The organism is Vibrio sp. QJM3NY_27 (assembly GCF_057785955.1).
The window spans coordinates 173,015-230,685 of the sequence record NZ_CM173512.1 but is presented as its reverse complement, the minus strand read 5'-3'; the positions used below and the strand labels follow the sequence as shown (position 1 = coordinate 230,685).

Genomic DNA, 57,671 nt, shown 5'->3' with positions numbered 1-57,671 from the left:
ACAGACCTGACAGAAACTTTGTTGTGGCTCACCCGACAACAAGACAAAGACCTACCTCTGGAAAACTTACATCTTGGCGAACTGTCGCAACAGATTACCCACGATTTAACCTATCTATTGAATGGTAAAGCGGTGGTTGTGAATATTGAAAGCGATGACACACAATGCCAGTTACCAGCTGGACTAACCCGAATCGTGCTGACCAATTTGATTCGCAATGCTTTCCAGCACACAGGAAGCGGTACCGTGGATATCGTTCAATTGGGTTCAAAAGTCACCATTGTTAACAACAACACTGATGGCACGGTAGAAGACAATCATTTGGGCTTTGGTCTAGGGTTAGAGCTCACCGAAAAGCTGCTTGCGCAATATCAATGGCAGTACCATAACCAAGAGCTGGCTGGTGGCCGTGAAGTGTGGGTGGATTTCTCGTAATGCACTGGCGTGATCGTTTTAAGGTGTATTGGTATCACCGAAAGCAGACTAACCGCTCAAATGGCGACCAAGCCAAAGCTCTAGGTTGGACTAGTGAAGAGAGTCAATTGTGTCGCTTTGAAGTGATCGCTCGTTCGGCTGATTTCGAAAAGAAGAGTGTTTTAGATTTGGGTTGTGGCTATGGCGAGTTGTTTGAACTGCTCGACAGCATCTATCGTATTCAATCTTACACCGGCGTTGACCAACACGCAGGCTTTCTAAAAAAGGCTAGGCAGAACTACACAGAAGATCGTTGTCAGTTTTTGTCGGGTGACATGAGCAAAATGAAACTTGAGGTGCATGACATTGTTATCGCTAGTGGTTCACTGAACTACATCTCTCGTGATCCTGACTATCTGACAAACATGATTACTCGTATGTTTGAGTTGGCGAATCAGACGGTGATTTTTAATCTTCTCAACTCAAGCCAATATCCTTCACGTAATACCTTGATGAGTTATCACCCTCAAGGTGTCTATCGTTTCTGTAAAACGCTCTGTGATGATGTCTCTTTAATAGAGGGCTACGCAGAAGGGGATTTCACGATAGTGATGAACAAAGCCGTGTCTGGGGCTTGATGTCGTCATTATCTTAGTACTTACACAGGCTTTGATATTAACAACTCTTGAAATTCTTACTGACGTAGCAAACAGTAAAAAGCCGCAGGCCTTGAAAGGTATGCGGCTTTTTTGATTCTACAGGCTAACGTCGGAGTTTTTATTTACTCAATGGTTGGTTTTCAATTAGCCCATACGGAATCGTAGTAAACACTTTAGGATTGCCTCCATAAGTCGGCGCCTTGTTCACTTGCTGCCAATCGAGCAGCATGATTGCTAACACGTTGCGGTGTTCACCGTACTCAAGATCAAAATCACCAGTGATAGAAGGGATCATGCCTTGTTTCTCATCGATAGAAGCTTGAATCGCGAGCCGAGTTTTCTCGACAACTGGGTCATCTTCTAAACCTGCCAGTAAGAAGGTCAATCCAACCTCAGCAATCACATCTTCTTTCGCACGTAGCAGAATCGTATCGATATTTTCTCTGAAGTAATCGTAGATCCATTGATGATCTTGCTCGCTCACTTGATGCTGATAGTACTCGGAATCGCCAAAGATGACGTGTGTCATGCCGTAGAGTTTGTTGCCAAATTGCTGACTTGAAAGCTTCTTATCTTCATCGTCTGGGTACGCTTTCTTGAAGGTGTCGACGAACTCATCAACGACATCTTGTTCACCTAATTGGCGCAGCCAGTAGACTTGATTGGCGAGTTGAGCCGCCCACGCTTTCACCATGTCTTCGTTGGTCACGTATCGTGAGAAATCATAGCGACGAATGATTTCGCGCAGCTTAGCATCGTTCTTGTGCTCTAAACCGTATTCATTAGCACGAGCCATAGAGCCTAGGAGGTCAACACCAAGATAAAGGTATTCAGGCATGTGCTTGGTGATGTTGTAGCGTCGAACACTGCGCTCATCGTTATCGCCAACATAAGAAGCAACGCGCTTCTCTGAGTAGAGTACGATTTGTTCCGTGGTATGAACGTCATTAGACAGGGTGCTGAGCTTACTTGCCACTCGTGCCATGTCACTCCATACCGCAGCAGAATATTTATCGTCTAATGTTTGGCGATACATACGCAAACCATAGTGACCCTCTTTGAAGGCTGGCAGGGTATAAAGTTGGCTTTCGTAGGTCGTACGAATAAGGTTTGCAGATTGTTTGAAAGATTGTTCATGAGAGTTAAGAGAATCTGCTTGGATTTGAATACTCGGTACATTTGTCGCCAGAGCGTTCTCTTGTGCGTGAACAGCGACCGTAACTGAGGCCGATAATAATGTGCACAGTGTAATCGTTTTTAGCTTCATGTCGTGAGGTACCAAGCTGATTAATAGTCTATGTAAAATAACATCGATGAATCCTTTAATGTAAGGTTTGAGTCAATACAATGTAAGCTTTATAAGGTTCACTAACCCTTTTTGATTAAGCAATTAGTATAACCAACAGACCTGAAGTGATGAATGGCACAATATTTGATAGATAGTAGACGTTAGTATAGATTTTTAGTGACTTAGCGGCATACTGGAGCAATAAGCCAGAAATGAGCCGTTATAAGGCAGTATATAGAACAAAAGTGTTAGAGGTTCGTAAATGCCAAGTGGTTCTAGCAAGCAGTGGTCTGCCAAAGTAGTATCTTTTCTTTTTTTCCTAGCGATAGTAGGCGCGATTGAGTTCTTTCACGCCAAGCAATTAACTTTTCTTAAGAATGAATCGTATTCTGAGGGGAAAAAACAATTATCCATTATTCGTTCTCGGATCGAAGCCGCGATCGTGTCAGATATGTATATCCTCAACAATTTCTCTACCTTAGTGACCATCAACCCTGATGGTGAGGTGAAGAATTGGGACAAGATTGCTGAGAATATTATTCAAGATGGCTTCCATATTCGACTTATCGCACTCGCCAAAGACGATATTCTAAACTTTGTTTACCCAATGGAAGGCAATGAGCAGATTCTTGGTATTAATTATCGCGATTATCCAAACCAATGGGAGTCTGTTGAGATAGCCCGTAATCTCGGTAACACTGTTATTGCTGGGCCTTTTGAATTGTTTCAAGGTGGTCAAGCCCTCATTACTAGAACTCCGATCTTTCGAGACCCACCTTTTAATCAAGACTATTGGGGTGTATCTAGTGCTGTTATTGGCTTAGGTGAGCTGTTTGACGATGTCGGAATTGGGAACATCGAGAACAAGTACGAACTCGCGATTCGCGGAGCCAATAGTTCGGGTAAAGATGGCCCAGTCTTTTATGGCACCCAAGATGTGTTCGATAATGCGTTTGCCACCGAGCCGGTGAGCTTTCCTTACGGTGGTTGGTACCTTGCTCTCTCCGGTAATGAGCATGTATTGATGGACGTGCCTTGGTATCGAGTTCAAGCGGTAAGGCTGGTGGGTTACACCATAATGTTAGTACTAGCGATTGCCTTTATGACTATTTATCGCCTGTATCTAATTGCTGATAGCCGTTCTATGCATGATGAGCTTACGATGTTACCGAATCGTCGATACTTCATGTACAGCCTCAAGCAGGCATTTAAAACCACTCAAAAGCAGAGAGCGAGAACCTTTGCGGTTGTCAATATCGATCTGGATGGGTTTAAAGCGATCAACGACACGTTTGGTCATGCAGCTGGCGATCAGGTGTTAGTTGAATGTGCCAAGCGTATAAAGAGTGAGTTGCGTGGTTCAGACATCGTGGCAAGGATAGGGGGGGATGAGTTCTTAGTCTTATTGCCACGCATCATCGATGATCAACATGTATCGTCGATTGTGGCTAAACTTCGCAAGGTGATATGTACGACACCAGTGGTCTACGAGACGTACTCAATTTATCTTCGAATCAGTGTTGGTTGGGTTATTCATAACAATAACTACGATGATGTCGATGCACTCTTGAAAGCGGCTGATGAAAAAATGTACGAACAGAAGCGACAAGTTATGTAGGTTGAATTGGAGCTGTGATTAGAATTTAGTTGCTGAATGTGGGGAAAAGCCTCAGAATACCGCGCTTTGCTCCTTATCAATCTAATTGATGAGCGAAAGCTGTAGCAACGACTTCTTTCTGCGCGTTGCTCATACTAAATGTTATTCAACTGAGAAAATAATCTATGAGTTTTACCTCCCTGGGCCTTTCTGAACCGATCCTTAAAGCTATTGAAGCACAAGGTTACGATAAGCCATCACCAATACAAGAGAAAGCCGTACCTGCTGTCCTAACGGGCAAAGATGTTATGGCCGCTGCTCAAACAGGTACAGGTAAAACTGCAGGCTTCACGCTACCTATTCTTGAAATGCTATCAAAAGGCCCTCGCGTACGTCAGAACCAAGTACGTGCGCTAGTGCTAACACCAACCCGTGAGCTTGCTGCGCAAGTGAATGGCAGCGTAGTGAAGTATGGTATTAACTTACCTCTTACTTCTACGGTGGTGTTTGGTGGTGTGAAAATTAACCCTCAGATGCAAAAATTGCGTAAAGGTAGTGATGTACTGGTAGCAACACCGGGTCGTCTACTTGACCTATACAACCAAAATGCTGTGCGTTTTGATCAACTAGAAATTCTAGTGCTAGATGAAGCTGACCGCATGCTAGACATGGGCTTCATTCGCGATATCCGTAAGATCTTGGCTTTTCTACCTAAGAAGCGTCAAAACCTACTGTTCTCAGCGACGTTCTCTGATGATATTCGTGGCTTGGCGAAAGGCTTAGTAAACAACCCAGTTGAAATCTCGGTAAGCCCTGCGAACTCAACAGCACCAACCGTTGAGCAAAGTATCTACCCAGTAGATAAAAAGAAAAAAAGCGCAATGCTCGCTAAGCTGATCAAAGATAATGATTGGCGACAAGTGCTTGTGTTTAGCAAAACGAAACATGGCGCAAACAAGCTTTCACACTTCCTTGACGAGCAAGGCATCTCAGCGGCTCCTATTCATGGTAACAAGAGCCAAGGCGCGCGTACGAAAGCCCTAGAGAACTTCAAAACGGGTAAAGTCCGAGTATTAGTGGCGACAGATATTGCAGCGCGTGGTATCGATATTCCGCAACTGCCTCAAGTAGTGAATTTCGACCTTCCAAACGTATCAGAAGACTACGTTCACCGTATTGGTCGTACTGGCCGTGCTGGTGAAGTGGGTAAGGCAATTTCATTGGTTTGTGCTGATGAAGTGGGTGAACTGTTTGGTATCGAGCGTCTTATTCAGCAAGTGCTTGAGCGCCGTGAACTTGAAGGTTTTGCACCTGTAAACAAACTGCCTGAATCTCGTTTGGATTCGCGTCCGATTAAGCCTAAGAAGCCGAAAAAGACACGTGAACACTCTGATGGTCAACGTTCTGGTGAGAATGCTCGCGGGCACAAACCAGCAGGTAAGAACAAGCGTCATGTCTCTGGTTCAGGTTCTGCTCCTAAGCGTAAGCCTAATGCGAACAAGCCTAATTCAGGCAACAAAGCTTCTGACAGCAACTCAACAGTTGCGGGTGATGATAAATCTTTAAGAAATAATGGCAGTAACTATAAGCGTGGTAATGCGGCAAACAAGCCTTCTACGAATAGTTCTGGTAAGCCAGCTGGTGCAGGTAAACCTAAGAAGTCTGGTTTCGGTGGCGGTAATGGCTCGAGCAAACCAGCAGGTAATAAGCCTACAGGGAACAAGCCTTCACCATCTAGAAGCCGTTCTAAGCCTGCACCTCAGAAATAGTAGCTCTTTGGTAGACCGAAAGGTTGATAAGGTAGCTTTGTAGCGTTTCAGTAACGAGAATTACTTTTTTAAAAGGTTCTCGTTTATTAGCGTAGCGAATTTCTGCAATTTAACTCGAATAAGCGCGAATATTGAATTTCAATGTTCGCGTTTTTTTATGGGTATTATTTTGCGAATTAGAAGTGATTTCTTGGCTGTAAAAACGACTGAATCAAGAAGAAACACGCTATTGAGAGGAAAGGTAATGATTCGTTAATGATTTATTAATAACAACATAATCACTAGCGTTTTTGTGGTTCTTTGCAATTTGCAATTCCAGTTTGCAAAACAAGCAGGGATTTACGGCCAATACGTGTTCAGATGCTTAGTAAATACGTGTTTTAAAAGTTGGCACGTATGCTGCATAAGTAATGGTGACCCTTCTTAAGCCGAGGGTCACCTAGCCAACTGACGTTGTTAGTGAACCCATATTGTTCACACAAAATATATGACCAATCACCTTTATTGTGGTTGGTTTTTTTTTGCCTGAATTTTGAGTTCTACTTGTTGGTTTTACTTTTTTACTCACCACACTTCGAGTAACAGCTTGGTTGGCGAGGGCACTCTCCACCTCTGGAGCAGATAAGCCTAGCCTCTGTCTCAATCCCACGTTCAATCCAATTTATATTTAGAATCTTGGCTATTGTCGTGAGATCTTTCTTGATGTTACGCGGGATTACCACAGAGCCACCATTGTTGACGCATGACGCCTTAAGCTGCTCTGCTATATCTCTTGAATTACCGCCTTGAGCATCAATCGCTGGGTTTAAGTCTATACCAGCACACAACACGCGATTGTTACCCGCAGGATCCGTCATATTGATGGATTCACAGCAATAGATTCTTGGCTCATCTCCCACATTTAAAATGGAGATCTGAGCTGAGCTACCTGCCCGAGGTTCTGATAATCGACGGAACACTGCCCAATGTTGACATGGGTCGGCGACCGTTCTCATATTCCCCCAAGGCAGTGGAATCCCGTTCCCGCGGTATACCGCCTTGAGTTTCCCCGGCCCATAAGCATCAAAGTAGTGCCAGTGAGGGTAGGGCGATACTACCGTCATTCTACGCATCGCAACAGAGGGGGAAACCCCCGCTCTCTTATGAACGTCTATTTCGTAACCAGTGCGGTCTAGCAGCTGTCTAAACGGGACTTTCGGGCACAGAAGTGCTCCTGCAAAGAAACTGGATTCAAAGTCTCGCCACGCTTGCAGAATGTCTTGAGAGTTCAGCTGTGAAGAGCCTGAAATCTGGTTGTCATCCCATGTGTTGTTGTTACCGACCGACAACACACTCTTTAGGCCTTCTTTACTATGCAGAATGCAATGGCCGATATAAACCGAGAGATCGTATTTCAGACGAGTGGGGTACTCTTTGAGAATTTCGTTTAAAAAGATCGTACCGGGAGGCTCAAAGAATGAAGTAACCAGTTGCTTGGCATTAATTCCTAGCTCATCAACCACGTCCTGCGGCGTGCGCGTAACCCAGCGGATATTAATACCAAGGGTTCTAGCGATGTCTATAAGGTCTTCTACGCTCAGGTTAAGACGTTTTAGGCCAACCTCCTCTGCGGCGCGCTCAAGGTCAGGGAAGTGGTTCTGGTTGCTTTCTTGGTGTGCCCTAATCAAGAGGTGCGCGAACTGACGGCCTGAGATCCCGGTTTGTGACAGCATTTCAGGAATAGCAATCTGCAGGATGTCGTTGGAGAAAAGAAAGCTAGGCTCGAGTGCCATGCCACTTATCCCACCACGATTCCCCTTGTCAGGTGCAATGGCTTGTTGTTCTGATTCGTCGTCGAGGAACCACGTTGGGGTCTTCTGAAAAACCTGCGCAATCACTTCCAGCATGTCGATGCTTGGCACACGCTTTCCGCGTTCAATCATTGAAAGGTAAGAAACGGAAGGTGCGTATTCTGGGTTGATTCGAATACAACGCGCAGACAGATCTTCCATCGTTAAATGGTTACGTTTTCTTAGGTTACGTATTTTCGTACCTAGGAAATGAGACTGACGAACTAAACTTTTTGACAAGGCCATATTTGTAAAATTCACATTGTAAAATTTTTGTTGTGAAATTGTATGTAAAAAAGCGCTAATCTACAAACTAAGCAATTCACAAAATGACAAATAAGTTAAACGTTAGTTTGGAATAATTGCTCTAGGACACATTTTTGCTGTAGAAATCGGTGGTTATCACCGGGCTAGTCAAGAGGGAAAGACTATGAATATGCTTACATTCGATAAAACAGAAATCCAAAAACAATCAAAACCATTTATCGCTGAAGCTGTCTTTGCCGTGGAGACAATCAGTGCCAACCAGCAAACAGAGAAGCAAGTGAAAGCAAAACAGCTGCTTGATCGACTGTTCCCACTAGAGAATGGTTCACATCAAGACGTAACCAGCTACGTAGTTGATTACCGCCATATCATGGCTTACTTTAAAGATGGTCAGCACAGCGGCCTAAAGCACCCTAAACAGTTTGTAGCGTACATGGGTGAGAAGAATGACCCAGACTCTATCTTGTTCCGAGATGGCAGTGGCAGTCACTTGGAAGTGATGTTTGGATGTCATAAAGGGACAGGGTGTATTGAATTGGTAGAGATCGATGATATTCAGTTAGAATCATGCACCACGTTCGGTCAATCGCCAGTGGAAGCAACCACCACAATGCGCGAAGAGACCATTGCAGCAATGCGCCACTGGATCAGCTTGATTCAAGGTGATGCAAAGGGCAAACCAAAGGCATGCAGCGAAGATAAAGAGTTCAGAGCAAAGAGTGGTGAAGATTACTGCCTGAATTATTGCTACCAGCTTTAGTCGTATGAAATAAGGTTTGGAACGCTGGAGGGTTTGACCCCAGTAAGTACTAAGCCGATACACATAGCCAACGAAAAAGCCCCAAAGATTAATGTACTAGTTAGTCTTTGGGGCTTTTTGTTGTTTTTTAAATGTGTATCAATTCGCGTTCACGGTTTCTCATTGAGCAGAACCAGCTGTGAAACCTTAAAGAGGCATGACTCGGTTGCGGCCAAGTGATTTCGCTTCGTAAAGTAACTTATCAGCTCGTTCGATCAGTGATTGCGCCGACTCACCGGGCTCAAGTTCAGCGACACCAAACGATGCGGTGATACTACCGACTTGTTGACCACTGCGACGATCTTTAATAGACAGCTTTTCTAGAGAGCGTCGATTAGTATCTGCGAGCTGACGAGCAATACGCAAAGACTTGTTTGGCACGATGAGTGCGAACTCTTCACCACCAAATCGATACGCAGAAATACCCTCACGACAACTTAGCTTCAGCTTGCGAGCTATCCCTTTAAGAACCATATCGCCAAACAAGTGGCCATAGGTGTCATTGAAATTTTTAAAATGGTCTATATCGAGAAGGATGAGACATAGTGACTGTTTGGCTTCGCATAATGTTTCCAAATCACGATCTAGAGAGCGTCGGTTATAGAGTGTCGTTGTACTGTCGAAGAGCGCATCTTTCTGCACTTCTACTAATTGGGTTTTTAGCTTGGTGATTTCTGACGTTGCAGAGTTCAACTGAGAGTTTAAAAACTGAGTAGAGTGACGAATATGACGAGACTCAGAAACCAACTGACGAACCAACGACATGACTTCGTCGATCGATAGACTTTCATTATCAACACGAGCCAAATCCTCGAAGCTTTTATCGATCATGTCGGAAAAAGCGGAGGTATCGGTGAGAGTATCATTCATTGAATTCGAAACTTCAGAAACTAACAGTTCTAGGTTAGCGCGAAGATCGTTGATATTGGTTTCAGATTTGCTCGCAACGTAATTGTTGTAAAGCTGCTCACCAACGGCTGGAGGGCAAATGCCGTAGTGTTCTAAAACACCATCCATGTCTTTAGTTAGCTGTGGGATAGCATTATCGACATAGGTGTACCAAAGTGCGTAATTTGCAGGTGTGGTAGACACTCTGTTCTTCATCATAAGAGGTACCGCTTTTTTTAGATTAGCGGTGGATTTCTGGAATTCGTCTTTTTTCATTATTTTTACTGCAGATACCAAACTAACTCAAGCCACTTTTGGACAAGGTTAGCGGATTTCGCAGGTCTTTGCTTTAAAAATTATATGATTAATCGATGAGGATTGGATAAATAACTCATTTTTATTATGAATATCGATTGCGTATTCATAAATGGTGTCTAATGGATTGTTCTTTAACCATATTTTTGGTTATTCACTATGGAACATAGGTTAAGTTTTTTATTAAAACCTTAGTCTGGGAGAGAACTGTGATTTCAGAATCGATTGGAGAAGTAACGCAGAAATTTGAATCGAGAGAGGGAAAGGGTGAAAACATTGATGAGCAGATACAAAAAAGCGCCGATAAAAATCAGCGCTTTAAAATTCTTTTTAGCTAAAAGCTAATTATTGAGCAACAACGTTTGCTGCTTGTAGGCCTTTTTGACCGTTTTCAACTTCGAAAGAAACCTTTTGGCCTTCTTTCAGAGTTTTGAAACCTTCTGAAGCGATTGCACGGAAGTGTACGAATACGTCAGCACCGCCGTTGTCTTGAGAAATGAAACCGAAACCTTTCTCTTCGTTAAACCATTTTACAGTGCCAGTATTTGTGTTAGACATAATTTGTCCCTTATTCATAAATTTTCTAAATTGTTGATTGCATTACTGCAATGCGCTGATAATTGAATTATTTAATGTTGCTAAGAAATAAGGAAAAACTACTTACAAAAACGGGTAACGATTTTACATGTCATTTTTTACTATTCATCTAACTTAAATAACTCCGGCTAACAGAGCGAGTGCATGTTAACACAGTCTTTCCGGTTGTACACTCATTGATTGAGAAATCAGCGAGTTTTTTTGTCATGTTGTGCTCGTTAACAAAACCACCTGAAATAGCTGATGGTTTTATAAAATCACACGCCGTGACAAAGTAAAAAGGACGCCTAAGCCTCCTTTTCATCATTAGTATAGACGATATTATCGTTTGAAGTTGATATCTTCAGTTTTATCTAAATTAATTTTTGTTTTCGCTGGTTGAGTCTCTGCGATTACCTTGCCGTGGCGAATTGAGTACTGCACTGGTACTTGGCGGCGCACGGCATCAAAGCCATCGTCAGCAGGAAGAATTAGCAGGCTTCCTGGCTTACCTTCCTCAATACCGTAGTTGTCTTGGATGTTCAATGTACGAGCTGAGTTCTTGCTGATTAAATCAAGAGAGGTGTTAATTTGGTCGTAGCCCATAACTTGTGTTACGTGCAGTCCCATGTGCAGAACTTGAAGCATATTCGCTGTACCCAGCGGGTACCATGGGTCAAACACATCATCATGGCCGAAACATACATTGATATTAGCCGCTAGCATCTCTTTAACACGAGTCACACCACGACGTTTCGGGTAGTCGTCGAAACGGCCTTGTAAGTGGATGTTCACTAACGGGTTTGCCACGAAGTTAATGCCAGACATCTTTAATAGACGGAATAGGCGAGATGCGTAAGCACCATTGTAAGAACCCATTGCTGTAGTATGGCTTGCCGTTACCTTATCACCCATGTCGAATTTATGAGCAAGGGCCGCCAGTGTTTCAACAAAGCGAGATTGCTCGTCATCGATTTCATCACAGTGAACGTCGATCAGACAGTCGTACTTGCGAGCAAGCTCAAACGCATAGTGCAGAGATTCAATACCGTATTCACGAGTGAATTCGAAATGGGGGATAGCACCGATAACGTCAGCACCGATCTTCACTGCTTCTTCAAGCAACTCTTTACCGTTAGGGTATGAAAGAATACCTTCTTGAGGGAATGCAACGATCTGGATGTCGACCCATTCTTTCATCTCTTCACGAACTTCAACCATCGCTCTTAACGCAACTAACGTTGGATCAGATACATCAACGTGTGTACGAACGTGTTGAACACCGTTAGCGATCTGCCATTTCAGTGTTTGTTTCGCGCGAGACTTTACGTCTTCGATTGATAGCAGTTCTTTACGCTCAGCCCAACGCTCAATACCTTCAAACAAAGTACCAGAGATGTTCCAGTTAGGTTCTCCAGCCGTTTGCGTCGTATCTAGGTGAATATGCGGTTCACAGAAAGGAGAAACTGCAATGCCACCTTCAGCATCAAGGATGTCACCTTGATGATTGATTGGTGCGTCATTATCGAGAATGCGAGAAAATTGACCATTTTCAATCAGGATTTGTTTCAAGCCGTCTTGGTCTTGAAGCTTCGCGTTCTTGATTAATAAGGTTGTCATAGTGTGTCCTTAAGCGGCCTGAGATTTCAGAGCGTTTTTATTCAATAGAGGGTTAAGCACGAGGTAACTGATTGCACCACCAAACACGGCATTCAAAGGAACGATGCCAGGAAGGAAGTGACCAGCGGCAACGCCTGTTGCTACCGCGATAATGCCAGCCCAGTTAACGGTTTGGAACTCTGCTTTTGCAAAATCTTTGTAACGTTTACGGTTCGCAAAGAAGTCGGCGATGATTACCCCACCAATGGGTGGAATTGCCAGCGAAAGGAAGGTTAACCAACCGACGAAGTTGTTGTACAGCCAAAGCGCGAAGATCGTACCCACGATGCCGTTGATGATAGACATTGTAGTACTTGAGCGGCCAGTGATGTTGGATAAACCAAGACCTGACGCATAAAGTGCGTTTTCATTGGTTGTCCAGATGTTCAAGCCTAGAACGATGATGGCTGGAAGCAGAAGACCTTGCGCAATCATCACATCTGAAATGTCAGAGAGACCCGTCGCTGCTGCACCTGCCGCGCCAAAAATAAACATCAGTGAGTTACCGATGAAGAATGCGACCATGGTAATTAACACTGCGCTCGCTGGCTTTTTACCAAAGCGAACGAAATCGGCAGTTAACGTACCTGCACTCACGAATGAACCGACAACCATTGCTAACGCCATTGAGAAGTCCATTGGTGTTTCCGGCTCAATCAGTTGTAGCTGTTCTAGCCCGCCAACACTGTCTACCGCAGTCAGTACTGAGTAACCACCTAGAATTGCAATCGCAGGAACCGCAATCGCTGAAAGGACCATGAGTGCTTTAATACCGAAGTACACCGTACCCGTCATCAACAAGCCTGATACAACAATCAAGGTGTTGGTATCAATGCCCGTGGCTTTCTGAACTGGAATGGCAAACATTGCCACGCCCACACCAAACCAACCGACTTGTGTACCACCAAGTAAAGCCGAAGGAAGCCATGAGCCTTTAGTACCAAAAGAGAAACGAGCAAGGAGGTGAGTAGAGAGGCCAGTAGATGAGCCGATATAGCCAAGAAAAGAAGTGTAAATACCGAGAATTAGGTTACCGATGAGTACGGCGAGGAAGAAATCGTTGAATGAAAGACCTGTCCCGAGTGAACCACCTGTCCACATACTTGCAGAGAAGAAAGTGAGTCCAAGCATTACCATGGTGAGTGAAGCGACTCCTTTCCTAGCCGATGTAGGAACCGGCCCAAGACTGTAGTTATTATCAGCAGCCATTTTTTACCTCCGCAAATGATCAAAATTAAATTTAACGGTCGCCGTATTGCAGGCAAACGTGCGCATTATGGTGATATAAATTACGTAGTCAATGCTAATTTTGTCAATAAAGGCGGTGTGGCATCAGTTGTTGAACTAAAAGTAATATAAAACATAAGGTTATGTTTTATGTTTTTTTAATTAAAATAAATAGAAAACGTTTTCTATAACGCATCAGGTATCTGTTGTTCATAGTTGGCTATGAATGTTGATTATTATATTTATGAATGGGTGTCTGTATCTTGGGCGGGCGATGTTTCTTAAATGACAGGCAAAAAAATGGCCAATCGCAATATTCGCAATTGGCCTATATATATCGTGAACAACAAAGGTTCACTAACAACGTCAGTTGGCTAGGTGACCCTCGGCTTAAGAAGGGTCACTGTATACGTTGCAGTTAGTGTGCCAACTTTTAAAACGACGTAAAAGGGGTGTTTTATAGCAATTTGGTGCGTATTTAAGCTGATTTTTCGCGTTTTAAAATTATAAGTTCGCAAAATGAAAATGCATTGTGCAAATATGGATGGGTTGTCTAAGCTATGTAATAAGAACTATTTTGTATTTTATGCCGACAGCTAGTACTAGCTCGTCTTTGTTCTTCCCTAAAAAAGCCAGCATGCTTTAAGGGCATACTGGCTTTGTATTGATTTACTTGTTACTTAAGTTAGATTGAGTAAAAGAAGTACAACTGAGATTTCATTCGAATGATAATCCCGCGTATTACGTCTAGGAAGCCCATAAAGCCAATTGGCTTCTCACCGCTTACCCAAGCTAGTCCAACGGAGCCGACAGGAATATCGTAACCTTCCGCTTCGTCAATTTTTAAGCGAACAAAGTGGTGTTTGTTCTGGAGGTTTCTGCCTGTGGTAACGCGAACCTGTTCATCAATACCTAATAAGCTAGCTTGTGCCTCACCCGTCGCTTCAACAATGCCTTCTACGGTTGCAGAGAATATTTTCCCCGGGTATACCGCGGTCGAAAATTCTGCTGGCTGACCCACCTTAACATTGCGAATCGCTTGGTGATTGACTCGCATCAATACGTACTTCTCTTCGGTATACATCTGGATACGAGGCATCATCGAAACGCGCTGACCCTCACGAAGGATAAAGTTCGTTACAAAGCCGTCAGTCGGTGCAGTGACTTTGGTGCTGTTTAGATCCCATTGTGCTTGCGCCAGTGTTGCCTTAGAAGAATCAACCTCAGTTTGCTCCTTGCTCACATTGGTTTCAGCTTTGTGGATATTTAATTTCGCATTCTCGGCATCGACTTCTTTTTTACTGAGTTGTGACTCCAGCGTGGTGACATTGTGAGTTGCTAGGTCAACCTTTGCTGTTTGTTGGTCGATGTCAGTTTCTGTAATCGTATGTTCTACGACGCTGTTTTGTTTCTGGTACCGGTCAAGGGTCTTAGATTGCAGCACTAGATCTGTCTTTGCTGACTCTATCTGTGCAATAGATGTTTTGATGTCTTCTAGCGCCGACTGGTAGCTAATTTTAGCAATGCTGACTTCTTGGCGAGCTGTGTCTAAAGCGACTTTTGTTGACTCCAGTTGAACGCTTGCTTTGTCTCTCGCAATCACATATTTGGTGTCATCAATTTCGTAAAGAAGTTGCCCTTCAACCACATCTTGGTTTGGGCTGATGTGAACCTTGGTGGTTTTTCCTGTGACCGCTGTTGAGTCCGGACGTAATTGAATATGCGGAGATTGAACAACTGAACCGCCCGAGATATCCATCGGCGTGAAGTTGATTAACCCAACCCATACGAACATTAACCAAGATGTACCACCTAAGTAAGCAAATGCTTTGGTGCCTTTGTTCCAAGGCATACCTACCAATCTCAGTAAGTAAATGAACAGTGCCCAAATAGCTAAGCCTTCTAACATGCTGGGTTCTCCTCATTTTTATCACTGTGTTCTGGTTGAACGTCAGACTTTGTCGGCGCTTTCCAGGTGTCTCTCAGATTGATGATCGCTTTTTCCATATCAACAAAGGCCAAGATGACGGCGAGTACCCATACCCAGTGCCAGATAAAACCAATCCAAGTTAATGCGGTGATTAAGCCGAGTTGTTGGTGCTCTTTGCTGTGAGCTTTATTGATTGGTAATTCATGCACACGCCAGAATCCGTAACATGCAGCAGCGATAGTTGCGATCAATACAACGCCTGCTACTACGTGTAGAGCGGTATCGGCGCCAGTTCCGACAAATGGGACACTTACTAAACTCATTGATAAACCCTAAGTTAAATGATGTACCGAGTGTGATGGGTGTAGGATTTACAAGTTGTAAATTTACTAATTACTTCGATAATGCTATTTATATGATTTGATCTGTCATTGGATTTATAAAGGACTGCCATTAGTGAGTAATTGTAACTTCTTAAGAGCGTTAGGGATTTTGGGAATCTATCGGCACGCCGTGACGAATCCTATGGTTAATGCGGACAGTTTGGGTATTCCGAAGTCTGTATTTAATAATTCAATGAACCTTATTCCAGTTAGTGAAGTCGACAAATGGTTTGGCTTGTTGGAATTACAAACCAATGATCCGGATATCATTTTGAAATTGGCTGATCGAGTTGATATTGAAAGGTTAGGCCCGTTAACTAATTGGTTTTTTTCTGGGCATGATCTTGCTTCGACGATCCGTAGAGTCAACATCGGACTTCATTGTTTGCAGTCGGGTGCTTTCTTATATGGTGCACAGGTAGGGACCATGATTAAATGGTGCTACGACAATCCCGCTTACACGGAAACGGGCAAAGTACACGACTCAATAAGAGTGGCAATTTTTATGATGAAGATATTGAGACGATACTTGGGAGACGATTTTACCCCTGCAGCCGTATCTATCGCTGGTTATCGCGAAAACACTCAACTTTATCAGGAGTACTTTGGGTGCAATATTCAGTGGGGCCAACCGCGGACTGAGATTTGGATACCGAGCCACTTGAGGTTGTCGATCAACCAATCACCTTCTGTCGGCAAGATGAGTTTGGCGATGAACTTTCATGATTTAGACAATTACCTCAACATGCCCGATGCCGCGGATGAGCATAAAGTGACTTATGAGATGATCAATTATAGTCGCCATTTCGGCCTGCCAACGCTGCATAAAGTTTCCAGTCTACTCGGCTTATCTGAACAGCAGTTCCAGCGACGATTACACAAATTGGGTGTTAACTTTTCTACCATCATGGGATATGCGTTAAGCAACGTGGCGGTGGAGCTATTGTTGTATTCAGTGCCAGTGGAAGAAGTGGCGACGAGGTTAGGTTATACCAACGTCGCGAGCTTTAATCGGATGTTTAAGAAACATCGAGGTTTGACACCCAAGCAATATGTGGAGCGCTTAAAAACCGGACTGTAACTATGTTGCCTAACTTGCCTTCGTTTCTTGCGTTAGGCCAGATAAGTAAACCACGACCCAAGTGCTCAAAATAAAAGGGGCGGTGAGTGGCTGTAGTGACAGTTCATGAAAGCCAAGTGTAACAAGGCAGCTCAAAAGAATGCCTAATAGTATTAGCGGCCAAGGGATTCGCGGATAGAGCACAAGCGCTAGAGTGGCAAGAATGGCGTTGTACCCATAAAGACCTTGGGCTACCAGTTCGTTAGAAGCACCAATCATCTTACTAAAAATGATGCTTATTATTACTGCTAGCACAACCCAAGTGGCATGCTTTAGGTTGTTAAGCGCGATGGCGATTAAGATAACGAGCCCTGACAACGCATTGTCTATAAAGCTGACTTGGCTGATCCCTTTTAAGAGCGGGATCACCACTGTCGGTAGGTTGAACCACGAGTTTGCCTCAAAACTGATTATGGGTATCAATGCCGAGTTGGATGGAGAAAATGCCGAAAGGCCTAAGCTTGATTGGATAATATAAATCAGCCAAGAGGTGAGGATAAAGGCACTGGTGTAACCGCGATACTTCTTAAAGCTGAATACAATGTTGGCAATGGGGACTGTGAGTAATGCGCCTAACACAGTCACTAGAACCAATAATGGTGTGACACCAAAAAAGTTACCAATAAATAAACCAATTAAAGCCCCATTTAACGCGAACATCCCATTATCAAGGTCTTTGCTTTGTTTGATGGAATAACGAGCCAATACATAACTGCAACTTGCGCCAAGCAGGGTAAGGAAAGCCAGTGAAAGTGATTCAATCGAAATGGCAAGCAACAGCAAAAGCGACGTCAAGGCAGACGGTGTGAAATAGACTTGCCCAATGCCATTGAGCAAGCCTTGAAATGGTAGGATATCCTTATTCGTTTTCATCGTCTGATTACATCATGAGTCATGTTGATTTTTTGTAATTCAGATTGTATATAACTCCATCCTTTTGACTACCTAAGTGTGTTAATTTTGATACCAACGTTCACCATAAGCTTGTTGGTAATCTGGCGTTTCAATGATGCCTTCTTGCTCTGGAACGGTTTCTAATGGTCCTACAACGGTGCGATAAGGCAACACACCCGCCCAGGCAGGAATATCCATGTCAGTCTTATCATCATTCACGCCGTGCTTTCCAATTTTGACGGATGCTTCCGTTAACGGTATTGCTAATAGCTCGGTTGCGGTGAGCTCTTTCTCATTACTGAGCCTGACTTCGTCGGTTCTTCCCGGCGCGATTTGCTCAATGAAGATGTTCAATAAGCGATCCTTTTCTTGGTTGTCATCGATGACTGAGAATGACCCCAATACCACAGCAGAACGATAATGCGCACTGTGATGAAATGCAGAGCGAGCCAACACCCAACCATCGAACAGAGTGAACGTTAAGCAGGTTGGATCTCCCTTTTTCAGACCTTTCAATAAGCGACTGTTTTTGGCGCCATGAATGTAAACCATGTCATCGACTCGCCACGCAAGCATCGGGATAACCATTGGCCCTTGTTCGCCCTGCAATGCAATGTGTGCGATTAAGCTCTCATCAATAATTTGGTGCAGCTTCTCTTGTTCAAATACGGCTTTGTGAGCCCCTTTTTTAATCGTGGTTCTTTTCGTGTTAGATAACATAATCGCTCCTTAATCATTGCCTTTTGATTAATGTAGCGATTAACTGGTCTATTAAATAGAGCCACTTTTAAACACTATTTGGATCCAGTTATGCAGCCTATTGATGTCGGTGACCTACAGTTAGACGAGCAACATGACACGCGCCAAACCGCCTTGTTTCACGCGATCAGAGAGAAGATCGTGCACGATTTATGGAGTAAGGGCAGTAAGTTACCTTCAACACGTAAGCTAGCCGTCGAGTTATCGGTGAGTCGAAATACGGTGATCTACGCGTACGAACAACTGGTCACCGAAGGTTATATCGAGAGCAAGCAAGGTTCAGGGTTTTATGTCTCGGTTGAACAGCCAGAGCACTTCCTAAGTTTGTCTCAGCCAAACAGTGTTCAGGATGCACCGGTTAAGCGCGTAATAAGTCAACCGATGGCAAACATAGCGACACCTAACGACATTAACCGCAGCTTTGCCCCTGGAGTTCCTGACTTAGATGCATTTCCTTTTGCGAAATGGCAGAGGCTGCTGCAACGTCACTCTACGCGTCAGAACATTGCGGGTAATCAAGAGGTTCAGGGAAGCTTGGCCTTGAGGGATGCATTGAGCGGGTATCTCGCGAGTAGTCGCTCGGTTAATTGTAGTGCCGATAGAATCATCATCACCGCTGGTGCGCAGCAAGCCATCTCAATCGGATTAATGGCGACGTTAGCGATGGGCGACAAAATCCTTGTGGAAGAGCCGGGCTATCGACAAGTGCATAAAATTATTGATCTGTTGAGGCTAGAGCTAGATGGTGTGAGTGTGCGTGAAAAGGTTGGGTTAGATATTGAAAAAGTGTTGTCCAGTAATGCTAAGGCTCTCTATGTTACGCCGAGTAACCAATACCCAATGGGCACGACCCTCAATACTGAACAACGCCTCAAGTTGATCGATTGGGCTAATAAACATCAGTCATGGATCATTGAAGATGACTACGACAGTGAGTTCCAGTTTGCTCATCGCCCTTATACCTGCATGCAAGGCTTAGCGGGAAAATTAGGATTCGATGATCGAATCATCTATGTCGGTTCCCTGAGCAAGGTGATGTTCAATGGCCTGCGACTAGGTTACTTAGTGGTGCCTGAAAGTTTGGTGGCGAAGTGTCTTGAGATTAAAGATGCGCTCACTGGAGACACGGCGTCTCATACACAAGAAGCTTTGGCGGATTTTGTTCGCGAAGGCGATTTACTGCGTCATATTAGAAAGATGCGTCGTTCATACAAACTCAAGCATGAAGCCATGATAGAAGCGATTAAAAGTGAGTTTCATGGCGATCTTGAAGTGATTAGCCAAGCGGCAGGGCTACATGTGACCGTGAAGTGGTATCAAGGCATATCTGAACATGAGTGGAGCCGTAGAGCAGGGCTTGAAAATATCATCATTCGTCCTTTTGACTTTTATGAATATGGATCAAGTGATGCTCGTGATTGGAATGGGGCGGTGTTGGGATTTGGAAATATCCGTTTGGCTGAGATAAAGCCGAAGATCACACAGATCGCTCGGCTTTTTTATCAGTAATATTGGTAGGGCATGCTTACAGTTTGTCGATTCATCATTAATCGAGTTATAACTTGTCGACAGAAACGGTTTTACCTTTACCTAGCCACTTACGCCAAGGGAGTGACAATGTCACAAAAATAGTCACGGCATAGAGCATCGACCAGCTTAAACAGATAAACACTAAAGTACAGATGACCAATGAGAGCATGGCGGTGTATCTAGATGCGCCAGTCAGTAATCGGCAAGCCGCTAACATTGCAAGCAGATAAACCAGAACGAAAATACCGTTGGCGAGTTTAAGAAAGAATTCGAGATCGAGATTAGACAACTCACCAATCACACAAGAGATAAGCGCGACAAAGCCAATTGCTAAGGTTGGGTAAAGTGGTACGCCACGGCTATTGAGTTGAGCCATTCTACTCGTAGGAGTGTGTTGGCGAGCCTGAGCCCAAATCATACGAGACAAGCTTTGTGTGTAAAGGTTTAGGCTAGCAAAACAAGCAAAGAAACCAAGCACACTGATGACGGTTTTGAAGCCATTACCAAACAGTTGTTCTGTTACCCACGGGATGGATGCAGCATCAAATTCAGGTGAACCATAAGCGCCTAGCTTGATAATAACCACCGAGCAAGCCCAGTACACTATGCCCGCAACGAAACACCCTGCAATGATTGCGATGGGAAAGTCACGCTGTGGATTTTTAAATTCTTCTCCCATGTGAGCAAAGGCTTCTATCCCGACAAAGCACCAAAACATCACCGCTAAGGCTGCGCCAATCGACCACATCGAATCAGACGTCATGGTCGGAACTGCGATGTCCGCTGCAGTGATGTCGGCTTTCCAAACAAAGGCGCTAACCAAGGCAAAAATCGACAAGGCGATCACCGTTTGTAAGCGGCCAGAAGACTTACTGCCCATCAAATTGACAGCAATAAGCAGAGCGACGGTAAAGGACTGAGCGCCAAGTGGTGTGTCGAGTGGCGCTGGCAATAGTTGTTGTGCAAAACCTCCAGCCAATGCAATGGCAGCCGGAATACCGACAGGAATAACACTCACAAACAACCAAGCCACGCTGGTTTCTAATCGCTCACTGAACGCCTTGCGAACAAAATAGGCCGTGCCACCTGCATTGGGGTAGCGTTTTCCTAATGCGGCAAAGGTTAGTGCAATCGGGCAAATAGCGATAAACAGGATTAACCACGCGAGCAGTGACAACTGTCCTGCAATGCCTGCTGCGATCGCAGGGATCATAAATAATCCAGTGCCTAGCAAGGTAGTCGAGAGTTGTCCGATTCCTGAAATAAGCGTGATTTCTTGTTTGAGTTGTGTCATTCGCTCTCCTAGCTATTGGCTTATCATATCGGCCTTATTGTGCCTGTCTTCTGATGTATGGGTGATGCTATGAATGAGAGCATACATTGTCGACATCAATAATACAGCTAGCGAAACGTCTTAAGACACCGTCAATTTAACGGTTTTAACTTGATTAAGCGTGAAAGTGTCGGCTGTCATAATGGCTGTTATAAGTAGGAAAGTTGTGTCAAATTAGGCGTTATAAATAGAACAATAAATGGAAAGAATCAGAAGCATGGATAAATTTGATCGCCAAATTTTGGATATTCTCAAAACCAATGCACGATGCTCAGTGAGCGATATCGCCCGAGATGTCAGTCTCTCGCGTTCGGCGGTGAATGCCAGAATCAAGAAACTGGAAAGCGACAAAGTGATTACGGGTTATTGTGCTCAAGTGGCAGAGCCCAATCAAACGAAGAATGTGTGCGCTTACATCTTGTTGAAGTTCGACATGTCGAGCAGCGACCATAGTTGTGAGTCTTACGCGACACGAATCCAGAGTATTGATGAGGTGCAATGGTGCCACTCTATTAGCGGTGAGACTGACATGATGCTTTATGTTGAAGTTGAAAGCATGGACCGTTTGAATCAAATCCGCGATCGGCTGCAAAGCTATCCAGAGCTTCGACACCTCATGACTCATACTGTCTTGACGGAGTTTTTTAACAAACAGAATGCGACGGTGCATTCATGTTAGGCAATATCAACTTAAACCTACTGCGCTCTCTGCATGTGCTTCTTGAAGAGTGTCATGTCAGTCGAACAGCTCAGCGTTTGCACATCACGCAGTCGGCGGTGAGCCGTCAACTGGCTCAGCTTAGAGATCTATGTGGTGATCCTTTGCTGGTTCGTGATGGTAACAAACTGGTTCCGACTAACCGTGCTTTGTTGCTCAAAGGTAAACTCGATGACTTGCTTGGAGAGTTCGACCACCTTTTAGACGATAAACCCTTTGAACCGAAAGACTGGCAGGGTGAACTGGTATTGTCTTCGAGTGACTATGTGGCTCAGTATATTCTTCCTGTTATTGTTGCAGAGGTGTCCGCCGAAGCCCCGAACATTAATTTGGCTTTCCGCTTGTGGCAGCCAAACTACCTTGAAGCTCTGAACGAGTCGGGTATTCATTTGGCTTCCAGTATGTTTCCCACAAAGCCAGAACATGTATCAAGCATTAAGCTTGGTGAAGATAAATCGGTGTGTTTGATGCGCAAGTCGCACCCATTAGCCCACCAATCGGCTTTGAGTGCAGAAGATATTGTTCACTATTCTCACATCAAAGTGACGGGTGGCGGAGATAAAGACAGCTACGCGGACATAGCATTGAAGAAGCAAGGGCTGAAGCGAAGAGTGGCTTTGCAGGTCCCGTTCTTTTCATCCGCTGGCACTGTGCTAATGCAAGACGACTACTTGATGATCGTGCCAGAACATATCGCTTACAACCTAGGTCGACACCTCGATACTACCTACTTTTCGTTGCCATTTGATACGGAAATGCATACCTATTGGTTAATGTGGCACCCTAAATATGACAACGACTCTGCCCACAAATGGGCGCGAGAAAAAGCATTCCAAGCCATGCAAAAGTCGAGTTACAATATCAGTATGACTTGAAATCATAAGTATGATGATAATCTTTGATTTCAAATAATACCTCCTGCGGATTATGGTAAGTGCCAAGTATTGAGTATTAAGCGTAGAGCGTTCAGCTGGAACGCTTTATTTATTAGGAATGGAATGATGACAGTAACAATTTGGTTTTCTTTATTAGCGATTTGCTTGTTGGGGGCAATGTCTCCGGGCCCAAGTTTGGCGATGATCGCTAAACACAGTTTGGCTGGTGGCCGTATGAACGGGCTTATCGCAGCTTGGTCACACGCTGCTGGCATCGGTATTTATGCGTTCGCAACCATTGTTGGTTTAGCTGTTGTGCTTGAGCAATCCCCAATGTTGTTTAAAGGTATTAGCTTAGCGGGTGCTGCTTATCTGCTTTATCTCGGCGTAAATGCGTTGCGTTCGAAAGGTGGTGTTGCTGCGAAATTAGAAGCGGGTGAAAAGATGAGTTACATGCAGTCTGCTCGTGAGGCTTTCTTGATCTCTATCTTGAGCCCAAAGATCGCATTGTTCTTCATCGCTCTGTTCAGCCAATTTGTCGCATTGGGTAATGAGCTGACCAATCAGGTTATCATTGTCTCAACGCCACTGATTGTCGACGGCCTTTGGTACACCTTTATCACCTTGGTACTGTCTAGCCCGTTGATTGTTGAACGTATTCGCTCGAAAGCTCAGTTGATTGATCGACTATCTGGCGTGGTGTTGATCTTGCTTGCTGTTCGTGTGGTGTGGACGATATAGCAGTCGCTCATACTAAGACAAGATCCTATATACATAAAAAAGGCTCACTAGACGTTATCTAGTGAGCCTTTTTGAGTTCTATGGATTGGTTTCGAAAGGCTTGAGCTTATTAGCCTTCAGAGTTCAGCACGGCATCTAACTTCGCCATCGAGTCTGAGAAGTAGGGGTTATAGGTCAAACGCGCATGGTTCTTCCCTTCTTCACGATATCCCCATGCTGAGTACCAAACTTCACTTGTCGCGTTACACTCGGCTTCAAAGCCTTCAGCCTGACCATTAGAACAGATCTTCTCGCTACCATTGATCCCGTAGTACGGGTTGCTTGGCGAGAACAATAACCCCATGTGAGAGCCGTTCGAGATACGTTGCTCTGGAATCTTCATGCTGTATTGAACCGCGCGAGGATCGTCGAGTGTGGTCTCTCCTTGCCAAACCAACACATTGTTTGGGTTTGGCATAGACTCAGTAAACGCTTGTTGCACGAAGCTGGTGTCAATGACACTGTCGCCTTCACTCATCATAATAAACACCGGCTTATCGAAGTGTTTATCTTGTAAGTCTTCGCGAACCACTTCCGATGTCTCGTAGTAAACCGAGGCGCCATTCATTGGTAGTGAGTTGTAGCGAAGCACATTGTCTTCAGGATCTTGATCGGCCCACGTAACGAAGTAACTTGCTAGCCCTGCATATTGAACCGCAGACGAACTCGGTTGGAACGCAGGAGAGAACAGCAGTAACCCAGAGATCTTAGGGTCGTTCATCGCCTGTGAAGTCACGAGATTCGCGCCTGTTGAATAACCGCCAAGCCACACAGAATCATATTCTTGCTCTAGCAACTTAGTGTGGTGAGCCACCACGCCCTGCCAATCTTCTAAGTTTGGCTGCATTAAGTCGCCAACACGGCTGCCGTGACCCGGAAGCAATACGGTTCTCACTAAGTAACCTTGCTCAGCCAAATGGGTAGCGATGTCTTTAAACGAATAGGGTGAATCGCCTAATCCATGGACCAATAACACTGCCTTGCCGTTAGGTTTGGTAGGTTTGTATTCAGTCGGGGAGTTCAGTTGAATCTCAAGCTGCTTGTCTTTTGTCATGAACACGCGGTTTTTCAGCAGCCAATCTTGGGTCTCATTGACGTAGGCGTCAAAGCTGTCTTGCTGATAGCCAGGCAAGTCTGGAGACGTTTCGTAAGCGGGTATAGTTGTCTCGTTGGAACAACCAACGAGACTTAAAGTCGTTAAGGACAGCAGTGCTAGGAGGGGCTTTCTTTGCATTATGTAATCTTGTCTCTGTTGTGCTTTCACTATATCTGAAACTAAAGTTTAGGTTACTTTTTGCTTGAAAGGTCTTCGTATTCACCTTCAATAACACCGGCATCATTGGTTGATGACTGACGCGTGTTCATATGAGCTGCGAAACCTTGTTTCTTCATTTGATTCTGAATGCGCTTGCCAGTAATTAAAGCTGCAATAGCTAAAGGAATAGCAAGGATCAAGCTTGTGAATAACGCCAAAAGGCCAGTAAACAATGCAACAATCGTAACTAATATATTTTTCATATTCATTCCTCTTTTTCTATGTTGTTACTTTATCGCTTCTATTCTGAACGAAACATGAACGCCGTTAAATAATCTCTGAGAGTCACTATGACACGGATGTGTGCTGTTAGGGAGTTTATATGTAGTCATAATCACGCACCAAAAATATGGAATAAAACTAAGTTTAATAAAATCAATAGGTTAAAAGTTGGCACGCTTGATGCTGTATAGGGTTTGGAATACGTCACTGTAAGCAAAGTACTTACAGTTAATAAAAATTACTGGAGCCCTTATATGTTCTGTATTCAATGTGAACAAACAATTCAAACCCCAACCGTAAAAGGCTGTTCTTTCGCACAAGGTATGTGTGGTAAAACTTCGGAAGTATCCGACCTTCAAGACGTGTTGGTGCATTCTCTTCAAGGTGTTTCTTTTTGGGCCAATTTAGGCCGTGCGTGTGATGTTATTGATACTGAAATCGACGAGTGGGCGCCAAAAGCGTTTTTCGCAACACTGACCAACGTTAACTTCGACCCTGCTCGTATCATCGAATTTGCACAGCAATCTCACGAATTCAAACAGCGTTTAGAGCAACAAGTTCGCGCAGCAGCGACTTTGATTGGCTTTGAAATCCCAGCACTTTCGGCTGCTGCGCAATTCGATCTTCCAACCGATTCTTCAGAGCTATTGGCACTTGCACCACAAGCCGCGGTTAACCGTGGTTACGATTCTCAACATGAAGATGTGATTGGCCTTCGTCTTCTTTGCCTATACGGTCTAAAAGGCGCTGCAGCTTACATGGAGCACGCACGTGTTCTTGGTCAAACTGACAATGCCATCTTTGCTGAATACCATGAAATCATGGCTTTCCTAGGTACGGATCCATCAGACCTAAAACAACTACTAGATACGTCTATGCAGATTGGCTTAATGAACTACAAAGTCATGGAAATGCTGGATAAAGGCGAGACAGATACATTTGGTCACCCTCAACCAACAACCGTGAATGTGAAGACGAAGAAAGGTCACTGTATCCTTGTTTCTGGTCACGACCTGCATGATCTAGAAAAGATCCTTCAACAAACGGAAGGCAAGGGCATTAATGTTTATACCAACGGTGAGATGCTACCTGCACACGGTTACCCTGAACTGAACAAGTACCCACACCTTGCGGGTAACTACGGTAGCGCTTGGCAGAACCAGCAAAAAGAATTCGCTAACTTCCCTGGCGCAATTGTAATGACATCTAACTGCCTGCTTAACCCTGATGTAGGTTCTTACGCAGACCGTCTATTTACACGTAGCATCGTAGGTTGGCCAGGTGTTGATCACCTTGAAGGCGATGATTTCAGCGCAGTAATTGATTGTGCACTGGCGCAAGAAGGCTTCAAACACGACGAGATCGAGCAGATGATCACTGTTGGCTTCGGTCGTAACGCACTGATGGAAGCGGCACCTGCGGTTGTTGAGCAAGTGAAAGAAGGCAACATCAAACACTTCTTCCTAGTCGGTGGTTGTGACGGTGACAAATCTGAGCGTAGCTACTACACAGACTTCACAGCTCAAGCGCCAGAAGATTCAGTAATCCTGACTCTTGCATGTGGTAAATTCCGTTTCAATAAGAACCAATTTGGTGACATTAACGGTATCCCACGTCTGTTAGATGTTGGCCAATGCAACGATGCTTACTCTGCTATTCAGCTTGCTATCGCACTGTCTCAAGAGTTTGATTGTGGCATCAACGAACTTCCGTTAACGCTGGTTCTATCTTGGTTCGAGCAAAAAGCGATCGTTATCCTGCTTACTCTGTTCGCTCTAGGTGTGAAAGGTATTTACACAGGCCCAACATCACCTGCGTTCCTAACTGAGAACCTACTTAAGATTATGCAAGACGAGTTCGATATGCGTTCTATCTCAACGCCAGAACAAGATCTTAAAACAATCTTAGCGGCTTAATTTAAGCCCACTCCTAAGCCCCTTTGTTGCTGTTCTTTTAGAGTTGGTAACGTCGGGGCTTTTTAGATTTTAATCTTTAGTCATCAGCAAGGTGTGTGAACTATGTATGCATGGTCGGATAGCGATTCAATCAATTTAGTGTGTTTAAAGAAATGGCACGAGACGCCAGATACGGTCAGCTTTGAGCTTGGCAGTATTCCACAAGACCTACATTTCAACTTTAAGCCCGGCCAGTTCATTACGCTGGGTTTGGATATGCCGACAAAAACCGATTATCGCGCATACTCTGTAGCCTCTTGCCCTGAAGACAACCGCATAAAGCTGACAGTAAAGCGTGTAGAAGGTGGTTTGGTTTCTAACTTCATTGTCGATGAGCTTGATGAAGGTGATGAGGTTGTTGTTTTAAAACCGGCTGGTGGCTTTAACTGCATTGATTGCATGCCTACTACTAGCAAAAAAGTGACATTAGTCAGTGCGGGCTGTGGGATCACGCCGGTCATGGCGATGGTGAAATATTGGTTATCTCAAGATAGCGAGATGGAAATAGATTTCGTTCATATGGCACGTAATAAGCTCGAGACAATCTACTTTCAAGAACTTCATCAGCTCGACGAAACACACGCTAATTTCAACCTAAAATTGTTGCTGAAAGATAATGAAGGAACAACCGCGCCTCAAGGCCGATTGGATAAGAATTGGTTGGTGAAACTGAGCCCTGATATCTTAGACAGAACCGTTTATCTTTGTGGCCCAGTTGGGTTTATGCAAGACATAGAAAGTTACCTGAAAGAACTAGAGTTCAATATGGATAACTTTTATCAAGAGAGTTTCACGCCCGCTGCTCAAAGCAATAATTCATTAGCCAATAGCGCCTCAGAAGAACCACAACCAGAAGCATCTGCGGATTCAAATGGTGCTGTTAAGGTGTTTGTTCCTGCATTTGGTAAAGAAGTGGAAGCTGATGTGGGCACCCCGTTAGCTGATTCACTAGAAAAAGCAGGGGTTCCAATTATTATCGCTTGTCGTAGTGGGATTTGTGGTTCGTGTAAGTGCAAAGTGACCAAAGGATCTGTGGAATCAAGCAGCCAAGAAACATTGACGCCAGAACAGATTGAACAGGGCTACGTGCTCGCATGTTCAAGTTCGATTCAGTCAGATGTTGAGGTGGAGTTATAACAGACGCGAAGCTGTGCAAGAGTGATGAAGACAAGGTCTTGTCATAGCGATAAAAGTTAGAGCGCTAGATGTAAAAAGGCCACCTAGATCAGTTAGAGAGAGCAGATCTAAGTGGCAACCCTCTTGTTTATACGGGGGAGCAAAACAAAAGGGGTTGCGAAGCCCATACAGACTTCACAGATATAGTTATTATGTTGTGGAGCTTGTCGCGATGGACGTATCTACAAGAGCGAAGTTTATTAAACTTCTGGGTATGTCTTGTAGCGTACACCCATCATCTGTTCCATACAGTGAACAACTTGGCAGCTGTAGCCAAACTCGTTATCGTACCAAATGTACAGCACGGCACGGTTGTCTTGTGCGATAGTCGCCACACCGTCAACCACGCCTGGGTGACGAGAGCCAACCAAGTCCGTAGATACAATCTCAGTCGAGTCGGTGTAATCAATCTGTGCAGATAAAGTCGAAGATAGCGCCATTTCACGCAGGTACTCGTTCAACTCTTCTTTGTTTGTGCCTTTCTCAAGGTTTAGGTTCGCAACTGCCATTGAAACGTTTGGCGTAGGTACGCGAATCGCATTGCCTGTTAGCTTACCTTCCATCTCTGGCATCGCTTTTGATACTGCTTTAGCAGCGCCAGTCGATGTCAAAACCATGTTCAGTGACGCAGCACGGCCACGACGATCACCCGAGTGGAAGTTATCGATTAGGTTTTGATCATTGGTAAATGAGTGCACCGTTTCGATGTGACCAGAAAGCACGCCAAACTTGTCGTGAACCGCTTTCAATACTGGCGTGATTGCGTTAGTAGTACAGCTTGCTGCAGAGATGATGGTGTCTTCTGGCTGAATAACATTTTCATTTACACCAAATACCACGTTCTTAATATCGCCTTTACCTGGCGCAGTCAGTAGCACTTTCTTCGCACCGTTACAAGCAACGTGTTGGCTCAGGCCTTCCGCGTCACGCCATACGCCTGTGTTATCAACCACAAGTGCGTTTTCAATACCGTAAGTCGTGTAATCCACTTCGTCTGGTTTGTTTGCGTAGATAACTTGGATGAAGTTGCCGTTAACGATGATCGCTTTGCGTTCTTGGTCTACAACAATGCTGCCGTTGAATTGGCCGTGTACAGAGTCACGACGAAGCAGGCTTGCACGTTTTTCTAGGTCGCCATCTTTGCCGCCACGTACAACGATTGCACGTAAACGCAGTGGGTAACCCGGGCCACTTTTCTCGATCAACAGACGAGTGAGCAGTCGGCCAATACGACCAAAACCGTACAATACAACGTCACGAGGTTCTGTCATCGCATCGCCTTCAAGCGATTCAATGAGTGCAGTTTGTAGGAAATCATCCAACCCGTGTGTGTCTTCGCGATCTTGCCAAAATGAATGCGCAAGGCGACCAACATCAATACGACATGGAGACAAGTCCATAGAGAGAAGGTGTTGAATGATAGGTTGAGTCTGTTCTGCTGTAAGAGGAGAACCAGTGTAACGTTTTGCGATACGGTGAGCTTTGATGATGTCGATAGTTGTCGCGTTAACTAAGGTCTTACCAAAGAGGATAACTTCTACGCCTTTTTGACGGTATAACTGACCTAAAGTTGGAGCGATGGATTCAGCAATGGTTTGACTAGTTTGCCAATCTAGGAGGTGCTTTTCGGGACTCATCTTTACTCGGGACCTTTCACGTTAAGTTTCTGCATTCATGGCGGTTGTAGGGAAGCCAATCAGCATAGGGGATTTGAGGCATCAGGCTGTGGTCTTTATTGCCACTTAAATGTGCTGACATGCCTTGTGTGTAACTTGTAATTTTTATGTGGCAGGATTGTAAGGTACGACGGGTTATTCTGCTAGGAAAAATAAATACAGACAAAATATCTTTAAATTGGCTTGATATTAGCCATAAATCAAGATTTGAACGTCGATAAAGACTATTGACTTTAACAATCTGTAGCACTTAATTTTCGCCAAAAAATACTCAAATCAAAATATTATATGTAATAAAAGTCATAGTGTTCATTAAAGGTGTGATCGTGAGCTCAAGTTACACGTAAACAGTAAACGACAAATAAGGTGATCAATGCGTTTTCTTCTTCGACCTTTGAATTCGCCGAATTCGAGTGCGAAAAGTGCATGACGCAAACGATTGGATCTCACAAATTTCACTTAACTTCGGTGTTTGTTGGTTTATTGAGTCATTACTCCCAACCTTGTGGAGCCGAGAAGCGTGGCCGTTTGCTTATTATGCGAGTGATAATAACTGGATAAAGCTTGCTTCGTTAAACTTCACTTGTTCATACCTCGTTTGTAAACAGCTCTCTCATCTATACTCCTCCTGTTTAAACATTTTGTGTTTAGACCTCGCGTGTTTACAGCACAACTGCTTAAAGCATATTTGTTTTGAGTCTATCTGTTTAGTTAAAGCCCCCCCTTTAAAGCCTAAACATGGAGGTAAGTTGATCATAATTTACCGTTCTGGGCTCAGAGTATCGTTTGTTCATATCCAATTTGATCAATAAGTCCTGTTAATGTCCTATTCTTAACTTGGGCTAGGTAAAATTACTTTCGGGAAGGGAGTCGTTATAAAAATGATAAACATGTCAATTAGATGGCGTCTTATATTTCTTTCCACGGTTTCTGTATTCATCATGTTTGGTTTTACAGTCAATGAAGTGCTCAAGAACGATAAGAAGATGAATCACCTTGAAACAACTCGTATTAAGGTTGAAGCGCTTCAATCTTTTAATACCGTTTCAAGCGATGCTTATCGATGGTTGGTTCTGTCTAATGACTCTCCAGAGAAAGAGCTGCTGCTTTTAAAGCTGCAAGCTGATTTAGCTAGACTGGCTCAGTACGATAAACAGCTTCGACAGTTCGATAGCAATTGGACTGTTGAACCGCAGTTGGTTGAGCTTAAGAGTGTGTTAGCGAAACTCGCTCGCGTAACCTCCAGTATGAACAACGACGCATCACAAATTACGGACAACAACACGCAACTGACAGAGCATGCCTTTGACTTGCTAAAAGGCGTGTTAATGGAGCTATCTGAATATCGCATTATCATCGTGGACGAAAAGATCAGTCAAGCTGACGCGATGTTTATCAATCTTACTCACTACGTGTTCTGGACTCAGCGAGAAGCGTGGTTGAGCTACCGCTTGTATCGTTCTCCAGAGCTGATAGATCAATATTTATTGAGTTATGTTGGTGCTTTAGAAAGGCAGCAGCAGTTATTAGATACGTTTTTCCGATCAGGAAGCCGTTCGCCTGAAATTAGAAAGCTATTAAGTGCGTTTTCTAAAGATGAATTTCAAAACCGTTTTACAGCTCGAATCCTCAAAGGTGACTTCTCGTCGCCTGAAATATATGAACATGTGGAAGGTTTAGAACGAAAGAAGTTAGCGATTTCAAAGGCTGTGGGTGCTTACACGAAGCAATTACAGTTTGATCTGACCAAAAATATAGCGCTGCAAAAAAGGCAAACCTTGGTTATGACATTGCTTATTCTTGTCGTTTCAGGTGTGTTGTTGTGGCTTGGTGTAGCGACATCTCTTCGCTTAAATAGAAACCTATCGATTATTTTGAAAGGGGTGTCTGAATGCGCGGATAGCTACGGCAAGCCCAAGGTCATTCATATTCAAGGTAACGATGAACTTGCCGAGTTCACTGAAACTTTGAATCGAGTGATGGAGCGTAACTATCAACATAACAAAGAGTTAGTAGAAGCAAAAGAAGATGCAATTTCGGCTAATAAGGCGAAGAGCGCATTTTTAGCCAATATGTCCCATGAGATACGTACACCACTCAACGGGATTATTGGGATGGCTGAAATTTTATCTCAAAGCCAACTGAGCGCGAATCAACAAGAAGTGTTAGGAGATATCGAATCGTCTTCTCACTCATTACTGGTTCTGCTTAATGACATTCTTGACCTGTCCAAAATCGAGTCGGGCAACTTAATGCTATCGCCACACAATGCTGATCTGAGAGAGGCGGTTTACGACTCAGTAAGTGTGATTTTATCCAAAGCGATAAGTAAGGATATCGAACTCGACATCAATATCGATTCCCAAACTCCACCGCAGCTGTTTTTCGATGAGTACCGTGTAAGGCAGGTGCTGACCAATTTGCTGTCTAACGCCATCAAATTTACGTCAAAGGGCACGATTACGACGGATATCGCATACACACCTATGTCTTTGGGTAGAGGCAAGCTTGAATGCAGTGTGTCTGATACCGGGATTGGGATTGAGCCTGAGAAGTTAGAGTCCATATTTGAACCTTTCACTCAAGAAGATGGCAGTATTACTCGCCAATTCGGTGGGACAGGGTTAGGGCTTGCGATTTGTCGACAGCTTGTTGATTTAATGGGTGGTTACATAACCGCACGTTCAGTGAAAGGAGAGGGCTCAACGTTCACTTTTTGTTTGTATGTCGACACTGTCGAAACTCATCTTCAAACCTTCGACAACCTAAACCGTGCGACTATTATCTCGAATTCTTTCAATTACCTCGATCAACTGGTCAAAGAGTGTGAACGCTTAAATGTTCGACCTAATGTTGTGTCATCCATTTCGGATCTTGATGAAAACCTGAAAGAAAGTGACTTCATACTTTATTGTCATACGTTGCATCACTCCATGGATAAAGATCTTGCGACGCTGAAGGCGTTATACCCTTTGGCTCGCGTTATCGTGTGTCAGCATCATCTCTTTAAAACCAATCTAATCACAGAAACGGTTCACTCAACTCATACATTGCCATTCTTGGGTCGACGATTCTTAAACAGCTTACAATCGCTCGATATCGGTGAAGAACAAGCGCCGACGGTGGAAGTAAAAGATGAAGAGGTTCGTTCTCTGAACCGACGTATTCTGATTGTTGAAGACAACCTAATGAATCAGAAGATAGCGAGCTTCTTCCTTGAGCAAGCGGGCTATGAATATTTGATTGCCAGTAATGGCCAAGAAGCGGTGGATGTCATCACTCAAGGCGCTCAGTTTGATGCCATCTTAATGGACTGCATGATGCCGGTTATGGATGGTATAACGGCGACCCGTGCGATTCGACAATGGGAGATTGATCAGCAAGCTGCGCCATTACCCATCATTGCTTTAACCGCTAGTGTGCTGGAAGAAGACATCAAAGATTGCTTTGAAGCGGGCATGAATGCCTACTTGCCGAAACCTTATAAATCCCACCAACTGTATGACCTTTTCAGTAGCCTTGATATTGTCTAACTAGCTCATTATCAAGGCTAGCACTGTACGATTTAGCGAACTTCTAATCCAAGGTTGTATTGCGCAAGGCAGCGACCGACATAACTAATCTTTAGTAATGCAGCCACTAAGATCGTGCTGATGTGTGCGACAATTTGAATTGGCAGTGAGAAGTGATCGGCCATCGGATAAGCAACAATAATACTGAGTAGCATAAGCAAGGCGGTGGTTGCTAGACTGAAGTTTGAAACAGAAAGTAGCGTTTGAAAGCGTTGAGTCATCGTCTTCATATTGAATTCCTAATTGCTATTAATAATTATGATACTCGTTATCAATAGCAATTAGCGTTCCAGTTTTATTTTAATCATTAAATCAATTGGTTAAAGTGTTCTGCTAATTGTTTGTGTCATAATGACTCAAATAATTATCAAGTCTTTATGACTCCATTGAGTGGTTACCACTGTCTAAATCCGCAAGTATCGATGTGGAATCGAACACCAGAATACAAACCCAGCCCAACGTTATTTTTTTGCCCAAATTCAGCATGAATCTTTTTAAGTTTCACGTGTAGATCTTCGCGAGTAATATCATTCGCAGGAACTAAGTCTAAGGCGCAGAATTCCAAGTGTTTACTTCGCAGTGCGCCGCCAGCTTGTTGATTGTAAATATTGGTTCGCTCTCCGGACACAGGGATAACAACGCCAATTTCAGGCTCAATATATTGTTGTATGTACTTAAGGGTATTGATCATGTTTGGCACATGTTTCTTATTGGGAAGGGTAAACAGGGTCGTATTGCTCATTGCCCAATCCGTGCCTTGCAACAAGACTAAATGCAGAGGCATGCTCTGAGTGATACCGTTGTCTTTGAGTTGTTGACCGATCGCTTTGACTTGATCTTGGGCGTGGTTAAGGAGCATCCAACCTCGAAATGCTGATCGGGTCGGAACTTTGTAGCCATGAACATCGACCACGAGATCGTCATAAGTGATTTCGGTTTCTTCGGTATAAAGTTTCTCAAACTTTTCAGGGTAAGGTTGTGTCGTTGATAACGCTAAGGTAATCAGAATACTTGCGTACATAGGTCACTCCGTTGCTTACGTTCACCTAGTTAGTTTTACAGTTGCTCAGTTTTACGTTCGCTTAAGTATAGACGTTAGAATTTGGGCATAAAAAAACCCACTACTAAGAGTGGGTTACTAACATTGTTGCAAGTAAATTCGCTAGGTTAGATTACTTCTTACCTTGAGTTTGCTTGTCTTCTTCTGTTAGTTCACGAATGCGGCGGCTGATGTCGCGACGAGCTTTAGAGATCTCTGCACTCTTGATGATGTGATCATCAACGCGGTCTTCGTAGTCAGCTTTCATGTTTTTGATAATGCCTAGGATCTCGTCGTGAGTCATCTCTGGCTTGATGTAATCAAGTAGGTTATCAAGAAGGTCGACACGCTTGCGGTTGTCGCGAACTTTCTTTTCGTTGTCTAAAAGTTCACGCTTAAGTTTGTTCTTACGTCGTGCTTGGTTAACAATTTCAAATACGCTGCTCATAGATTCCTTTTCCTAATCGTCAAATACGTTGTCTGGTTCTGATTAAAGCACATCAGTTAGTGTTGTAACAGTCTTTAGATCAAAGCAAAAGTAAGGTTGTATAATTATTCGGCACTCTCGCTAAAGTGCGATTGTTTTTATCTAACTGTTCAAGTTAGTATCCAGTATAGACACTGCATTGATACGAAATGTGAAATGAATCAACAACAACTGGAAACAGAAGATTTAGGCGGCGATGTTACTGAACCTTCGGCAGAGCAAAACAAGCTTCGTGATGCGTATGTACAAGAACGTACTTATTTGGAAGTCGTGGAAATAGAGCTAAATCGTTCTAAGATCATAATGATTGATGAACAAGGCAGAAAGAAACGAGTACCGATTTTGTCTGAGCATTAGCCATTACTGGCTGCATTGTTAAATGTTGAGATGGAATTATCAAAATAATAAAAAGGAAAAACGATGAACACAGTACTTTCCCCAATTGAAGCGAGAATTATCGGTTGCTTGATCGAGAAAGAAGTCACTACCCCGGATCATTACCCGTTAACGTTAAACAGCTTAACGACTGCATGTAACCAAAAGAGTAACCGAGAACCAGTTCTCTCTCTGTCTGAGTCGGACGTTTTAGATGCGGTTGATGGTTTGATAGCTCGCCGCATGGTGAGTGATGAGAGCAGCTTCAATAGCCGTGTTAATAAGTATCAGCATCGTTTCTGTAATACTGAATTTGGGGATTTGCAATTTACAGAGCAAGAGCGCGCAATCATCTGCTGTATGCTGCTTCGTGGGGCGCAAACGCCTGGCGAACTGCGCACTCGTACTGGTCGTCTTGCTAATTTTAGTGATGTGAAAGAGGTTGAAGCGACACTCGATAAATTAGCCGTAAGAGAAGCGGGCGCTTTAGTCGTGAAGTTACCACGTGAAGCGGGTAAGCGCGAATCACGCTACCAGCACTTATTGAGTGGTGAAGTGGATGTTGAAGCGTTTGCGACGGCATCGGTAAGTGCGGCTGCACCCTCTGCGACAAGCGAAAAGTTTGAAGAGCTTGAATCAGAAGTAGCAAGCCTACGTGAAGAAGTGGCAGAGCTTAAGGCTCTGGTTGAATCACTGCTTTAGATGTCTGAGTCTGATAAAAATGCGGATTGGGTCGTGTACTTAATCCGCAATCGTCACAATGCCCTTTATTGTGGCGTGACGAATAATTTAGAACGTCGATTTGAACAACATCAAACCGGTAAAGGCGCCAAAGCTTTAAAAGGTAAAGGCCCGCTTAAGCTAGTTTGGAGTTTTGGTGTTGGGTCAAAAAGTGAGGCGTTGAAAACCGAATACGCGATCAAACAACTACCAAAATCTCGCAAAGAAAAACTGGTATCACTTAAACTGATTATTGAGTGGCAACAAGGCAGAATTCAATATATCGAAGTCTCATAATTCATAGCCAAAATGTTTGTTATTGATTAAATCTTAATAATGTAAACCTTACGCTGAATTATTCTAAGTTGTTGATTATATGTATTAATTAACTTTCGTCTTGAGAGCCTTATTTCATCATCTAGCTTGTTATTACTAATCTCCATTCCAAATTAACATATCGCTCATTTAGAATGCCGTTCTAATTATTATGAGGCGCTATCATTTATCACCGTTGTCCTACATAATATCTTTTAGCCATACAAAGAGATGGTGTCATGCTAGGTTAAAAAATGAGCCAAAGTAGCTCATATAGAACGAGAAAAATATGAAACGTTTATTGATGTTGTTTGGACTTGCCGTATTTTCTGCGTCCGCTCTCTCCCATGGTACTCATGTCCTCAATGGGTACTGGGAATACCAAGATTATCTTTCCAACTTTCCAGAACAAAAAGCACTGACCGATAAAATGGTCGAAGCTGTGCAAAATCATCCTGTGCCATTGAGACGAGTTCAAGACAGGCCTATTACGATTTCAGTCGTGTATCCGGGTCAACAGATCTCTGATTATTGGGTTCGTAATATCCAAGCTTTTGAGAAACGTCTCGATAAGCTGAGAATTCGCTATCAAATTAACCAAGTGTTTACACGTGTAAATGCAGATGTCTCTCAACAGAGCATTTCTTTGCAAGAGGCGATTGAAAACAAGACGGACTATCTGATTTTTACGTTAGATACGACGCGTCATCGCAAGTTTATTGAGCACGTGTTGAATTCTACTGACACCAAACTGATTCTTCAAAATATTACGACCCCAGTCCGAGCGTGGGCCGATAGACAGCCATTCATGTACGTGGGCTTTGATCATGCGACCGGTAGTTTGAAACTTGCAAATTATTTTAAAGAAGTTAGCCAACCAGCCAGTAAGTATTCTGTTTTATACTATTCGCAAGGTTACATCAGTGATGCGCGTGGAGATACCTTTATCCATGAAGTGAATACCGGTACTCATTTTGATCTTAAGTCTTCGTTTTACACAAGATCTGATAAAGAAAGTGGTTATCAAGCGGCTAAAATCAGCATAGCGAACGATAAGGATCTAGACTTTATCTATGCGTGTTCAACCGATGTCGCTTTGGGCGCAGTAGAAGCCATTCGTGAATCTGGTCGAGATATCTTAGTTAATGGCTGGGGAGGCGGATCCGCTGAACTTGAAGCCATTGCAAGGGGCGACCTAGATGTCACTGTTATGCGCATGAATGACGATACCGGTATCGCTATGGCAGAGGCAATAAAGTGGGATCTAGCCGGATTGAAAGTTCCTACCGTTTACTCTGGCGAATTTGAAGTAGTGACCAAGGAAGATTCTCCAGAACGTATTTCAGAACTTAAGCAGCGAGCATTTAGGTACTCAGGCCAATAATGAAGAAAAGTTACGCCAGTACACCTAGAAACACTTTAGCTAGGCTCATTACGCGTATCATTATTTTAGTGATAGGTGTGATGGCACTTGGCGTGCTTATTCATACTTATGAGACCAGTAGTACCATCGTAAAGCAAGAGACGAATCGAACGGTTAAACAAACCTCAAGCCTCATCCAAAATATGTTTGATTATCGTTTGTCGGTGCTACAAATTCATCAAGACAGTAGCTCACACAGTGAAACACTAAGAGCGTATTTTGCTACTGGCAATAAAGAGGCTTTGAGTTACTTCTTTTTTGGTGTTGACCAAAGTGAACCTGATCATGCACCGGATTTGCGTTTTGTGTCTACTCATGATGGTTTGGCTTGGGACGATGGTAATGGCCAGTTTTATGGATTGGACGAGTCCAACTTAAAACATATCTCTGATGAGGTTTCATTTAGTAGTAACTGGCATTTCATTAAAGTGATAACCGATATTGGTAAGCGTCATTTGTTGGCTCGCCGAACCCCTATTGTAGATAACAAAACAGGGGAGGTTCTTGGCCAGCTCTATATCGCGATCGTACTCGATAATAACTTCTCGCTCGCAGAATCGATCCAACAGGGAAGCAATTGCGAGAACATCGTTATTGAAGCGCACGGTACACCGGTTACGTCAACATTCAGTGGCGATGAAAGTTACACAATAACGGATATCCTCAACTACAAAATGTACGAGCAATTGCCTCGCCATTTCGTCACCATCGCAACTATTAAGATCAATGCTGTTGAAACGCCTCTCATCATTCGAGCTGTCCAAAAGAACACGAACTTCATTGCGTTAGAAGAGAACTATGAGCGTGCGATCATTGTTGTGATTGTGGTGATCATATTGATGTCTTTCTTTGCGCGAACTTGGATTCAAAGAAAGGTGGCGGCTGAACTCGATAAGTTGATGGACTTTACTCGCTCAGCAAGTGATGGCGAAGAGTACAACAAGTTCGATGGCTCCAAGATTTTCGAGTTTCACCATATTGGTTGCACCCTTGAGGACACTTTTGAACGTTTATCTGAACAGAACCAAAAGTTCCAAGATCTCTTTAACTTTGCTCATTCACCTATCTTGGTTTGGTCTGATAAAGGTGACTTAATTCAGATGAACCCCGCTGCTCGTATGGCGCTATTTGACGCCGATGATAACTACGGAGCAGTGGCTCAAGAGTTTGAGCATTGCATGCTACCGAATATCCATATGGTGGTTCAAGGTTCAAAGCTGACGGGCATTAACGTGCCAATTGGTGGGAAGGTATTTCGTTGGAACATGTCTGCAATTCGCGTTGAACACGGCATCACAGGTGTCGTGGTACAAGGCCAAGACATTACTAAGCTCATTGAAGCCGAGAGGCAGGCCGATCGAGCAAGAGAAGAAGCTGAGCACCTTGCGAATGTACGTGCAGATTTTCTAGCTAAGATGAGTCATGAAATTCGTACACCGCTTAATGGTATTCTTGGTGTTTCTCAGTTACTGAAGCGCTCTATACACAGTGAAGATAACCGTGAACAGGTGGATGTACTTTGCAATAGTGCGGAACATTTGCTGGCGGTACTTAACGATATCTTGGACTTCTCAAAGATAGAGCAGGGGCAGTTCAATATTCAAAAGAAAGACTTCCGTTTGGGTGAACTGGTTAATACATTAGACAGTATCTATCGTCCGCTTTGTGGCGATAAATCGATCGCATTTACTATTGTGAATCATTTGGCTGATGACATTGAAATAAACACCGACCAAGTGCGCCTGAATCAAATCATGTTTAACTTGGTGAGTAACGCTCTTAAGTTCACTCACCAAGGCGGTATTTCCGTTAGTTTTGAACTCGAAAGTATCTTTAACTCAGATCATGCGAGTTTGATCGTTCGAGTGAAAGATACCGGTATTGGTATTGATGAAAACAAGATTGACGCTGTGTTTGAACCCTTTGTTCAAGCCGAAGAGACCACGACTCGTGAATATGGTGGGACAGGGCTGGGCTTAACGATTGTAAAAAATCTGGTCGATATGCTGGAAGGGGACATTCAAGTCCGCAGTGAGATAAACCAAGGTTCGGAGTTCATTATAGAAATTCCAGTGGAAGTGCACTCTAAGCCGCTATTGGGCGTGAAGCAACAAGCTGATATCGAACCAGAGGCGTTGTTTAGTCGATCTTTGAGCGTATTGTTGGTGGAAGATAATCACACCAATGCATTTATTGCGCAAGCTTTTTGCAAAAAATATGGCATGGTGGTGACATGGGCAAAAGACGGTTTAGAAGCGCTAGAAATGGCTAAGGCGACAACCTATGATCTTATTTTGATGGATAACCAACTTCCCAATCTTGGTGGCGTTGAAACTACTCAGCAACTTAGGGATGATATTGGCGTTGCAGCCCCGATTTATGCGTGTACCGCTGATGCTCAAGCGTCGACAAGAGACAGCTTTATGGCTGCTGGGGCTAATTACGTGATTGTAAAACCCATTAAAGAAGAGTCGCTACACCAAGCATTTGTTCATTTTAAAAACTCACATTGGGATGTAACGAACGACTGATCTAAACCTTTGAAAGTGCGATAGAACAAGTGCTGTGAATAAACTTTACTTGAACACGCATTTATACAAAGCCGGCAACAAATGCTTGCTCCAACAGCAGCGTTTTTAACTCGTCACTCATATCTAGGTGTTCAGGGAACTGAATGCCTAATAGCCAACCTTGGCCTTGTCTTTTTTTGCTCACTACGTTGTAGATCAGTTCGCTATCTAAGTACTCACTTAAGACAGAGTTTACTTGTATCTTCCAACCGACATCGATATCGGATTGCTGGGTAATATAGACGCCGCAGCCTGAGACTGAAAAATCGACCAGGGTGGCATCTAATGACAAAGTATCAAAAGTAACTTCACAGCTGAGTCGTACCTTATATCTTTCGTGTTCACGGATAGGCTTGGTCGCAAAGCTTGAAGGCGGACGAAGGAAAATAAGGTGTGCTGGCGAGGTGATATGAGCCAGTATGTTGGTTTTAAACGCGACAATGTGCCCAAGTTCGGTGTCGGTGATGGCACGAACAATAATATCCACGTTGATGAGTTTTCTTAGCGTCAGTGCTTCTGTCGCTTTTTGTGACAGCTCAAGGATAAGGTATTGTTCTTCTTTGTGTCCGATATAGAGTGTAGTGATCTGGATCGAGTCGTCTGGGCCAAATTCTAATACACCTGCTGTTTTTGTACCGGGTTTGAGGTATCTAAACAGTTCTAAGTTTTTATCTTTATGCATATTCGTTACTGAACAATGTTAATCGTCTGATAAAATAATATAACGTCCTGATAAAACTATGTCATTAGTTTCATTGAGGTAATTTGCATTGTTTGTTCAAAAAGTGAATCGCTGTCCCAAGTAAACAACGGCTTACTCTTGTCGTAAAACAAGATACACTGCTGACAGATATATACTTGATGGAGAAATAGTAAATGGAACTGGAAACCTTATTAAATACTCTGGCTGAAACCCCAGAAAGCGTGCAATTTGAAGATACAATGCAAGTGATCGAAGCTCACTATGTTTTTGCGGAGAGTGAATTTCGCAATGGTGAAGTGGTGAATACTGCAGGGCAGAATAATGGTTCGTGTAAGATTTTTGCTTTTGGTTTGGAGCAAGGTTTATCTGCGGAGCAAACACTTGCTTGTTTTGGTCAATTTTATCGTAACGACGTGCTAGGTTTTCCAGAGAACACAGACCATCAAAATATTCGTAACTTCATGGTTCATGGTTGGAACGGTATACAGTTTTCTCAGCCTGCGCTGGTTGCAAAAACGAAGTAGGCACTAACCAAATAAATCTCAGTATGTTGAAGCGAGAAAATAACCTCTCGCTTTTTTGTCTATGTTGAACCGGTACGTAACTTGCGGAATAGGTTCTAAACTACTTAACAGGTTCTAAACTACTTAACAGGTTCGAAAACTACTGAATAGGCAGTTCAGACAAGCATTTACGGCACAGACATACTCCAGCTTTTGGAATATCGCTAGTATCACGCTTTTCTAGTTCAAAACACCAACACGTCTCTTTACCCGCACTGATATCGCATTGAGCTGGCTCATTACACTGCGAACATTGGTGAGTCGAACTAACACCAGTAAGATTATCCATAACCGACGTTTGCTCTTCTTCAGATAAGCCTTTCCAGCCTATAATTTCATCCATTGTTCGAAAGCAGCCACTGCACATTCCGCCATTATTTTTACAAGCCGCTCGGCAAGGTGTTTTCATTTATCTAACCTGTAATTCATTTGGGCTGAAATGTAGCATATTTGTTTGCCTATTAAGAGCCGTTAGGCTAAGAAATCACTCAGTTAAATTTAGAAATGACCTCGTAATTTTTAGGCTTTTCATGTAGCATCTCGCCCCTTTTGTTGAGTGGGGGATATTATGTTTATTGGATTTGATTATGGAACAGCGAACTGTTCTGTCGCGGCAATGGTTGATGGAAAACCAAGCCTGTTACCGCTAGAAGGTAACAATCACTATATTCCCTCAACCGTGTTTGCACCTACTCGTGAGAGTGTTTCCGAACATCTATTTCGCCATTTGAATATCAAACCGAGTGATGCGGTTGGTGAGCAAGTGTTACGACGTGCTATAGCTTTGAATCGAGAAGAGAGTATCGATTTGGTGCCAGAAGATATGGCGTTTGGTCAGGCGGCGTTGGACCTTTACTTAGAAGACCCTCGCGATGTTTATTACGTAAAATCCCCTAAGTCTTTTCTTGGCGCAAGCGGGTTGCATGATGTTCAGGTGAGTTTCTTCGAAGATTTAGTGTGCGCCATGATGGCAAATATTAAGCACCAAGCAGAACTCACGACTCAAGAGCAGATCAAGCAAGCTGTTATCGGTCGACCAATTAACTTCCATGGTCGAGGTGGTGAAGAAGCAAACCGACAAGCTGAAGACATACTCTCACGCGCAGCTAAGCGTGCAGGCTTCCTTGATATCGCTTTTCAATTTGAACCAGTAGCCGCAGGCCTTGATTACGAAAGTACCCTGACTGAAAACCAAACGGTATTGGTTGTGGATATTGGCGGTGGTACCACCGATTGCTCATTGTTAGAAATGGGGCCAACTTGGTCGGGTAAAGCGGACCGAACCCAGAGTTTGTTGGCTCACAGCGGGCAAAGGGTAGGGGGTAATGACCTTGATATCTACCTTGCCTTCAAACAACTGATGTCACCTTTCGGTATGGGCAGCAAAGGCATTTCGGGTATCGATATGCCGCTGACTCAATTCTGGAATCCAATTGCGATCAATAATGTTGAAGCTCAAAAGAACTTCTATTCAAGAGAAAACCTAGCAGCACTAAAACTACTTCGTAAAGAAGCTTCAAACCCTCAAAAGCTGGAGCGTTTGATGAGGGTTTATCATGACACTCTAGGCTATAGCATTGTACGCAGAGCGGAAGAAGCCAAAATTGCACTAGCAGAATCTTCTCAATATCGAGCCGCGATTAATGTTGCTTCTGAATTAGTCGAAGTGGACATTTCCGTTGAGCAGATGGTTGAAGCTATTGAATCGCCAAAGTCTAAGATGATTGAGTTGGTTAAAGAAGCCATGCAACAAGGCCAGAAAAAGCCAGACGTAATTTACATGACGGGTGGCTCAGCTCGTTCACCTATACTTCGTGAAGCCGTACAACAAGCAGTGCCGAACGTACCTATCGTGAGTGGTAATTACTTCGGTTCAGTAACTTCAGGTTTAGCTCGTTGGGCTGAGGTTTGCTTCAAATAAGAGTCCAATGATGAGTTATTAGGGTAACCGGTCGCTGATTGGTTGCCCTTTTTTTGTGTTTGGCTTTAATGAATTTTCGCTAAGGTACTTTTATCTTCTCTAAAGTGGGAATTGTTTCACACGATTAAATATTTCAATCAGATTCTCAGTGTTACAAAATGTTTCAAGGTTAAGGTTTTGTCATGTGATGGTCTGACGAGTAAATTTTAATTTTGATTTTTAATGTTTATTTGATGACTAGAAAATCAAAATCATTGATAGATTTATCTCAATAAATACCAAGTTACGCTTGTGGTTTTATTTGTATAGTATTGTTTATAAAGTTTTTTTTGATTTTTATAGTGTGATTTTTTTTATTTTATATATTTTAATGCAACTTTTTTGTCATTCGTATATTAGTGTTTGCCTACTTGTTAAATGCAGGTAACAACTTCTCCGTAAGCACGAGGTTGTTAGTGAATAACTCACCCAGTTACATAATGGATATGACAATGAATAAGAAACTTTTAGCGCTAGCAATTTCTGGTGCAGTATTTGGTACACAGGCAGTTGCTGTAGAACTTTACAACGAAGACGGCACAACATTCTCTGTTGGTGGTCACGTATCAGTTGCAGTTGGCGACGTGAACAGCGCTGACCGTCAAAACAGCGATGATATCGGTGTAGAATCTGTTTCTCCACGTATCAACTTCGGTGCAACTCACGAGCTTGGCAACGGCTTTACTGCTGACGCTAAAGGTGAATGGGCGCTAAACATGCTTGACGGTGGTGAAGAGTCATTCACAACTCGTCTTGGCTACGTTGGTCTTTCTCACGACGATTACGGTCGTGCAGCAGTAGGTACTCAATGGGCACCTTACTACAACGTTGCTGGCGTAGCAGATATGCCAATCGCATTCGCGAATGACTTCATCTACGAAGATCACGGTAACTTAGGTACTGGTCGTGGTGAAGAGATGGTGAGCTACGGCAACGCTATCGATTTCGGTAACGCAGGTTCTCTAAGCGCAGCTGTTGCTTGGCAAGGTCGTAAGGTTGATGGCTCAACTACATACGGTAACCGTGGTCAAGTTGCATTGAACTACGCAATTGCTGACTTCACTGCAAACTACGCATACAACACTGGTGATGTAGACTACGCTCTTCGTGGTTCACAAACTGCTGACTCTCACGTATTAAGTGCAACTTACGGTTCATACGGCGCGGAAGGTCTTTACCTTGCTGGTGTATACGCGATGAACAACTACATGAACTCTGCGAAAGTAGGTTCTGCTAACATCGCACTAGAAGAGACAGTAGCTATTGAATTACTAGCTTCTTACGCACTTTCTAACAGCCTTAACCTAAGCGTTAACTACGAAGCGGTAGAAGACGACAAGAACAGCGAAACTGTATACAGCACTTCAGCTCTACAAGCTGAATACAATTTCACATCTCAGTTCGTAGGCTTTGCTGGTTACCAGTTCGACCTACAAGGTTCTGGCGTGTACAAAGAAAAAGCTGACGACCAATGGCTACTTGGTGCTCGTTACTACCTATAAGTCGCAGACTTATTTAGCATAGTGTTTACTCCTTAAGTTTACCTTTTAGGATACTGTCCTAGACACCATGCTAAGCCCTCTCAAGCCTTTTGGTTTGAGAGGGCTTCTTTCGTATGAATGCTCTTCAAATCTAACGCCCTCCTTTAGTTTCATTTTCTCTAATTTATGTAAGCCGATGACTCTATTTCTGGTGGGTCGGTCGAGATATACACCGATATTGACCTAAAAGTATTCAAATCGATGAATTGAGCTCAAGATCAGAATTTAGAGATCGGTAATCATCTTGTCGAAGACTCTCATTTTATGATGCGCTAAACTCTGCTCTCTAAAAATAGTTCAGGGATAAACTATGAGCAGCGTTGTAGATCAGAAACAATTGATGAATTCGAAACGAACAGCAACCCCAACAAAAGTACTGTGTGTTGGGCGTAACTATGTCGATCACATTGAAGAACTTAACAATGCGATCCCTGACTCTATGGTGGTTTTCAATAAGCCGAGCACCAGTGTTACTTCCTCTCTGTCTTCTTTTCATCAAGAAGCGCTGCACTACGAAGCAGAGATCTGTTTTATTGTTGAAAACGGTGAATATTCTGCAGTGGGATTCGGCTTAGACCTTACCAAGCGTGAGTTGCAAAGCAGTTTAAAAGCCAAAGGTTTACCTTGGGAGCGTGCCAAAGCCTTTGATGGTTCGGCTGTCTTTAGTCGCTTTGTTCCCGTTGATAATTTTGATCTCTCTGACTTAAACCTAGAATTATTTATTAACTGTGTCCGCGTTCAAAAGGGTCACGTTGAGCAGATGCTGTATTCACCACAAACTATCCTAGAAGAGTTGTCTTCTTACACGACTTTGCTTGATGGTGATGTTGTAATGACAGGTACCCCAAAAGGTGTTGGCGAGGTCCATCGAGGTGATATCTTCCTTGGCCGTCTAAAGTGTGGTGAAACGACATTGATTGAGATCGAGTGGGTAGCAAGTTAAGTAGTCTTTTCTATTTGGTTAATAAATTTGCTTTGTTGTTCGTTGATGGTATTTAATTCGAATATTTTACTATCCTACAACCAATTGCATCTGGAAGGGTGTTAGTAATTGATATAAAATCCGCCTCCGTTTTTATCAATACTGAAACCCATGATCGACTTAGCCATACTACCTGTTTACCTGACTGCCGTTGTTGCACTTCTCCTTTTGCCTGGCCCTGATATGTTACTCATCGCGAGCTCAAGTATGAGCTATGGCCGCAAGGTTGGTGTGTTTGCAAGTTTGGGTAACGCGACTTCCGGAATTATCCTGACAGTATTGGCAGCAATGGGTGTTTCAGCATTGATTGCGATGAGTCCAGTGGCGTTAAAAGCTCTTCATCTGTTAGGCGGTACCTACTTATTAAAAATGGGGTGGGATTGTCTTCGAACAGAGCAGGGCAATGCGCCTGAGTTAAGCGACAACTTTGCTGCAAAAGCCTACTATCAACGAGCATTGATTAGTAACCTGCTTAACCCTAAAGCGTTGGTTTTCTTTGTGATGTTCTTACCACAGTTTGTGTCGACGAATATTGAAGCGACTTCTGGTGAACAGATGCTCGTTCTGGGTTTATTGTTGAATGTTCTCGGCTTAACGTTCAACTTTTTGCTGGTGGCTTTAGTGGGTACGATTGGTAAGTCTCTCGTAGAGAATGCTAAGTTTCGTACCTATCAGCAGAAAGTGATGGGCGGAGTCTTCATCGTGCTGGCTATCTGGATGTTGTCCTCTTTCTTTACTTCGTAGACGAATCAACCCAAACATCTTCTCGCGGTTAGCCGCTGAGACAAAAATGGACGCTTTGAGCGTCCATTTTTTATTCCTAGCAGTTACATATTGCACCTTATAGAACGATGTTTTGAAAACGATGATTCACTAAGCGTTCAACTCTTGCTGGTGTTGTTCAATCAGTTTATTCATGTCTTCTTCACCGCGTAGGCGAGTGTCTTCGTATGTTTCTGTCCCTTTGAACTTTGTTACCGTCTCATAATAGACTTTCACTTTTGGTTCTGTGCCTGAAGGTCGGACGATAATGCGTGTGCCATCTTCTAGGTGATAGATGAGAACATCACTTGAAGGCAGGTTAATCGCTTCAGTATTGCCACCAATGACGAAGCGCAAAGAAGACTGCAGATCTTCAATCACAGAGATAGCAACACCGTTTATTGCTTTAGGTTGTGCCGCTCTGAGTTTAGAACCAGTCGATGGCGAATCTGGGTCAAGAGCAATGCTTCGCTGCGCGTTGGTATGAACACCATGTTCAAATGAAATTTGAGCGAGAAGATCCCAAACGGTTCGGCCTTGAGATTTTAACTCCTCAACTAATTGAGCAAACACGACGATAGCCGATAGCCCATCTTTATCTCGTACCTGAGTGCCGATTGTGTAGCCAAGGGCTTCTTCATAGGCGAACAAGAACTCATTCTGCTCATCCTCCAACTGCATCCCAATATTCGCCAACCATTTAAAGCCCGTTAGCGTTTGGAAGTAAGTCGCACCGTGGGATTGAGCCACTTTTTCAAGCAGAGTTGAAGACACGATGCTGTTACCAACTAACTGGTTTTTGGTATGCGGCTTCGACAACAAGTAATGCGCGAATAGCACGCCGACTTGATCGCCCGTTAGCATTTTATAGGAAGCATCATCAGTTCTAGCTGTATCGTCAGTTCTGACCGCAACGGCGAATCGATCTGCATCTGGATCGTTGGCACAAGCTATGTCGGCATCGACACTTTTTGCGAGGTTAATAACGAGATCCATTGCCCCTTTTTCTTCGGGGTTCGGGAAGTTAACGGTCGGGAAGTTACCATCAGGCTCTCTTTGTTCAGCCACACTGAATACTTTGTGGAATCCAGCATCGTGAAGAAGATCTTCCGCCATTTTTGCCCCCACCCCATGCATTGCCGTGTAGGTGATGGTGGTATTCGCCGATTCAAGAGTGTTATTCACGTACGGACTTTGATTAATAGCAGCACGGTATGTTTGATAATAACCCTCAGTTAACCACACCAGTTTACCTTGCGTTTCGGCATCACTTAGGCTCATTAATGGGATTGGCTTAGTTGAAGCGACATCTATTTCGCCGGCAATACCTGCATCGTGAGGGGGAATGATTTGAGCGCCATTCTCCCAGTATACTTTGAACCCATTGTATTCCGGCGGGTTGTGGCTCGCCGTAACAACAACAGCGGCAGCCGCATTGAAATGCTCAATACCAAAAGCAACGATAGGTGTTGCTGCGACATCGGAGGTTAGGTACACCTTAATGCCCAAAGCGGTGAGCACAGAAGCCGTATCAATGGCGAATTGCTTTGAATCTAAACGCCCGTCATAACCGACAACGACGCCACGAATCGAGGCATTGGCGACATGTTCAATCAAGTAATGGCCAAGGCCTGTTGCCGTTTCTTGTATCACCAAGCGGTTCATTCTGTTTGGACCGCATCCTACTTTGCCTCTTAACCCTGCGGTTCCGAATTCTAATCGTTGAGTAAAGCGGTCTTCTAGTTCGTCGTGCATTCCCTCATCGATGAGGTGTTGAAGCTCTTCACGAGTTCTTGGGTCTGGGTCTCTCGCTAACCAGTTCATAGCATCTTGCATAATTACTAAACCTTTTCATATCGGGATGTCTTTCTGTTGATTTAATTTAAATGATATTGATTATCATTTCCATGAAAGCAATCGTAAAACTCGATTTAAAATAAATTCCAACAGCAAGGGAAGGGCATATGGATAAAGCAACTTTAAATAATTGACTGTTTAGTAAGTAAACTTACCTTGAATAATTGGATATCACTAACTAGCCTTTTACATAAATATAACAAAATTTAACAAATTCGCCGTTTTTGAATCTTTCATGGAAACTTCCAACGCTTATGAGCCGTATTAGATCTTAGGTTGATATGAGGTCAGCAGCCCGTTTACAGGCTAGTTCCATGTGAGTTGTAGATTGAGATTCAGCCTTTCATGTGCAGCCGGGATAACAATGAATGTTGTTCAGCTCGCAACGACATTTAGGTCGCAAGTATCCAATTAGGAAGGATAAGGAGAGATCTTTTGAAAAGATTACTGGTTAGGCTGGGGTGGCTTTTGAAAAGTTTTGTTGTGGTTTTGGTATCGCCTTTGGTGCATGCCAGCACTGAATACAATATGACTCAAGGTGTCACTGAGATCAGCGGTAAGGTATACGAACTTCATATGCTGATCTTCTACATCTGCTGTGCGATTGCTTTTGTTGTTTTTGGTGTTATGTTTTATTCAATTCTGAGACACCGAAAGTCGAAGGGGGCGGTTGCTGCTCATTTTCACGAAAGTACGAAAGTCGAAATTCTTTGGACCATCATTCCTATTATTATCCTCATCGCTATGGCCATACCCGCGACCAAGACCTTGATTGCGATGGAAGACACCTCTCAATCAGAACTCACAATCAAAATTACAGGCTCGCAATGGAAGTGGCACTACAGCTACTTTGGCGAAGATGTTGAGTTTTTCAGCCTTTTAGCGACTAGCGATAAAGAGATTGAAGGTATTGAAGTGAAAGGCGCGCATTACCTGTTAGAGGTTGATAAGCCGCTTGTACTGCCTATCAATCGTAAAGTCCGCTTTTTGATGACTTCCGATGATGTTATTCACTCATGGTGGGTGCCTGCTTTCGCGGTTAAGAAAGATACCATTCCCGGTTTCATCAATGAGGCGTGGACAAAGATCGATGAGCCTGGCGTTTACCGAGGCCAGTGTGCTGAATTGTGTGGTCGTGCTCATGGCTTCATGCCGATAGTGGTACGTGCCATGGAAGAAGACGACTTTGACGCATGGTTAGCGGAGCAGAAAGAATTGGCGATCGCTGCACAACAAGCGGCGCAAGATGCACTAGATGCGTCACTTTCCTTAGAAGAATTGAATGCTATCGGTGAAGAAGTCTACAAAACCCGTTGCGCCGTTTGTCATCAAGTCAACGGAGAGGGCATTCCCGGCGCATTTCCTGCCATTAAAGGAAGCCCTATAGCACTTGGTGATGTGGGTGTTCATATCGATACCATTGTTTATGGTCGTGGAGGCACCGCAATGCAGGCATTTGATAATCAATTAACCGAGAAAGAGATTGCTGCGGTAGTGACTTATCAAAGAAAAGCTTGGGGTAATGATACGGGTGACATTGTTCAGGCTTCAGATGTAAACGCTTATAAAGCCAAGCAAGAAGGCGGAGGCCAAGCAGCTGACGAACAAGGCTCAACGGATGAAGCACAAAATGATGCTAAGGAGCAGTTATGAGTTCGCCAATCAATCAGCCGGTGAAATCGGCTCCTGCAGAAGATCAAGCACTGAGTCATTCAGCTGAAGGTTCATTGGACAGCCACGATTTACCTCATGATGATCTCGACTCACATGCTGCTCCCAAAGGTTGGGCGCGTTGGCTTTACTCAACCAACCACAAAGACATAGGTACACTTTACCTTTGGTTTAGCTTTGCCATGTTCTTAACAGGCGGCGCCATGGCGATGGTGATCCGTGCGGAGTTATTCCAACCGGGGTTACAGCTCGTTGAGCCAGATTTCTTTAATCAGATGACTACCGTTCACGGTTTAATAATGGTATTTGGTGCCGTGATGCCTGCATTCACAGGTTTGGCTAACTGGATGATCCCAATGATGATTGGCGCTCCAGACATGGCGCTGCCGAGAATGAACAATCTCAGTTTCTGGATTCTACCTTTTGCTTTCTTGATCTTAATTGGTTCTTTGTTTACTGAGGGAGGCGGCCCGAGCTTTGGTTGGACATTTTATGCGCCGCTCTCGACAACTTATGGTCCAGATAGTACGGCGCTGTTTGTATTTTCTGTCCATATTATGGGGATCAGTTCGATCATGGGGGCGATCAACGTCATCGTAACCATAGTGAACATGCGCGCGCCGGGAATGACTTGGTTCAAGCTACCGATGTTCGTATGGACTTGGTTGATTACCGCTTTCTTATTGATAGCCGTGATGCCCGTGCTCGCGGGAGCCGTAACCATGGTACTGACCGATAAATACTTTGGGACGAGCTTTTTTGATGCTGCGGGTGGCGGGGATCCGGTGATGTTCCAGCATATATTCTGGTTCTTTGGACACCCTGAAGTATACATCATGATTTTACCGTCTTTTGGTATTGTCTCTGCGATAATCCCGGCATTCAGTGGCAAGCGTTTATTTGGTTATCACTCGATGGTGTACGCAACATGCAGTATCGCACTGCTGTCATTCTTAGTGTGGGCGCACCACATGTTCACCACGGGTATGCCAGTATTTGCCGAGCTTTTCTTCATGTATTGCACCATGTTGATCGCCGTGCCTACGGGAGTGAAGGTGTTTAACTGGGTGGCGACGATGTGGCGGGGCGCTTTGACCTTTGAAACACCAATGCTGTTTGCTATTGCCTTTATCGTTCTATTCACGATTGGTGGGCTATCTGGATTGATGCTCGCTATCGTACCTGCCGATTTCCAATACCACGATACCTACTTTGTTGTGGCTCACTTCCACTATGTTCTGGTGACAGGTGCTGTGTTCTCAATTATGGCCGCCGCCTATTATTGGTTGCCGAAATGGACAGGGCATATGTACGACCACAAGCTCAGCCTGTGGCATTTCTGGACATCAGTCATATCGGTCAATGTACTTTTCTTCCCTATGCACTTTTTGGGTTTAGCGGGCATGCCTCGTCGAATCCCTGACTACGCGATTCAGTTTGCTGACGTTAACCAAGTGGTATCGATTGGTGGCTTCGCCTTTGGCTTGTCGCAATTGATTTTCTTATGGTTGGCTATCAAGTGCGTAAGAGGTGGAGAGCCTGCACCAAGCAAACCATGGGACAGAGCGGAAGGCCTTGAGTGGACGGTTCCAAGCCCAGCACCTCATCACACGTTTACTCATCCACCTAAAATTGATTAAGGGGAAGGAGTATGAGCGATAACAAAAACCACCAACAAGACAGCAATAACCAGCCATCACCCAAACGCTCGACAAAGACGTTGACGGGCTACTTGGTGCTGAGTGTGATTGGCATGTTTGGCTTTGGCTTCGCTCTGGTTCCTCTGTATGACGTGATGTGTGAAGCTTTGGGGATCAACGGGAAAACCAACACGGTTTCAGCGGTTCAGCCTCAAGGAATGCAACCTGATTATTCTCGCACGGTTCGAGTGGAGTTCATGTCGCACATTAAGCCAGATATGCCATGGCAGTTTGTGCCTGAAACGCGAGTGTTAGAGGTTCACCCTGGGGAAGTGGTTCAAACGAATTACATTGCGAAAAACTTATCGGGTCTTTCGTTAGTTGGGCAAGCGGTGCCATCGGTGTCTCCCGGAAATGGAGCGACATATTTTAATAAAATGGAGTGCTTCTGCTTTAACCAGCAGCCTCTGGACGGACATAAGAGCGCTGAGATGGGGCTGATCTTCTACATTGAGCCTGAGATCCCAGAATCGATTCATACGCTCACTCTCTCTTACACCTTGTTTAATATCACAAGTGATGTTGGCTTGAACAAGAGTCAGGCTCAAGCTGAGACACTCGCAAGTAACTAGGGATTTACAGAACCAGTATCAACATAAGGAGTTGAGCGATGAGTTCTAAAAAGGAAGTTTATTTCGTTCCACATCAAAGCCACTGGCCATTAGTGGGTGCCGTTGCATTGTTTTTGGTCGCGGTTGGCGCTGGCTTGACGGTGCAAAACATGGGTACCGATTCTGCTGGTGGTGTGTTTGGAAAAGCAGTGCTGTTAGTTGGGTTTTGTGTGTTGCTTTACATGCTCGCAGGTTGGTTTAGCAATGTGATCACCGAATCGCTAAGCGGCCTCTATTCTGAGCAGATATCTCGTTCGTTTCGACAAGGTATGAGCTGGTTCATCTTCTCTGAAATTATGTTTTTCGGTGCTTTCTTTGGCGCACTTTTTTATGCTCGCATGATTTCTGTGCCCTGGATTGGTGGCGCAGGCAACAATGCAATGACTCACGAAGTGTTGTGGCCGATGTTTCAGTCGATATGGCCGCTGACCACCACACCAGATGGTGTGACGACGCAAGCAATGCCTTGGCAAGGTATCCCGCTTAAGAACACCATTATCCTGCTGCTTTCCTCTGTGACGCTGCACATGGCACATATCAGTCTTGAACAAAATAAGCGTATGGCTTTGATCGTGTGGTTGGAGGTAACCATTGTTCTGGCTGGCTTCTTCCTATTCTTCCAAGTTGAAGAGTACCTTCACGCGTATCAAGAGATGGGGCTGACGCTTCAATCCGGTATCTATGGCAACACCTTCTTCTTATTGACAGGATTCCATGGTTTGCATGTGTGTTTAGGAACGATTTTTTTGATTGTGTTACTGGCGAGAGTTGCGAAGGACCACTTCACTCCGAAAGACCACTTTGCGTTCCAAGCGGGCAGTTGGTATTGGCACTTTGTTGATGTGGTTTGGTTAGGTCTGTTTGTGTTTGTTTATGTGCTCTAACGAAATATATCGGTCTAGCTGTTAGGTTTGTATGGGCTTAATAAGGGCGAGGGTTGGGAGTTATCATTCCTGAACCTAACGCCAGTAATAACAGTAGCACGACAACGGCTGACCACATGACTCGACGACCCAAGAAGTGACTCAGTCTTTTGCCATTGTGTTTACCTGAGGCGATTTGGATTAGCCCTTTCATCAGGTTGAAAGCGATAAAAAATAGCAAAGCGACCAATACAATTTTAAACAACAACACAAAGGTAGATGACGCCATAGTGATAACTCCAAACCGATTGATTGATGATGAACACAAGTTCCGCAGTAAAGGTTTTTGGATAGCGGTTGTTTTAACTGTGGTTTCAGTCGGCATTTTAATCAAGTTGGGTTTGTGGCAGTTAGACAGAGGTAACGAGAAACTACGTTATGAACAGCAGCTATCAGAAAGAGCGCAGCAATCACCTAGGTCATTGGATGGGGTTATCTCTGAATTGCAGAACTCGCGTACACAAGCGCAAGATTTATCTGAACAGCAGTCTTTAAATGGTTTGAAGGTTGACGTGACATTGGAAACATCAAGTGGTTTGGTGATCTTGTTAGACAACCAGATTAACCAAGGAACGGTGGGGTATGTGATTTACATGTTGGGGGAAGTTCAAGTTCAAGGAAAGCAGTTCTTGCGCAAACATCAACTACTGATAGACCTTGGGTTTGTTGTGGCAAGCCGTGACAGAAGAGAGCTACCGCAACTAGGAAATATCACATTACCAACCAATATGTCAGGGCGTTTGTACACTCGTTCGGTGAACCCTCTAAGTCATGAGTTGGCTTTAGAAAATACAACGCCTAAAAGAATTCAAAACATCAACATCACAGCGTTATCAGAGTACACAGGGCAAGAAGTGCTGCCCTTTGTCTTCCAACCGCAAAGCTTAGAATCGTGGCCTTATGAGTTGTTGTGGCGACCAACGGCTATGAAATCTGAAAAGCACTTCGGTTACTCATTTCAATGGTTTGTAATGGCAGTGGTACTTTTGTTTTTGATGTTGTTAATTGGCTATCGGTACCTAAAAAAGACACCTATCACGGAGAATCAAGATGGATAAGTCTCAAGCACAAGTGAACAGGGAAAGTACCGATGCAAACATGGTTGAGTTTAAAAAGCGTCGCACTAAGGGGCGTTTAGTATTAATCGGATTGGTTCTAATTTTTGCTCTGCCAGCGATTATCGCCAAAACCGTATTGGAACAGAGCTGGTATACGTCAGGAGTAACCAACTCAGGAGAATTGATTGAACCAAGGGTCACGCTGAAAGATTTTGGCGTAACGGTACCCATGGCTGGAGAGGGTTGGTTAGTGGGTTATATCGCCCCTACAGAGTGCGAAAGCTTGTGTGAACAACAACTCCATTATTTGAATCAAAGTTATTTAGCTTTAGGGAAGAACAAAGAAAGAGTGACCGCTGTTGTTTTTGTTTCAGAAGGGGATTCATTGGTGAGTTCGCTCAACAAGCCTGATTTGTCTTTCTTGGCTGGAGGTGATCAACTCAGTACTGAGTTTGCGCCTGCTTCAATCGTCATTATCGATCCTCTTGGGCAACTGGTGATGGAATATAAGAGCGTTTCGGACTCTTCGCAGTTAGTCAGCCAATCGAAAGGAATGATTCATGATTTACGAAAACTACTCAAGCTGTCGAGAGTGGGGTAATGGCGAGTAATCATTAGGTGTTGATGGTTCGTATAGGGAGATAAGCGATGCAAAAAGGAGCTCCAAAGTTACTCATGTTTATTATGAGAGTGACTATCTTGTTAACTCTGACTGTTATTGTGCTCGGTGCTTACACGCGTTTGTCTGATGCTGGCCTTGGCTGTCCAGATTGGCCGGGATGTTATGGCAAGATCACCGTGCCTTCCGATGCATTAGCGGTGAATGAAGCGAATCTACAATTTCCAGAACGAGCGCTTGAAGCTGAAAAAGCCTGGATCGAGATGGTACATCGCTACTTTGCAGGATCGTTAGGAATTCTTATCTTCGTGGTCGTTACTTGGTGTATCCAGAAAAACATTTCACCGATGGGCCTTCCTCTCGTTATCTCCGCAACTGTGATCTTTCAGGCTTTGCTTGGTATGTGGACGGTCACTCTCAAACTCATGCCTGTGGTCGTGATGGCGCACTTGATGGGTGGCTTTACGTTGTTGTCCCTTCTTTGCTTGCTCTATTGCCGTTTATCCAATATTCAGAGTCGTTCTAGTGGACCTGTTTATCCGTCAAAACTTAAAGCTTGGGCGCTGCTTGGGTTGATAGTGGTGGTTGGGCAGATCTTGTTAGGTGGGTGGACGTCATCCAACTATGCCGCTCTTGTGTGTACGCAATTACCCATTTGTGAAGGGAACTGGACAAGTTATCTCGATTTCAAAAATGCATTCGATTTTGCTCAACGCGGACATGATAACTATGAGTTTGGCGTGTTGGCGTATCCAGCAAGGCTCACCATACATGTCATGCATAGGTTCGGGGCTATTGTTGCCACATTAACTGTGTTGATGATTGTGTATCAACTTTGGAAGTTGGGTAAAGCACCTCAACAGAAGCTGAGTATCATTGTTGTGATGGTGTTGTTTGCTCAAGTCAGTTTGGGGATTAGCAATGTCTTGTTCCACCTGCCGATATCCGTTGCGGTTTTGCATAACCTAATGGCGGCAATGTTGCTTGTGAGTATGGTTGTGACTAACTTTGTGGTGTGGCAGTACAAACCAAGCGAGTGTTTGGCTAAGAACAATGTATTACAAGGAGGTAATCATGGTCAGTAGAACGTCGACACAAAATAGAGTGATGGTTCAAGGTGGAGCATCAAGCAATGAAAGTGCGACCAATCATAGAATTTCCTCAGGAAACGAAGTGGTTTCAACAAGTGATTTGGTCTCGAAAAATAAAGCAACTTGGAAGGTCTATTTAACACTGACTAAACCCAAGGTAGTGGCTTTGATGCTGCTGACTGCATTGGTTGGTATGTGTTTAGCGGTACCCAATGGATTGCCCTTACAACAAACTTTGTTCGGAATGATTGGGATAGGGCTGATGGCCGGTTCGGCAGCTGCTTTTAATCATTTGATCGACAAAAAGATCGATGGGCAAATGACTCGCACTAATCGACGACCTTTACCGTCGGGTGAACTGAGTAGTGTGCGTGTGTTCAGTTTTGCGTCTGGTATTGGCTTACTTGGTTTTGTCGTGCTAGTGGTGTGGGTCAATCAACTCACCGCTTGGTTAACTTTTGCGAGCTTATTAGGTTACGCGGTGATTTATACCATGTATCTGAAGCGAGCGACGCCGCAAAACATTGTGATAGCCGGAATTGCTGGCGCTATGCCACCCTTATTAGGCTGGACGGCCGTAACCAATGAACTGCATTCAAATGCTTGGCTGTTGGTGATGATCATCTTTATTTGGACGCCTCCGCACTTCTGGGCGTTGGCAATTCATCGTCGTGATGAGTATGCCAAAGTGAATATTCCCATGCTGCCTGTGACCCATGGTATTGCTTACACCAAAACATCGATTTTGCTCTATACCTTGCTGCTAAGCATCGTATGTATATTGCCAGTGTTGGTCGGCATGAGCAGCTGGATATATCTGAGCGCTTCATTGGTGCTCAACGGTGGGTTTGTTTACCACGCTTGGGTACTTAAGTATCGTGATGAGCCTAATATGGCGATGAAGACCTTTAAGTTCTCCATCTATCATCTCATGATCTTGTTTGTTGCTCTGTTGGCAGACCACTATCTACTTTAACAACTGGCATTTCTACTTTTACTGAACAAGAAAACGGATGCTTTGGGCATCCGTTTTTGTTTGGTTGATGACTAAAACTCACTTAATACAAAGTAAGTATCTAGCGAGTACTTAGTCCACTTTGTTCCAAGCACTTTGCCAGTGTGAACCGACACCTGGTTCGTACTGAGTTGCTGTTGGAGCCCATTGGACACAGTAAC

At 44.0% G+C, this 57,671-nt stretch carries 54 protein-coding genes (2 of these 54 running past the window's edge); 32 read left to right on the top strand and 22 right to left on the bottom strand.

Going from position 1 to position 57,671, the window contains the following annotated elements:
* Both AC3CIA_RS16925 and AC3CIA_RS16920 read left to right on the top strand, forming a co-directional pair.
* Positions 1–435, top strand: partial view of a sensor histidine kinase gene (locus tag AC3CIA_RS16925; protein ID WP_428785161.1) — the 3' portion only. Its footprint begins 819 nt before the window's first position; 435 of the gene's 1,254 nt are visible here — the last part of the coding sequence; its start codon lies beyond the left edge, outside the window; it ends in the stop codon at positions 433–435.
* The gene (locus tag AC3CIA_RS16920; protein WP_488519320.1) at positions 435–1,052 is read left to right on the top strand and encodes a class I SAM-dependent methyltransferase; all 618 of its coding nucleotides are present in this window, start codon (positions 435–437) and stop codon (positions 1,050–1,052) included. Before AC3CIA_RS16925 ends, AC3CIA_RS16920 begins: the two co-directional genes overlap by 1 nt.
* Before the next feature lie 139 nt (positions 1,053–1,191).
* Here AC3CIA_RS16920 and AC3CIA_RS16915 read toward each other — a convergent pair whose 3' ends face one another.
* Positions 1,192–2,340: a DUF3541 domain-containing protein gene (locus tag AC3CIA_RS16915; protein WP_488519319.1), complete on the bottom strand. Its 1,149-nt coding sequence runs from the start codon at positions 2,338–2,340 to the stop codon at positions 1,192–1,194.
* Positions 2,341–2,623: 283 nt separating this feature from the next.
* Here AC3CIA_RS16915 and AC3CIA_RS16910 point away from each other — a divergent pair, with 283 nt between their 5' ends.
* Both AC3CIA_RS16910 and AC3CIA_RS16905 read left to right on the top strand, forming a co-directional pair.
* The gene (locus AC3CIA_RS16910; RefSeq protein WP_488519318.1) at positions 2,624–3,979 is read left to right on the top strand and encodes a diguanylate cyclase; all 1,356 of its coding nucleotides are present in this window, start codon (positions 2,624–2,626) and stop codon (positions 3,977–3,979) included.
* Between the two features lie 164 nt (positions 3,980–4,143).
* Positions 4,144–5,727, top strand: coding sequence for a DEAD/DEAH box helicase (locus AC3CIA_RS16905; protein WP_054543020.1), 1,584 nt, complete (start codon positions 4,144–4,146; stop codon positions 5,725–5,727).
* Positions 5,728–6,287: 560 nt separating this feature from the next.
* On the opposite strand, the gene AC3CIA_RS16900 is transcribed toward AC3CIA_RS16905, so the two are convergent.
* Entirely contained in the window at positions 6,288–7,817 is a 1,530-nt protein-coding gene (locus tag AC3CIA_RS16900) for a DUF3612 domain-containing protein (protein WP_017079615.1), read from the bottom strand.
* A gap of 169 nt (positions 7,818–7,986) precedes the next feature.
* Here AC3CIA_RS16900 and AC3CIA_RS16895 point away from each other — a divergent pair, with 169 nt between their 5' ends.
* Positions 7,987–8,583 (top strand): aldolase/citrate lyase/malate synthase family protein, encoded by a 597-nt coding sequence (locus tag AC3CIA_RS16895; protein WP_054547138.1) that lies wholly within the window; start codon positions 7,987–7,989, stop codon positions 8,581–8,583.
* 186 nt (positions 8,584–8,769) lie between these two features.
* Here the strand turns inward: AC3CIA_RS16895 and AC3CIA_RS16890 are convergent, their stop codons facing one another.
* The gene (locus AC3CIA_RS16890) at positions 8,770–9,786 is read right to left on the bottom strand and encodes a GGDEF domain-containing protein (RefSeq protein WP_237300394.1); all 1,017 of its coding nucleotides are present in this window, start codon (positions 9,784–9,786) and stop codon (positions 8,770–8,772) included.
* A gap of 248 nt (positions 9,787–10,034) precedes the next feature.
* On the opposite strand from AC3CIA_RS16890, the gene AC3CIA_RS16885 reads away from it, so the two are divergent.
* On the top strand, positions 10,035–10,163 hold the full coding sequence (locus AC3CIA_RS16885) for a hypothetical protein (protein ID WP_267136161.1): 129 nt from the start codon (positions 10,035–10,037) through the stop codon (positions 10,161–10,163).
* A gap of 7 nt (positions 10,164–10,170) precedes the next feature.
* Here the strand turns inward: AC3CIA_RS16885 and cspE are convergent, their stop codons facing one another.
* The 5 genes from cspE to AC3CIA_RS16860 form a co-directional block, all read right to left on the bottom strand.
* Positions 10,171–10,383, bottom strand: coding sequence for a transcription antiterminator/RNA stability regulator CspE (gene cspE, locus AC3CIA_RS16880; protein WP_004730009.1), 213 nt, complete (start codon positions 10,381–10,383; stop codon positions 10,171–10,173).
* 360 nt (positions 10,384–10,743) lie between these two features.
* Positions 10,744–12,021 (bottom strand): cytosine deaminase, encoded by a 1,278-nt coding sequence (locus tag AC3CIA_RS16875; RefSeq protein ID WP_017079618.1) that lies wholly within the window; start codon positions 12,019–12,021, stop codon positions 10,744–10,746.
* Positions 12,022–12,030: 9 nt separating this feature from the next.
* On the bottom strand, positions 12,031–13,269 hold the full coding sequence (codB, locus tag AC3CIA_RS16870; protein ID WP_032545837.1) for a cytosine permease: 1,239 nt from the start codon (positions 13,267–13,269) through the stop codon (positions 12,031–12,033).
* A 703-nt stretch (positions 13,270–13,972) separates the two neighbouring features.
* A complete protein-coding gene (locus AC3CIA_RS16865; protein WP_488519317.1) occupies positions 13,973–15,196 on the bottom strand; it encodes an HlyD family secretion protein in 1,224 nt (407 codons plus the stop codon).
* Positions 15,190–15,540, bottom strand: a complete 351-nt coding sequence (locus tag AC3CIA_RS16860) for an MFS transporter (RefSeq protein WP_108208668.1) — start codon at positions 15,538–15,540, stop codon at positions 15,190–15,192. Before AC3CIA_RS16860 ends, AC3CIA_RS16865 begins: the two co-directional genes overlap by 7 nt.
* Positions 15,541–15,673: 133 nt before the next feature.
* Here AC3CIA_RS16860 and AC3CIA_RS16855 point away from each other — a divergent pair, with 133 nt between their 5' ends.
* On the top strand, positions 15,674–16,681 hold the full coding sequence (locus tag AC3CIA_RS16855; RefSeq protein WP_488519316.1) for an AraC family transcriptional regulator: 1,008 nt from the start codon (positions 15,674–15,676) through the stop codon (positions 16,679–16,681).
* 9 nt (positions 16,682–16,690) lie between these two features.
* Here AC3CIA_RS16855 and AC3CIA_RS16850 read toward each other — a convergent pair whose 3' ends face one another.
* Entirely contained in the window at positions 16,691–17,593 is a 903-nt protein-coding gene (locus AC3CIA_RS16850) for an urea transporter (RefSeq protein ID WP_171308011.1), read from the bottom strand.
* Between the two features lie 81 nt (positions 17,594–17,674).
* Positions 17,675–18,334, bottom strand: a complete 660-nt coding sequence (locus tag AC3CIA_RS16845) for a pyridoxamine 5'-phosphate oxidase family protein (protein WP_488519315.1) — start codon at positions 18,332–18,334, stop codon at positions 17,675–17,677.
* A gap of 90 nt (positions 18,335–18,424) precedes the next feature.
* Here AC3CIA_RS16845 and pdxR point away from each other — a divergent pair, with 90 nt between their 5' ends.
* Positions 18,425–19,882 (top strand): MocR-like pyridoxine biosynthesis transcription factor PdxR, encoded by a 1,458-nt coding sequence (gene pdxR, locus AC3CIA_RS16840; protein WP_488519314.1) that lies wholly within the window; start codon positions 18,425–18,427, stop codon positions 19,880–19,882.
* A 46-nt stretch (positions 19,883–19,928) separates the two neighbouring features.
* Here the strand turns inward: pdxR and yjeH are convergent, their stop codons facing one another.
* Positions 19,929–21,197, bottom strand: coding sequence for an L-methionine/branched-chain amino acid transporter (gene yjeH, locus AC3CIA_RS16835; RefSeq protein WP_065205869.1), 1,269 nt, complete (start codon positions 21,195–21,197; stop codon positions 19,929–19,931).
* 256 nt (positions 21,198–21,453) lie between these two features.
* Here yjeH and AC3CIA_RS16830 point away from each other — a divergent pair, with 256 nt between their 5' ends.
* The 3 genes from AC3CIA_RS16830 (at position 21,454) to AC3CIA_RS16820 (ending at position 23,570) form a co-directional block, all read left to right on the top strand.
* Complete coding sequence (locus AC3CIA_RS16830) at positions 21,454–21,915, top strand: Lrp/AsnC family transcriptional regulator (RefSeq protein WP_017082486.1); 462 nt, start codon at positions 21,454–21,456, stop codon at positions 21,913–21,915.
* Entirely contained in the window at positions 21,909–22,829 is a 921-nt protein-coding gene (locus AC3CIA_RS16825; protein WP_488519313.1) for a LysR family transcriptional regulator, read from the top strand. Before AC3CIA_RS16830 ends, AC3CIA_RS16825 begins: the two co-directional genes overlap by 7 nt.
* 126 nt (positions 22,830–22,955) lie before the next feature.
* Positions 22,956–23,570, top strand: a complete 615-nt coding sequence (locus AC3CIA_RS16820; protein ID WP_017061779.1) for a LysE family translocator — start codon at positions 22,956–22,958, stop codon at positions 23,568–23,570.
* 109 nt (positions 23,571–23,679) lie between these two features.
* Here AC3CIA_RS16820 and AC3CIA_RS16815 read toward each other — a convergent pair whose 3' ends face one another.
* Positions 23,680–24,843 (bottom strand): alpha/beta hydrolase, encoded by a 1,164-nt coding sequence (locus tag AC3CIA_RS16815; RefSeq protein WP_488519312.1) that lies wholly within the window; start codon positions 24,841–24,843, stop codon positions 23,680–23,682.
* A 53-nt stretch (positions 24,844–24,896) separates the two neighbouring features.
* On the bottom strand, positions 24,897–25,127 hold the full coding sequence (locus AC3CIA_RS16810; RefSeq protein ID WP_017061777.1) for a hypothetical protein: 231 nt from the start codon (positions 25,125–25,127) through the stop codon (positions 24,897–24,899).
* 273 nt (positions 25,128–25,400) lie between these two features.
* On the opposite strand from AC3CIA_RS16810, the gene hcp reads away from it, so the two are divergent.
* Positions 25,401–27,062 carry a hydroxylamine reductase gene (gene hcp, locus AC3CIA_RS16805; protein WP_488519311.1) on the top strand — a complete coding sequence of 554 codons (1,662 nt, stop codon included), beginning with the start codon at positions 25,401–25,403 and terminating at the stop codon, positions 27,060–27,062.
* Positions 27,063–27,164: 102 nt separating this feature from the next.
* A complete protein-coding gene (locus AC3CIA_RS16800; protein ID WP_488519310.1) occupies positions 27,165–28,238 on the top strand; it encodes an FAD-binding oxidoreductase in 1,074 nt (357 codons plus the stop codon).
* A gap of 239 nt (positions 28,239–28,477) precedes the next feature.
* Here the strand turns inward: AC3CIA_RS16800 and AC3CIA_RS16795 are convergent, their stop codons facing one another.
* Positions 28,478–29,914 (bottom strand): glyceraldehyde-3-phosphate dehydrogenase, encoded by a 1,437-nt coding sequence (locus AC3CIA_RS16795; protein WP_019823413.1) that lies wholly within the window; start codon positions 29,912–29,914, stop codon positions 28,478–28,480.
* A gap of 980 nt (positions 29,915–30,894) precedes the next feature.
* Here AC3CIA_RS16795 and AC3CIA_RS16790 point away from each other — a divergent pair.
* A complete protein-coding gene (locus AC3CIA_RS16790) occupies positions 30,895–33,486 on the top strand; it encodes an ATP-binding protein (protein ID WP_488519661.1) in 2,592 nt (863 codons plus the stop codon).
* A gap of 32 nt (positions 33,487–33,518) precedes the next feature.
* Here the strand turns inward: AC3CIA_RS16790 and AC3CIA_RS16785 are convergent, their stop codons facing one another.
* From AC3CIA_RS16785 to AC3CIA_RS16775, 3 genes are all read right to left on the bottom strand, one after another.
* Positions 33,519–33,755: a hypothetical protein gene (locus AC3CIA_RS16785; RefSeq protein ID WP_004730045.1), complete on the bottom strand. Its 237-nt coding sequence runs from the start codon at positions 33,753–33,755 to the stop codon at positions 33,519–33,521.
* Positions 33,756–33,919: 164 nt separating this feature from the next.
* Positions 33,920–34,546, bottom strand: a complete 627-nt coding sequence (locus AC3CIA_RS16780; RefSeq protein WP_065205875.1) for a D-Ala-D-Ala carboxypeptidase family metallohydrolase — start codon at positions 34,544–34,546, stop codon at positions 33,920–33,922.
* Between the two features lie 151 nt (positions 34,547–34,697).
* Complete coding sequence (locus tag AC3CIA_RS16775) at positions 34,698–35,012, bottom strand: DUF496 family protein (RefSeq protein WP_004730049.1); 315 nt, start codon at positions 35,010–35,012, stop codon at positions 34,698–34,700.
* Positions 35,013–35,207: 195 nt separating this feature from the next.
* Between AC3CIA_RS16775 and AC3CIA_RS16770 the strand changes: the two genes are divergently transcribed.
* From AC3CIA_RS16770 to luxQ, 5 genes are all read left to right on the top strand, one after another.
* Positions 35,208–35,408: a hypothetical protein gene (locus AC3CIA_RS16770; protein WP_054547120.1), complete on the top strand. Its 201-nt coding sequence runs from the start codon at positions 35,208–35,210 to the stop codon at positions 35,406–35,408.
* Between the two features lie 63 nt (positions 35,409–35,471).
* Positions 35,472–36,128 (top strand): YceH family protein, encoded by a 657-nt coding sequence (locus AC3CIA_RS16765; protein WP_054547119.1) that lies wholly within the window; start codon positions 35,472–35,474, stop codon positions 36,126–36,128.
* Positions 36,129–36,443 carry a GIY-YIG nuclease family protein gene (locus AC3CIA_RS16760; RefSeq protein WP_065205876.1) on the top strand — a complete coding sequence of 105 codons (315 nt, stop codon included), beginning with the start codon at positions 36,129–36,131 and terminating at the stop codon, positions 36,441–36,443.
* Positions 36,444–36,750: 307 nt separating this feature from the next.
* Positions 36,751–37,845: an autoinducer 2-binding periplasmic protein LuxP gene (locus AC3CIA_RS16755; RefSeq protein ID WP_054547117.1), complete on the top strand. Its 1,095-nt coding sequence runs from the start codon at positions 36,751–36,753 to the stop codon at positions 37,843–37,845.
* The gene (gene luxQ / locus AC3CIA_RS16750; RefSeq protein ID WP_171308006.1) at positions 37,845–40,415 is read left to right on the top strand and encodes a quorum-sensing autoinducer 2 sensor kinase/phosphatase LuxQ; all 2,571 of its coding nucleotides are present in this window, start codon (positions 37,845–37,847) and stop codon (positions 40,413–40,415) included. Before AC3CIA_RS16755 ends, luxQ begins: the two co-directional genes overlap by 1 nt.
* A 61-nt stretch (positions 40,416–40,476) precedes the next feature.
* Here the strand turns inward: luxQ and AC3CIA_RS16745 are convergent, their stop codons facing one another.
* On the bottom strand, positions 40,477–41,136 hold the full coding sequence (locus AC3CIA_RS16745; protein WP_474356722.1) for a PilZ domain-containing protein: 660 nt from the start codon (positions 41,134–41,136) through the stop codon (positions 40,477–40,479).
* 194 nt (positions 41,137–41,330) lie between these two features.
* Between AC3CIA_RS16745 and AC3CIA_RS16740 the strand changes: the two genes are divergently transcribed.
* A complete protein-coding gene (locus AC3CIA_RS16740; protein ID WP_017082477.1) occupies positions 41,331–41,681 on the top strand; it encodes a HopJ type III effector protein in 351 nt (116 codons plus the stop codon).
* A 139-nt stretch (positions 41,682–41,820) separates the two neighbouring features.
* On the opposite strand, the gene AC3CIA_RS16735 is transcribed toward AC3CIA_RS16740, so the two are convergent.
* Positions 41,821–42,129, bottom strand: coding sequence for a DUF1289 domain-containing protein (locus AC3CIA_RS16735; RefSeq protein WP_081008987.1), 309 nt, complete (start codon positions 42,127–42,129; stop codon positions 41,821–41,823).
* Between the two features lie 159 nt (positions 42,130–42,288).
* On the opposite strand from AC3CIA_RS16735, the gene yegD reads away from it, so the two are divergent.
* The 4 genes from yegD (at position 42,289) to AC3CIA_RS16715 (ending at position 46,947) form a co-directional block, all read left to right on the top strand.
* Entirely contained in the window at positions 42,289–43,641 is a 1,353-nt protein-coding gene (gene yegD / locus AC3CIA_RS16730; protein WP_488519309.1) for a molecular chaperone, read from the top strand.
* Positions 43,642–44,132: 491 nt separating this feature from the next.
* Entirely contained in the window at positions 44,133–45,182 is a 1,050-nt protein-coding gene (locus tag AC3CIA_RS16725; protein WP_488519308.1) for a porin, read from the top strand.
* A gap of 349 nt (positions 45,183–45,531) precedes the next feature.
* The gene (locus AC3CIA_RS16720) at positions 45,532–46,164 is read left to right on the top strand and encodes a fumarylacetoacetate hydrolase family protein (RefSeq protein ID WP_102444995.1); all 633 of its coding nucleotides are present in this window, start codon (positions 45,532–45,534) and stop codon (positions 46,162–46,164) included.
* Between the two features lie 150 nt (positions 46,165–46,314).
* The gene (locus AC3CIA_RS16715; protein WP_004730073.1) at positions 46,315–46,947 is read left to right on the top strand and encodes a LysE family translocator; all 633 of its coding nucleotides are present in this window, start codon (positions 46,315–46,317) and stop codon (positions 46,945–46,947) included.
* Positions 46,948–47,076: 129 nt separating this feature from the next.
* Here AC3CIA_RS16715 and AC3CIA_RS16710 read toward each other — a convergent pair whose 3' ends face one another.
* Positions 47,077–48,801, bottom strand: coding sequence for a phospho-sugar mutase (locus AC3CIA_RS16710; protein ID WP_488519307.1), 1,725 nt, complete (start codon positions 48,799–48,801; stop codon positions 47,077–47,079).
* A gap of 456 nt (positions 48,802–49,257) precedes the next feature.
* On the opposite strand from AC3CIA_RS16710, the gene coxB reads away from it, so the two are divergent.
* The 4 genes from coxB to AC3CIA_RS16690 are packed head-to-tail and all read left to right on the top strand — an operon-like array spanning position 49,258 to position 53,688.
* On the top strand, positions 49,258–50,475 hold the full coding sequence (coxB, locus tag AC3CIA_RS16705) for a cytochrome c oxidase subunit II (protein ID WP_488519306.1): 1,218 nt from the start codon (positions 49,258–49,260) through the stop codon (positions 50,473–50,475).
* Positions 50,472–52,133: a cytochrome c oxidase subunit I gene (gene ctaD, locus AC3CIA_RS16700; RefSeq protein ID WP_488519305.1), complete on the top strand. Its 1,662-nt coding sequence runs from the start codon at positions 50,472–50,474 to the stop codon at positions 52,131–52,133. The genes coxB and ctaD overlap by 4 nt, the downstream gene beginning before the upstream one ends.
* 11 nt (positions 52,134–52,144) lie before the next feature.
* On the top strand, positions 52,145–52,765 hold the full coding sequence (locus AC3CIA_RS16695; RefSeq protein WP_488519304.1) for a cytochrome c oxidase assembly protein: 621 nt from the start codon (positions 52,145–52,147) through the stop codon (positions 52,763–52,765).
* 38 nt (positions 52,766–52,803) lie between these two features.
* The gene (locus AC3CIA_RS16690) at positions 52,804–53,688 is read left to right on the top strand and encodes a cytochrome c oxidase subunit 3 (protein ID WP_488519303.1); all 885 of its coding nucleotides are present in this window, start codon (positions 52,804–52,806) and stop codon (positions 53,686–53,688) included.
* Positions 53,689–53,725: 37 nt separating this feature from the next.
* On the opposite strand, the gene AC3CIA_RS16685 is transcribed toward AC3CIA_RS16690, so the two are convergent.
* Positions 53,726–53,956 (bottom strand): DUF2909 family protein, encoded by a 231-nt coding sequence (locus AC3CIA_RS16685; RefSeq protein WP_029225153.1) that lies wholly within the window; start codon positions 53,954–53,956, stop codon positions 53,726–53,728.
* On the opposite strand from AC3CIA_RS16685, the gene AC3CIA_RS16680 reads away from it, so the two are divergent.
* Genes AC3CIA_RS16680 through cyoE form a run of 4 tightly spaced genes read left to right on the top strand, consistent with a single transcriptional unit; the run spans position 53,844 to position 57,471 of the window.
* Entirely contained in the window at positions 53,844–54,785 is a 942-nt protein-coding gene (locus tag AC3CIA_RS16680) for an SURF1 family protein (protein WP_488519302.1), read from the top strand. The two genes, AC3CIA_RS16685 and AC3CIA_RS16680, sit on opposite strands and share 113 nt — an antisense overlap.
* Complete coding sequence (locus AC3CIA_RS16675; RefSeq protein ID WP_017075831.1) at positions 54,778–55,386, top strand: hypothetical protein; 609 nt, start codon at positions 54,778–54,780, stop codon at positions 55,384–55,386. Before AC3CIA_RS16680 ends, AC3CIA_RS16675 begins: the two co-directional genes overlap by 8 nt.
* A gap of 47 nt (positions 55,387–55,433) precedes the next feature.
* Positions 55,434–56,489: a COX15/CtaA family protein gene (locus tag AC3CIA_RS16670; RefSeq protein WP_488519301.1), complete on the top strand. Its 1,056-nt coding sequence runs from the start codon at positions 55,434–55,436 to the stop codon at positions 56,487–56,489.
* Positions 56,479–57,471 carry a heme o synthase gene (gene cyoE / locus AC3CIA_RS16665; RefSeq protein WP_488519300.1) on the top strand — a complete coding sequence of 331 codons (993 nt, stop codon included), beginning with the start codon at positions 56,479–56,481 and terminating at the stop codon, positions 57,469–57,471. Before AC3CIA_RS16670 ends, cyoE begins: the two co-directional genes overlap by 11 nt.
* 111 nt (positions 57,472–57,582) lie before the next feature.
* On the opposite strand, the gene gbpA is transcribed toward cyoE, so the two are convergent.
* Positions 57,583–57,671, bottom strand: the end of a protein-coding gene (gbpA, locus tag AC3CIA_RS16660) for an N-acetylglucosamine-binding protein GbpA (protein WP_488519299.1). The gene runs 1,378 nt beyond the window's last position; only the last 89 of its 1,467 coding nucleotides appear in the window; its start codon lies beyond the right edge, outside the window; it ends in the stop codon at positions 57,583–57,585.

What these genes read in the sequence shown, in the direction of transcription:
- codB (WP_032545837.1), bottom strand. Translation starts at nt 13,269, where the DNA reads ATGGCTGCTGATAATAACTACAGTCTTGGGCCGGTTCCTACATCGGCT.
- cspE (WP_004730009.1), bottom strand. Translation starts at nt 10,383, where the DNA reads ATGTCTAACACAAATACTGGCACTGTAAAATGGTTTAACGAAGAGAAA.
- AC3CIA_RS16850 (WP_171308011.1), bottom strand. Translation starts at nt 17,593, where the DNA reads ATGAAAACGAATAAGGATATCCTACCATTTCAAGGCTTGCTCAATGGC.
- AC3CIA_RS16685 (WP_029225153.1), bottom strand. Translation starts at nt 53,956, where the DNA reads ATGGCGTCATCTACCTTTGTGTTGTTGTTTAAAATTGTATTGGTCGCT.
- AC3CIA_RS16670 (WP_488519301.1), top strand. Translation starts at nt 55,434, where the DNA reads ATGCAAAAAGGAGCTCCAAAGTTACTCATGTTTATTATGAGAGTGACT.
- AC3CIA_RS16875 (WP_017079618.1), bottom strand. Translation starts at nt 12,021, where the DNA reads ATGACAACCTTATTAATCAAGAACGCGAAGCTTCAAGACCAAGACGGC.
- AC3CIA_RS16815 (WP_488519312.1), bottom strand. Translation starts at nt 24,843, where the DNA reads ATGCAAAGAAAGCCCCTCCTAGCACTGCTGTCCTTAACGACTTTAAGT.
- AC3CIA_RS16920 (WP_488519320.1), top strand. Translation starts at nt 435, where the DNA reads ATGCACTGGCGTGATCGTTTTAAGGTGTATTGGTATCACCGAAAGCAG.
- AC3CIA_RS16795 (WP_019823413.1), bottom strand. Translation starts at nt 29,914, where the DNA reads ATGAGTCCCGAAAAGCACCTCCTAGATTGGCAAACTAGTCAAACCATT.
- AC3CIA_RS16675 (WP_017075831.1), top strand. Translation starts at nt 54,778, where the DNA reads ATGGATAAGTCTCAAGCACAAGTGAACAGGGAAAGTACCGATGCAAAC.
- AC3CIA_RS16775 (WP_004730049.1), bottom strand. Translation starts at nt 35,012, where the DNA reads ATGAGCAGCGTATTTGAAATTGTTAACCAAGCACGACGTAAGAACAAA.
- AC3CIA_RS16690 (WP_488519303.1), top strand. Translation starts at nt 52,804, where the DNA reads ATGAGTTCTAAAAAGGAAGTTTATTTCGTTCCACATCAAAGCCACTGG.
- AC3CIA_RS16865 (WP_488519317.1), bottom strand. Translation starts at nt 15,196, where the DNA reads ATGTTAGAAGGCTTAGCTATTTGGGCACTGTTCATTTACTTACTGAGA.
- AC3CIA_RS16825 (WP_488519313.1), top strand. Translation starts at nt 21,909, where the DNA reads ATGTTAGGCAATATCAACTTAAACCTACTGCGCTCTCTGCATGTGCTT.
- ctaD (WP_488519305.1), top strand. Translation starts at nt 50,472, where the DNA reads ATGAGTTCGCCAATCAATCAGCCGGTGAAATCGGCTCCTGCAGAAGAT.
- AC3CIA_RS16915 (WP_488519319.1), bottom strand. Translation starts at nt 2,340, where the DNA reads ATGAAGCTAAAAACGATTACACTGTGCACATTATTATCGGCCTCAGTT.
- AC3CIA_RS16890 (WP_237300394.1), bottom strand. Translation starts at nt 9,786, where the DNA reads ATGAAAAAAGACGAATTCCAGAAATCCACCGCTAATCTAAAAAAAGCG.
- AC3CIA_RS16800 (WP_488519310.1), top strand. Translation starts at nt 27,165, where the DNA reads ATGTATGCATGGTCGGATAGCGATTCAATCAATTTAGTGTGTTTAAAG.
- hcp (WP_488519311.1), top strand. Translation starts at nt 25,401, where the DNA reads ATGTTCTGTATTCAATGTGAACAAACAATTCAAACCCCAACCGTAAAA.
- AC3CIA_RS16905 (WP_054543020.1), top strand. Translation starts at nt 4,144, where the DNA reads ATGAGTTTTACCTCCCTGGGCCTTTCTGAACCGATCCTTAAAGCTATT.
- AC3CIA_RS16740 (WP_017082477.1), top strand. Translation starts at nt 41,331, where the DNA reads ATGGAACTGGAAACCTTATTAAATACTCTGGCTGAAACCCCAGAAAGC.
- AC3CIA_RS16735 (WP_081008987.1), bottom strand. Translation starts at nt 42,129, where the DNA reads ATGAAAACACCTTGCCGAGCGGCTTGTAAAAATAATGGCGGAATGTGC.
- AC3CIA_RS16785 (WP_004730045.1), bottom strand. Translation starts at nt 33,755, where the DNA reads ATGAAGACGATGACTCAACGCTTTCAAACGCTACTTTCTGTTTCAAAC.
- AC3CIA_RS16780 (WP_065205875.1), bottom strand. Translation starts at nt 34,546, where the DNA reads ATGTACGCAAGTATTCTGATTACCTTAGCGTTATCAACGACACAACCT.
- AC3CIA_RS16810 (WP_017061777.1), bottom strand. Translation starts at nt 25,127, where the DNA reads ATGAAAAATATATTAGTTACGATTGTTGCATTGTTTACTGGCCTTTTG.
- AC3CIA_RS16745 (WP_474356722.1), bottom strand. Translation starts at nt 41,136, where the DNA reads ATGCATAAAGATAAAAACTTAGAACTGTTTAGATACCTCAAACCCGGT.
- AC3CIA_RS16845 (WP_488519315.1), bottom strand. Translation starts at nt 18,334, where the DNA reads ATGTTATCTAACACGAAAAGAACCACGATTAAAAAAGGGGCTCACAAA.
- AC3CIA_RS16860 (WP_108208668.1), bottom strand. Translation starts at nt 15,540, where the DNA reads ATGAGTTTAGTAAGTGTCCCATTTGTCGGAACTGGCGCCGATACCGCT.
- AC3CIA_RS16830 (WP_017082486.1), top strand. Translation starts at nt 21,454, where the DNA reads ATGGATAAATTTGATCGCCAAATTTTGGATATTCTCAAAACCAATGCA.
- AC3CIA_RS16695 (WP_488519304.1), top strand. Translation starts at nt 52,145, where the DNA reads ATGAGCGATAACAAAAACCACCAACAAGACAGCAATAACCAGCCATCA.
- cyoE (WP_488519300.1), top strand. Translation starts at nt 56,479, where the DNA reads ATGGTCAGTAGAACGTCGACACAAAATAGAGTGATGGTTCAAGGTGGA.
- yjeH (WP_065205869.1), bottom strand. Translation starts at nt 21,197, where the DNA reads ATGACACAACTCAAACAAGAAATCACGCTTATTTCAGGAATCGGACAA.
- yegD (WP_488519309.1), top strand. Translation starts at nt 42,289, where the DNA reads ATGTTTATTGGATTTGATTATGGAACAGCGAACTGTTCTGTCGCGGCA.
- AC3CIA_RS16820 (WP_017061779.1), top strand. Translation starts at nt 22,956, where the DNA reads ATGACAGTAACAATTTGGTTTTCTTTATTAGCGATTTGCTTGTTGGGG.
- luxQ (WP_171308006.1), top strand. Translation starts at nt 37,845, where the DNA reads ATGAAGAAAAGTTACGCCAGTACACCTAGAAACACTTTAGCTAGGCTC.
- pdxR (WP_488519314.1), top strand. Translation starts at nt 18,425, where the DNA reads ATGCAGCCTATTGATGTCGGTGACCTACAGTTAGACGAGCAACATGAC.
- AC3CIA_RS16760 (WP_065205876.1), top strand. Translation starts at nt 36,129, where the DNA reads ATGTCTGAGTCTGATAAAAATGCGGATTGGGTCGTGTACTTAATCCGC.
- AC3CIA_RS16755 (WP_054547117.1), top strand. Translation starts at nt 36,751, where the DNA reads ATGAAACGTTTATTGATGTTGTTTGGACTTGCCGTATTTTCTGCGTCC.
- AC3CIA_RS16770 (WP_054547120.1), top strand. Translation starts at nt 35,208, where the DNA reads ATGAATCAACAACAACTGGAAACAGAAGATTTAGGCGGCGATGTTACT.
- AC3CIA_RS16710 (WP_488519307.1), bottom strand. Translation starts at nt 48,801, where the DNA reads ATGCAAGATGCTATGAACTGGTTAGCGAGAGACCCAGACCCAAGAACT.
- AC3CIA_RS16895 (WP_054547138.1), top strand. Translation starts at nt 7,987, where the DNA reads ATGAATATGCTTACATTCGATAAAACAGAAATCCAAAAACAATCAAAA.
- AC3CIA_RS16725 (WP_488519308.1), top strand. Translation starts at nt 44,133, where the DNA reads ATGAATAAGAAACTTTTAGCGCTAGCAATTTCTGGTGCAGTATTTGGT.
- AC3CIA_RS16910 (WP_488519318.1), top strand. Translation starts at nt 2,624, where the DNA reads ATGCCAAGTGGTTCTAGCAAGCAGTGGTCTGCCAAAGTAGTATCTTTT.
- AC3CIA_RS16765 (WP_054547119.1), top strand. Translation starts at nt 35,472, where the DNA reads ATGAACACAGTACTTTCCCCAATTGAAGCGAGAATTATCGGTTGCTTG.
- AC3CIA_RS16790 (WP_488519661.1), top strand. Translation starts at nt 30,895, where the DNA reads ATGTTTGGTTTTACAGTCAATGAAGTGCTCAAGAACGATAAGAAGATG.
- AC3CIA_RS16715 (WP_004730073.1), top strand. Translation starts at nt 46,315, where the DNA reads ATGATCGACTTAGCCATACTACCTGTTTACCTGACTGCCGTTGTTGCA.
- AC3CIA_RS16720 (WP_102444995.1), top strand. Translation starts at nt 45,532, where the DNA reads ATGAGCAGCGTTGTAGATCAGAAACAATTGATGAATTCGAAACGAACA.